The sequence below is a fragment of the Streptomyces carminius genome (assembly GCF_002794255.1).
Taxonomy (GTDB): Bacteria; Actinomycetota; Actinomycetes; order Streptomycetales; family Streptomycetaceae; genus Streptomyces; species Streptomyces carminius.
Genome location: NZ_PGGW01000069.1, coordinates 540481 through 595111 on the forward strand (window position 1 = coordinate 540481; position 54631 = coordinate 595111).

Below are 54631 nucleotides of genomic sequence, written 5' to 3' on the forward strand. Positions count from 1 at the left end.
ACGTTGTTTCACTGTCTGAAGCTTCTGGAGGTTCTCCCGTGACTCTGCCCGCGACCGGACGCGAGTGGCACCTGACCGCCCGTCCGAAGGGATGGCCCGCCCCGGAGGACTTCGCGCTGCGCGAGGCGCCCGTCCGGGCCCCCGGGCCCGGACGGATCCTGGTGCGCAACCTGTACCTCTCGGTCGATCCGTACATGAGGGGGCGGATGAACGATGTGAAGTCCTACGTCCCGCCGTACCGGCTCGACGAGCCGATGGAGGGCGGGGCGGTCGGAGTCGTCCTCGCCTCCGAGGCCGAGGGCTACGCCCCGGGCGACCACGTGCTGCACGGGCTCGGCTGGCGCGAGTACGCCACCCTGGACGCGCGGCACGCGGCGAAGGTCTCCGCCGAGGCGGCTCCGCCGACCACCTACCTCGGGGTGCTGGGCATGCCGGGGCTGACCGCCTACGCCGGCCTGCTGGAGGTCGCCTCCTTCAAGGAGGGGGACGCCGTCTTCGTCTCCGGCGCGGCGGGCGCGGTCGGCGGCCTGGTCGGCCAGATCGCCCGGCTCAAGGGCGCCTCGCGGGTCGTCGGCAGCGCCGGATCGGCGGAGAAGGTGCGGCTGCTGACCGGGGAGTACGGCTTCGACGCCGCCTTCGACTACCACGACGGCCCGGTGGCCCGGCAGTTGAAGGAGGCCGCGCCCGAGGGCATCGACGTCTACTTCGACAACGTCGGCGGGGAGCACCTGGAGGCCGCCATCGGCTCGCTGAAGGTGCACGGCCGCGTCGCCGTCTGCGGGATGATCTCCCAGTACAACGCCACCGAGCCGTCCGCCGCCCCGCGCAACCTGGCACTGGTGGTCGGCAAGCGGCTGCGGATCCAGGGCATGCTCGTGAAAGACCACTCCGACCTGCGTCCGCGGTTCACCGAGGAGGTCTCGGGCTGGCTCCGCTCCGGTGAGCTGAAGTACCACGAGACGGTGGTGGAGGGCATCGGGAACGCGGTGGACGCCTTCCTCGGCATGCTGCGCGGCCGGAACACCGGGAAGATGATCGTCAGCCTGGACGGCTGAGCCGGTCGGCCCGCGGAGGGGAACCGCGGGCGCCGGTACGCGGGTGCGCCCCGGTGCGGGCGGGACCCCGCCCCGGCGTCCGCGGTCGTTTCCGCGCGCGCCATTGACGCGGACGGTGTTTCACTCCTACTTTCCGTTCGGGGCTGCGAAAGGCATTCGGCATGCCGAACACCGGGCTGGACGGCGTACGCCGGCACTCCTCGCCCGACCGCGTCCCCGGCCGCCCCGCTGCCGGTGGTCCTCGTCCTGCTCGGGCGGCGGATCGTGCGCGGGGCCGCCCACCCGGGCCTGGCCGGGAAGCGGGCCCGGCGGCCCCTGCGGATTTCGGGCGCGCCCTACGGGGTCCGGGGCGCGGACGCCCGGAACGCACGCGGGGGCGATGCCGCAGGGCACCGCCCCCGTGCGCGGGCCCGGCGGCCCGGGGTCACCTCCTTCCCCCGGCCGCCGGCCACGGGGCACGGGCCACGGGATCTCACCCGCGGCCGGCGGATGTTCCCCGCCGGACGCGGGGGGTCCGGGCGCTACTCCGCGGCGAAGGAGTGCACGGTCGTGCTCCGGTACGTCTGCCCCGGCCGCAGCACGGTGGTGGGGAACGCCGGCTGGTTGGGGGAGTCCGGGAAGTGCTGGGTCTCCAGGCAGAACGCGTCGCTCTGCCGGTAGATCCGCCCCGAGGTGCCCGTCAGGGTGCCGTCGAGGAAGTTGCCGGTGTAGAGCTGCACCCCCGGCTCGGTGGTGGCGACCCGCATCACCCGCCCCGAGACGGGTTCGGTGACGGTGGCCACATGCTCGGGCTCCGCGGTGATCCCCTTGTCGAACACGAGGTTGTGGTCGTAGCCCCGGCCGTACCGGATCTGTTCGTGCGCCTCGCGGATGTCCAGTCCGAGCGGCTTGGGCCTGCGGAAGTCGAACGGTGTGCCCGCCACCTTCGCCATCTCGCCGGTCGGGATCAGGGTCTCGCCGACCGGGGTGAAGCGGGAGGCGGCCAGCTCCAGGGTGTGGTCCAGGACGCTGCCCGAGCCCTCTCCGGCGAGGTTGAAGTAGGTGTGGTTGGTGAGGTTGACGACGGTGGGCCGGTCGGTGGTGGCCTCGTAGTCGATCCGGAAGTCGCCGTCCGGGCCGAGCGTGTACTCCACCCGGACCTGGAGCGTGCCGGGGAAACCCATCTCGCCGTCGGGGCTGGTGCGGGAGAGCACCAGACCCGAGGCGCCGTCCCGGGTGAACGGTTCCACCCGCCACACCCTCTTGTCGAACCCCTGGTCACCGCCGTGCAGGGTGTGGCCGTTGTCGTTGCGCGGCAGTTCGTACGTCTGCCCGTCGAGGGTGAAGGCGCCGTCCGCGATGCGGTTGCCGAAGCGGCCGATGAGCGCCCCGAAGAACGGGGAGCCGGCCACGTACGAGGCCAGGTCGCCGAAGCCGAGCGAGACGTTGGCGTACCGGCCCTTGCGGTCGGGCACCTCCAGGGACTGCACGATGCCGCCGTAGGAGAGCACCCTCAGCCGGGTGCCGCCGGCCGACAGTGTCCAGATGTCCACCTCCGTGCCGTCGGCCAGCTCGCCGAAGCGCTTCCGCCGCGGTGGGGACGGATCACCCGGCCCCCCGCCGTCGGCGTGCGCCGCCCCGGCACCCGGCCCCACGGCCGCCGCCACCAGTCCCGCGGCCGCCGCGGCCGAGATCACAGTGCGTCTGCTGGTGCTCATAACCACCTCTCCGTTTGTTCCACATGCCGGATCCCACCGCTGCGGGCAGGACCAGGCCTTGGCCGACCACCGGCGGCCGGTGCCGCTGCCGGTGCCCGGCAGAGCGCGCCGCCGGGGACCACTCCGGGCGCCCCGGGCGCCGGCCCGCGACGACGGCGCCCGGCACGGTGCCCACTGCGCCGCTCGCCGAGGCACCGCCGGCGAACGCCGCGGCGATCACCTCCGGCCCGGCTGCCGCCCGGTTCACGCCGGGAGCGTGCGCCTGGCGATCGACGAGGGCGCCGCGCGCCGTGCAGCCCGGCCCGACCAGGATGCCGCACAAGATCAGCGCTACCACCGGGACACCCCGGCGGAAGGCCGAGGTGGGGGCGGCACCGGGACCGTCGCCGGGATCGCCGCGCGCTCGAAGGGCGGACGGGGCCGGTGGCGGCGCCTCGGGCCGGCCCGGCGTGCGCCCACCTGCCGGGCACGGCCCTCTGCCCCGGTGGCCGCGCTCCGGGGAGCGGTGGTCCGGGGTCCGGCCGCCGCGGCGCGGACGATCCGGTTCCCCTCGGCCGCCACCGGGGCCCCGGGACACTCCCGGGCGGCGTCCGGTCCGTGCGGGTACCGCCGGGCATGCGGTCAGCTCCCTTCCGGGGCGGGGGGCGGCTCGTCGGGGAAGCGGTTGAGAGGGCCGGGCAGCCGGGAGCCGGGCGGCGACATCCCGGCGTCGGCGCCGAGCCGGGCGAGCAGGTCCAGGACGAGCCGGCCGCGCCGGACCCGCTCGCGCGTGGTGTCCACGGCGGCGTCGCGCAGCTGTGCGCCGTAGGGGTAGAGGACCGGGGCCCTGCTGAGACCGAACTTGAGGTAGACCGGCGCGGCGCGCCGGACCAGCTCGGCCGCGTCGTACATCCGCACGTAGCCGCCGAGGTCGTCGGGCGCCTCCAGATAGAAGTCCAGCGGCGCCCGACTGGCCCGGCGGATCTCGGTCAGGTGCTCCAGGGACAGGTCGGAGGGCACGTTGATCGAGTCGGCACCCAGCCGCTCGAAGACGGCGTACGAGGCCGGGTTCACCGGGCCGATCAGGGCCGAGACCTTGAAGGTGGTGTCGGCGGGCAGCACACCGCGCGTCCGCAGCCGGTGCAGCGTCCACAGCACGCCCTCGTCGGCCACCAGCAGACAGCGGACCCCGAGTCCGGCGGCGCGTACGGCGTCCTCGACACATCCGGCGAGCGCGTCGTGGCCGCGGGCCCGCGGTCCCGCGCCGCCGGCGGGGGTACGGGTCCCGGCACCGGTGTCCCAGGTGCCGCGCGGCCCGGTGAACAGGCACAGCTCGACGTCGTGCGCGGCGCACATGTCGGCCATGCCGGCGATCTCGGCGTCGGTCAGCATCCACACGCCGCTGCCCTGGCTGACCCGGTGGACGGGGACGCCGAGGGCGGCGGCCTCCTTCAGCGCGGCGGCCAGCGACTCCGGTCCCTCGACGGAGGGGATCTCGGTGCGCCAGGTGCCTCCGTCGGGGAAGGCGTGCGGGGAGGCGTCGGCGGGGTCCCGGGCCGGTACGGGGTGGCCGAGGGCCGCGAGGGCGGCCGCACCGGGGCGGCGGAGACCGGCTGCCGGGCCGGGGGAGGGGATGGGCGCGTCGGTCACGGTACTCCCGGTTCGGTGTCTCGTTTCGGTGTCTCGTACGGATACGGCGTTCTTCGGGCGGGGGCGAGAGACGTGGCAGGAGGGTGGGAAGGGCCTCAGGGGCGCAGCAGGACCTTGCCGACCTCCGGGTCGCCGCCGCCGACCAGCGCGACGGCCTCGGCGAAGCCCTCCAGGGGAAGTTCGTGGGTGATCAGGGCGGCGGGTGCCAGCAGCCCCGCGGCGAAGGCCCGTACCGCCCGTGCCCAGGCGGCTGACGGGGCGCCGAAGACGGTCCGGACGGTGAGCTGCCCGCAGGTCAGCAGTACGGGGTCGAGCCCCCGGGCGCCCGGCCCGGGCAGCCCGGCCAGCACCACCCGGCCGCCGCGCCGGGCCAGCAGGCAGGAGTCGTGCGCGGTGGTGGGCGCGCCCGCGATCTCCACCACCAGGTCGTAGCGACCGTGCAGTCCACCGGTGTCCGCCGGGTCGCGCGCCTCGGTGGCGCCCATCGACAGCGCCCGCCCGGCCCGCTCGGCCCGGGGATCGACCACCAGCAGTTCGGCGGGGGAGGCCGCGGCCAGCAACTGGACGGCCAGCAGGCCCAGGGTGCCCGCGCCGACCACGGCGATCCGTTCCCCGGAGCGGGGCCCGCCCGCCGACACCGCCGCGGCGACCACGGCGGCGGGCTCCAGTAAGGCGGCCGAGCGCAGGTCGGCGCCGTCGGGCAGGAGGTGCAGCAGCCGGGCGGGGAGGAGCAGGGTGTCGGCGAAGGCGCCGGGCCGGGTGAAGCCGGTCTCGTCGTAGCCGCCGGCGCACAGGCTGGTGGCCCCCTCCCGGCACCGGTCGCAGACCAGGCAGGCGCGGAACCCCTCGCCCACCGCCTTCCGGCCCACCAACGCCGGGTCCACCCCGTCCCCGACCGCCTCCACCATGCCGGACCACTCGTGGCCGGGCACGACGGGGTAGCGGACGTAGCCGGTGGCCCGGGTCCCGGCGTACACCTCGTGGTCGCTGGCGCAGACCCCCGCCGCGTACACCGCCACCCGTGCCTCACCGGGACCGGGCTCCGGGCGTCCGGCCGGCACCAGCCGGTGGACACCGGGCCGTTCGACGAGGACGGCCCGGCCCCGCTCCCCGCCGCCCGTCATCTCCGTGCCCCGCGCGGGGTCCGCTTCTCCCGGCCCTCGGCCCACAGGCCGAACCGGGCCGGGCACGGCGGGAACCGCACCCGGACGTAGGCCGGGTCGCGCCAGGGGGTACCGACGACATGGGTGCTGATTCCGGTGATGCGCACAGCGGCCGCTCTCCCTGTGGTTCGGCATTTCGTCGCCCGTCCGAAATCCTGGCGCGAATGTAGTGACGCGGCCGGGGGGCGTCAATGGTGCCCCGGGTCGTTCAGGCCGGCGGGCGCCCGGCCGTGATGTGGCGGTGGGCGATTCCGGCGAGCACCCGCTGGCCCGCCGTGCCGGGGTGGAACCAGTCCCAGGTGCTCAGTTCGCGGGTGGTGAAGCGGTACTCGTGGACCGCTCCGCCGTCATGGCGGCAGCGCGGATCGCCGGCGCACACCTCCCGCAGCGCGGTGTTGTACGCCCGCACCCGCGCGGCCACCGCGGCTCGGCGCTCCACGGCGACGGGATCCTCGGCGGCGGGGTCGGCCAGCATCGACGGGCAGATGCCGAGCTGCCACACCTGCGGGGCCAGCGGGTGGTCCCGGCCCACGGACCACAGCCGTTCCAGGTCCGGGATGCCGGCCACGTACACCCGGGTGTCCGGCGAGTCCCGGCGCAGGGTGCGCAGCGCCTCGGCGAAGTCGGCACGGAACTCGTCCACCGGCGTCATCTCGCCCACGCTCGGCCGGCAGGCGTCGTTCGCGCCGATCAGTACCGTCACCAGCTCCGGCCGGTGCGCCGCGGCCCGCTCGGCCTGGGCCGGCAGGCCGGCCATCAGAGCACCGGAGCGGGCGAGGTTCCACCGGGCGGTGGCCGGGATGTCCAGCCGCGCCGCCAGGCTGTCCACCTCGGGCGAGGTGCCGGTCGCCCAGGACACCGCCGGGCAGTCGGCCAGCAGCGAGCAGGCGTCGTAGCCGCGGGTGATGGAGTCGCCCAGGGCGGCCAGCGAGCCGGGGGAGGTGTCCCACTCGGGCGTGGGTGTGGGTGTGGGCGCGGGTGTGGGTGAGCGGGCGGGACGGGGCTCGGACGCGGTGCCGCGGGCATCGCCGGACGCCCCGTCACCATCGCCGTCGCTCCCGCTGCCGCAGGACACGGCGAGCAGGACGGCCGCCACGACGGCGGCGACGACGGTACAGGCACCGGCCACGATCCCGCGGTGCCGGGTACGGACGGCCGGCGTGCCGTCGCGGCCGTCGCCGCCGTCGTCCCGGCCGTTTCCCTCGTCCCCCACGGTCCCCTCCTGTACGTGCTGGTGTACGCCCTGGTGCCCGCAGCGCCTTCGGCTGTCCCTCGGGTTGTCCCTTCGGCCGTCTCGCGGGAGTGTTCTCCGGCCGGCTCCCGGCCGTCGTCCCCGCGCCGCCGTCCCCCGTCTCCCGTCGGGGTGATGGTGCGGATGGGTGGGTTGACCGCTCCGATCGACGGTACGTCACCTTTTGCGTGGCACGGCGCGGTAGTTTTCTCCGCGGTGGTCCGAAAATGGTCGCCGGACACATCTGGCAGATTACATCGCGTCACTTGCTGTCTCTTTTAGGGAGAATCAGCTCGGACAGTGTTTACTGTTCGTGACATCGGGAGCTGGAGGACGTGTGACCGATGGGACAAGATGTCAAGTACTGACTCGGCGCATGACCAGGGATTCGAGGCCGCCGCAGAAGGTCGCACTCGAACCGCACAGGAGGTCCCGGTGACGACACGTGGAGTTCTGTACGTGCACTCCGCCCCCCGCGCACTGTGCCCGCACGTCGAATGGGCCGTCGCGGGAGTGCTCGGCACCCGCGTCAGCCTCGACTGGATCAAGCAGCCCGCCTCGCCGGGCACCTGGCGCGCGGAGCTGTCCTGGCAGGGTGAGCCCGGCACCGCCTCCAGAATCGCCTCCGCGCTGCGCGGCTGGCGGCTGCTGCGCTTCGAGGTGACCTCCGAGCCGTGCGCCGCGGCCGAGGGCGAGCGCTACAGCTCCACTCCCGAGCTGGGCATCTTCCACGCGGTGACCGGGCCGCACGGCGACATCCTCATCCCCGAGGACCGGCTGCGCGCCGCCCTGGAACGCGCCACACGCGGTGAGACCGAGCTGGAGGCCGAGATCGCCAGACTGCTCGGCAAGCCCTGGGACGACGAACTGGAGCCCTTCCGCTACGCGGGCGAGGGCGCCCCGGTGCGCTGGCTGCACCAGGTGGTCTGACGGCCCGGTCCCGGACGCGCCGGTCCCACGGGCGCGGTGGACTGCGGCGGCACCCGGCCGAGTGCCATGGCACCGGACCGGACGCGTCCGTGTCGCCGGCTGCCTCCGAGGCCGCTGACAACCCCGTCCCCGGCTGCCCGGGAACAGCCGGGGACGGGCGAGGGGCCGCCGGGAAACGCTGTCCGGCGGCCCCTCGTGGCAGGTGGTGCGTCAGACAGTGCGGAAGGCCAGGACGACGTTGTGACCGCCGAAGCCGAAGGAGTTGTTGAGCGCGGCGATCCGGCCCTCACCCAGCGGACGGCCCGCACCGCGCACGACGTCGGCGTCGACCTCCTCGTCGAGGTTCTCGAGGTTGGCGGTCGGCGGGGCCGTGCGGTGGTGCAGCGCCAGCACCGTCGCCACCGTCTCGACACCGCCCGCGCCGCCCAGCAGGTGGCCGGTCATGGACTTGGTGGCGGAGACGGCCACCCGGTCCAGGTCGGAACCCAGCACCTTGCGCAGCGCCTTGATCTCGGCGACGTCGCCCAGCGGGGTGGAGGTGGCGTGCGCGTTGAGGTGCACCACCTCCGACGGCTCCAGACCGGTGGCCTCCAGCAGGTTCTGCAGCGCGGTGGCGATGCCCCGGCCGGTCGGCTCGGGCTGCGCGATGTGGTGGCTGTCCGCCGACAGTCCCTGGCCCAGCGCCTCGCAGTAGACCCGCGCGCCGCGCCGGGCGGCGTGCTCGGCCGACTCCAGCACGATCACGCCCGAGCCCTCGCCGAGCACGAAGCCGTCCCGGGCCTTGTCGAAGGGGCGGGAGACCTTCTCGGGCGGACCGTCGTTCTTGGACAGCGCCATCATGTTGGCGAACGCCGCGACGGGCAGCGGGTGGATGGCCGCCTCGGTGCCGCCCGCGAGGACCACGTCGGCGCGGCCGGTGCGGATCATCTCCACGGCGTAGCCGATGGCCTCGGCCCCCGAGGCGCAGGCGCTGACCGGGGTGTGGACGCCCGCCTGGGCGCCCACCTCCAGACCGACGTTGGCCGCCGGGCTGTTGGGCATCAGCATCGGCACGGTGTGCGGGGAGACCCGGCGGGCGCCCTTCTCCCGCAGGATGTCGTACTGGTCGAGCAGTGTGGTGACACCGCCGATGCCGGAGGCGATGACGGAGCCGAGCCGGTCGGGGTCCACCAGGCCGTTCTCCCCGGCCTTGCCCTCGTAACCGGCGTCGGCCCAGGCCTCCCGGGCCGCGATCAGGGCGAACTGCGCCGAGCGGTCCAGCTTGCGGGCGAGAGGGCGGGGCAGCACGTCCAGGGGGTCGACCGCTGCCGGGGCGGCGATCCGAACGGGCAGCTCCGCCGCCCACTCGTGCTCCAGGGCCCGCACGCCGGACCGGCCGGCGAGCATGCCCTCCCACGTCGATGCGCTGTCGCCACCCAGCGGTGTGGTTGCGCCGATACCGGTGACGACCACGGTGCGGTTGGTCGCGTTCACAGGGATTCTGTCTCCACTGGTAGGGGATGTTCTGTCATCCGCCACCGCGAGCCGGGTGGCGACAAACGCCTCAACGAGTGCCCGCGGAACGGGCGGCGGGCAGGTCAGTCCTGGTGGGTGGTGATGTAGTCCACCGCGTCGCCGACGGTCTTGAGGTTCTTGACGTCGTCGTCCGGGATCTTCACTCCGAAGCGCTCCTCGGCGGCGACGACGACCTCGACCATGGACAGCGAGTCGACGTCCAGGTCGTCGGTGAAGGACTTCTCCGGCTGGACGTCCTCGGCCGGGATGCCGGCGATCTCGTTCACGATCTCGGCGAGACCGGTGACGATCTCTTCCTTGGTGGCGGCCATGAGTGGCGCTCCTTTGTGTTGTGTGGTGGTCCGGTGCGTTGCGGTGGAAATGACCGGTCCGGGGGACTAGGGAAGGGTAACGACCGTCGCGGCGTAGACGAGCCCCGCCCCGAAGCCGATGACGAGCGCGGTGTCGCCGCTCTTCGCCTGCCCGGTCGCCAGCAGCCGCTCCATCGCGAGCGGAATCGAGGCGGCCGAGGTGTTGCCGGTGGTCTCCACATCGCGGGCGACCGTGACGTGCTCCGGCAGCTTGAGGGTCTTCACCATCGAGTCGATGATCCGCATGTTGGCCTGGTGCGGGATGAAGACGTCCAGGTCTTCGGCGGTGATGCCGGCGGCCTCCAGCGCGCGCTGGGCCACCTTCGCCATCTCGAAGACGGCCCAGCGGAAGACCGTCTGGCCCTCCTGCCGGAGTGCCGGGAACTTCTCGACCTCGCCGTCGCGGTAGTGGTCCCAGGGCACGGTCTGCGAGATGACGTCCGCCTTGTCGCCCTCGGAACCCCACACCGAGGGACCGATGGCGGGCTCCTCGGACGGGCCCACGACCACCGCCCCGGCGCCGTCGGCGAACAGGAAGGCGGTCGTACGGTCCGTCAGATCGGTCAGATCCGACAGCCGTTCGACGCCGATCACCAGCACGTACTCCGCGCTGCCCTCCACGACCAGGCCCTTGGCGACGGTCAGGCCGTAGCCGAAGCCCGCGCAGGCCGCCGAGATGTCGAAGGCGGCGGCGTTGCCGGTGCCCAGCCGGTGGGCGATCTCGGTGGCGATCGAGGGCGTCTGCTTGAAGTGGGAGACGGTCGAGACGACGACCGCGCCGATCTGCTCGGGAGCGATCCCGGCGGCCGCGACGGCCTTGCCCGACGCGGCGAGCGACATCTCCGCGACGGTCTCCTCGGGGCCCGCCCAGTGCCGGGTGGCGATGCCGGAGCGGGAGCGGATCCACTCGTCGGACGAGTCGATGTGCTTGAGGATCTCCTCGTTCGGCACCACCCGGGTCGGACGGTAGCCGCCGACGCCGAGGACGCGCGCGTACGGGGCGCCCTTCGCGGGCCTGATCTTCGCGGTCATTCTCGAGCTCCTATCGGCTGCTGTCCGGCTGCCGGACCGTCGCGGTGGCCTGCTCGGCGAGCAGTTCACGTGCCGCGTCGAGCTGGTCGGGGGTCTTCAGGGCCAGTGTTCCGACCCCCGGCAGGGCACGCTTGGCCAGACCGGTGAGGGTGCCGCCGGGACAGAGCTCGACCAGGGCGGTGACGCCCAGTTCCCGGAAGGTCTCCATGCACAGGTCCCAGCGCACGGGGTTGGAGACCTGGTGGACCAGCCGCTGTACGACCTCGTGTCCGTCGGTGACCACCCGGCCGTCCCGGTTGGAGACGTAGCGGATCCGCGGGGCGTCCGCCCCGACACCCTTGACGGCCTCTTCCAGTACGGCGACGGCCGGGGCCATGTGGTGGGTGTGGAAGGCGCCGGCGACGGCCAGTGGACGTACCGCCCGGGCCCCCTCCGGCTTGTCCCCGGCCAGCGCGGCGAGCTGCTCGGCGGTGCCCGCGGCGACGATCTGGCCGGCGCCGTTGATGTTGGCGGCGGTCAGGCCCAGTTTCTCCAGATGCGCCGTCACCGTCTCCGGGTCCCCGCCCAGTACGGCGGTCATCCCGGTCTCGGTGACGGCGGCGGCCTCGGCCATCGCCAGGCCGCGGCGGCGGACGAGCGCCATCGCGTCCCCGGGAGTGAGGACTCCGCCGACCGCCGCGGCGGTCAGCTCGCCCACACTGTGGCCGGCGACCGCGCCGACGGCGCCCTCGGGGGCGTCCGCCAGCAGTGCCCGCGCACAGACCAGTCCCGCGGCCACCAGCAGCGGCTGGGCCACCGCCGTGTCGCGGATCTGCTCGGCGTCCGCCTCGGTGCCGTAGTGCACCAGGTCCAGGCCGATGGCGGCCGACCACTCCCCGAGCCGGTCGGCGACACCGGGGAGTTCGAGCCAGGGAGTCAGGAAGCCGGGTGTCTGGGCACCCTGGCCGGGAGCAACGAGTACGAGCACTCTCCCACTCTCTCTCGTCGGCAGGGGTCCCCGCCGGTGGGGACCGACACGAAGAACGGTCAAGGGAATTGTGGGAGGCCGACAAAACCGCTGGGCGTGACTATATCCGGTCGCCCCCGTCGGCCAGTCGGCCCAGGATCAGGGCGACGCGCAGGGTGAACGCCGAGCGGACATCGGACGGCGACCAGCCGGTGACATCCGTCACACGTCGCAGCCGGTAGCGAACGGTGTTGGGGTGCACGAACAGCATCCGCGCCGCACCCTCCAGGCTGCTTGCCTGTTCCAGATAAACGCTGAGCGTCTCCAGGAGCGCGGCGCCGGCCTCCTGGAGCGGTCTGTAGATCTCCTCCACCAACAGCGTTCGCGCGGTGGGGTCTCCGGCCATCGCGCGCTCGGGCAGCAGGTCGTCCGCGAGCACCGGGCGCGGTACGTCCGGCCAGGCGGCGCACGCCCGCAGCCCGGCGGCGGCGGCCCGCGCCGAACGCGTCGCCGACAGCAGGTCGCCCACCACGGGTCCGGCCACCACCGGGCCGGACGCGTACGGCCCGATCAAAGCCTTGGCGATGCCCAGCGGATCGTCCGAGCCGCCCGCGACCACCACCAGCCGACTGCCCAGCACCCCGGTGAGGACCTGGAGCCTGGCGTGCCGCGCGGCACGCCGTATCGCCTCCACCGTCAGTTCGCTGTCCCCGTCGGGGGCGGTGCCCAGCACGACGGAGACATGTTCGGGGGAGCTCCAGCCCAGCGCGGCGGCCCGGGAGACGGTCCCCTCGTCGACCTCGCCGGAGAGCACGGCGTTGACCACGAGCGACTCCAGCCGGGCGTCCCAGGCGCCGCGGGCCTCGGCGGCCTGCGCGTACACCTGGGCGGTGGCGAAGGCGATCTCGCGGGCGTAGACCAGCAGGGCCTCGCGCAGCACGCCCTCGTCGCCGGGGGCGGCCACCTCGTCGATGGCCGACTCCACGACCTCGATGGTGGTGCGGACCATCTCCACGGTCTGCCGCAGGGTGACGGCCCGGGTCAACTCCCGCGGCGCGGTGCCGAACACGTCCGTGCTGATCGCCTGCGGCGTCTCCGGATGCCGGAACCACTCGGTGAAGGCCGCGATGCCGGCCTGTGCCACCAGCCCGATCCACGACCGGTTCTCCGGAGGCATGGCGCGGTACCAGGGCAACTGCTCCCCCATCCGCGTGATGGCCGCGGCGGCCAGCTTGCCGGAGGACTGCTCCAGCCGCCGCAGCGTCTCGGGGTGCGGATGCGGGCGCTGCTTGTCGGATGCCGGGGTCCCGGTGGATTCGAGCACGGGACAAGACTGCCCTATTGGTACGGGCCCGCGGGGAGCGGGTGTCGGATTCGTACAATCCGGGGCCCGGGAAGCGGTGCGGTCCCGGGACCCGGCGTCACGGCTCCCGGAGTGTCCGCGCGGTGCGGGCCGGGTCAGCCCCGGGCGGCGCGGAGGAAGGCGGACCAGGCACGGGGGGTGAAGGCGAGGGAGGCGGGGCGGACGCACTTGGAGTCGCGTATGTGGACGGTGCGCGGACGGGCCGCCGCGCCGGCGAGCAGTCCGCCCGCGGGGCCGGGGCCACTCCGTTCGCCGGAGCCCGGCGCGCGCCACTCCACGGCCACTTCCACGCACTCGCCGCCCTGGCTGCCGCTGTAACTGGACTTGAACCACGCCAGGTGTGCGGTGCTCATGACGCGCGAATCAGCTCCTCGATCAGCCGTACGGAATCCTTGGGGGCCAGAGCCTGTGTCCGGATCATCCCATAACGTGTCTGAAACTCACTCACCTTCTTCTGGTCGTCGATGACGGAGCCCGTGGCCTGTCCCTCCACGTACGCCACCCACTGCCGCTCCGGGGTCTCCAGCAGCGTGAAGGGGCCGTCGAAGCCGGCGTGCGTCTCGTAGTGCGTGGGCATGAGCTGGATCGACACGTTGCGCATCCCGGCCAGCTCCAGCAGCCGTTCCAGCTGGGCCCGGCTGACGGCCTTCCCGCCGACGGGACGCCGGAGCACCCACTCCTCCACGACCAGCGACAGGGAGACCGCGGGCCGGCGCGTCAGCAGCACCTGACGGTCCAGCCGGGTCCGTACCTGACGCTCGAGCTCGTCCTCCTCCAGCACGGGGACGTACGCGCCCAGCACGGCACGGGCGTAGTCCTCGGTCTGCACCAGCCCGTGCACGACGTGGGTGTTGAACGTCCACAGGCTCACCGCCTCCTGCTCCAGCCGGGCGTACTCGCCGAACCAGGCGGGCAGCCGGGTCCACCGCAGATGCGGCGCGGCGGCCAGCAGCGCGCCCCGGGCCTCCAGCAGTTCCTCGGCCCGCGCGATGAAGTCCGGGCTCGCCAGCCGCTCCCCGTACTCGATCTTGGCGACCATCGACTTCGAGTAACCGGCGTACCTGCCCAGCTCCTCCTGGGTCGTGCCGTGCGCCTCGCGCAGCGCGCCCAGCACCGCGCCGAAGACCTTCATCCCGTCCGAGCCCGTGCTCGCGTTGCCGGTCGTGGGTGTCACAGTGATCACTTCTTCCCCGCCCCGCTGGCGACGCGGGGCTGCGCTTCCGTCACTGCCGGTCACGCTAGGGTGCGGCGGCGGGGGCCGGAGGGACGATCGGCCAAACAGCCACCGAAAGCGGCAAGGCCGTCCCGGGACGGGACCGGGAAGTGCGCGGAGAAGCACGCACGGAGGACGGGACCGGGGGCTTCGGCCGCCGTGTGACGGCACGCGGGCATCCGCGTACCGTGGAGGAATGCTGCGTGTATGGCGTGAGGTCGACCGCTACCGGGGCGGGGACGAGGCGGCCGGGATCGAGACGCGGCACGCCTTCTCCTTCTCGGGCTTCTACGACCCGGGCAACGTGCGCTTCGGACTGCTGGTCGCCTGCAACGAGGAACGGCTCGCGCCGGGCGCGGGCTTCGCCGAGCATCCGCACGCGGACGTGGAGCTCGTGACCTGGGTGGTCGAGGGGGAGCTGACGCACGAGGACTCGGCCGGGCGCCGGGTGGTGGTCCGCCCCGGCGACGTCCAGCGGCTGAGCGCCGGGCGGGGCATCCGGCACGTGGAGCGCAACGCCGGCGCCGAGCCGCTGCGGTTCGTGCAGATGTGGCTGGTACCGGGGGTGTTCGGCGGCGAGGCCGAGTACGAGGTGGTGCGCGGCATCGCCGACGGCACCCCGTACGCGCTGGCCCGCGCGGACGCGGTGCTGCACGTACGGCGGCTGGGCGCGGGGGAGCGCACGGCGGTCCCGGACGCGCCGTGGGTGTACGTCCACCTGGTGCGCGGCGGTCTGCGCCTGGGCGGGGAGCTGCTGGGGCCGGGCGACGCGGCGCGCGTCACCGACGCCGAGGGTCTGGAGGCCGCCGGGGAGGCGTCCGGCGCCGAGGCGCTGATCTGGGAGATGCACTCGGAGCCGTCCTACGGCTGAGAACGTGGGCGGCGGGACGGCCGCCCACGGGCACCCGCCGCCCCCTCTGCCCCCTCTGCCGTACCGTTCCGCCGCGAGGACGACCCCCGCCCCGCGGTCGCACACAGCGAATGCGCGGAGTTCGTGCCCGGGCGGGTGGTGTCATCCGCCGGACAGGGGTCGGGTTCCGGCGGGTCCCGGTACGGGCTTCGCTTCGTCCCGGGGCCGCTCCCAGTGATACCGGCCACCCCGGGCCAGGAACTTGGCGCGGTCCACCGTGACCTGTTCGAGCGCGGTACGGACTCCGCACTCGAGGACGGAACGGCTGTAGGAGTAGCTCCCGCGCATGTTGTCGAAGAACCGTCCGGCGGGGTCGAGCATGGCGTAGCTGCCGGTCATGGCGTCGTTGTCCTCCGGCACGACCTCCACGCCGTGTTGGGAGACCCAGCGGTGGCGAAGCACGAATCGTCCGAACTCCTCGCCGGTGACCGCGAGAGGGCCGCAGTCCCTGCTGTTCTGCCCGGTGACGGGCAGCATCTGGAGCACCTTCCAGCGCCGCGGGGCCGTGGTGAGGAGGAAGGGCCCGAGGTCCTCGTGCAGGTTCAGCCGGGTGACCACGGTGTTGATCTTCAGGCTGATCCCGGCGGCCCAGGTCCGTCGACAGAGGTCGAGGTACTCCTCCTCGGTCAGGGCGCGGCCCGCGGTGACTCTGCCAAGACCGGCGAGTACGGCGGGGGAGAGGCTGTCCACGCTGAGCACCAGCCAATCCAGCGCGTCGGCGAGGGCGGTAAGGCCGTCCGCCGTGACCAAAGAGCCGTTGGTCACCACGGAAGTGACCATTCCGTGCCGCCGTGCCGAGGTCAGCAGTTCGGGCAGCCAGGGACAGAGGAAGGGCTCACCGCCCGCGAAGTTGACCTTCCGGAAGCCGGCCTCCGCCAGCAGCTCGACCACGCGCAGGGCGTCGGCCGCCGGCAGGTGCCCCGCGGGCAGCACCTGCCGCCGTACGTCCTTGAACCGGGCGAAGCAGAAACGGCAGCGCATGTTGCACGGCTGCCAGACATGGAAGTTCACGGACTCGACAGGCAGTGCTCTGTCACTCGTGTCCATCGCGGCCTGCCTTCCCGGCGTGTGCCGGCGGGGCGATCCCCAGCAGTTCCCGGGCCAGCGGTTCGCTGCCCGCGGCCACGAACGAGACCGGTGCGCTGTGCAGGGACTTCCGCAGCCGCAGGGGCCGCCCCGACGGGTCCAGGACGCATCCACCCAGTCGCTGCACGAGGAAGATGCCGGCGCAGACGTCGAGCAGACTCGCGTTGCGGCAGACCATCCCGTCGAGCGCGCCCGAGGAGACCAGGGCGAGGTCCAGCGCGGGTGCCCACATCGTGGTGACCCGCTTGCAGTGTCTCCCGAGCGCGTCGGCGAGGCCGCGTCCGACCACCCGGCCTTCCTCGGAGTAGTCGGTCACCAGGGCGACCGTGGCATGGCGCAGCGGCACCGGGAACGGGTCGGGCGGGACCGCCGTCCTGATGGCCGGGGCCGTGAACTCACGTCCCAGGATCGGGTCGTGGACGAGCGCCATGACCGGGGCGTCGTTCTCGAAGAGGGTGATCGCCACGGCGCAGTGGGCGATTCCGAAGCCGAAGTTGTTGGTGCCGTCGAGGGGGTCGACGACCCAGGTGGTCAGCGAATGTTCCCAGGCGTCCTGCATCTCCTCCTCGGAGACGATCCCGTAGTCGGAGAATTCCTTCGTCAAGCGCTCGACGATAACGCGTTCAGCGACCACATCGGCTCGTAGTTGTACGTCATACTTCCCCTTCCGGCTGGTGATGTTGCGCTTTCCGAAGTCCGAGGCGATGGCCTCGCTCGCGGCGCGTGCGGCGCTCCGCGCCGCGGAGAGCTCCGCCATGCGGTCGGGGGCGGTGACGGTTTCCTTCGTCTTCATTTATTTTCCCTTCGGATGTGTTGTGTCCTACCTTCGGATCTGCCTCCGTATCTTGTATTCCTCCACGGCTATCAGCGGTCCCACCGCGCCGATGGCGGCCACCACCGCGGTCAGCGCCCAGGCCCCCACCCGCCGGAGACCCGAACTCTCGGAGAGGGCTTCCACGATTCCCAGCTGGAACAGTGCGAGCAGCGCGACGAACACCGTGAGCAGCGAGAGCCAGACGGTGGTGCCGTAGCTGCGGCGGTCGCGTGCCGCCGTGCCGACGCGGGCCGAAAGGGTGGCCAGTTTTGCCATCGCTTCCTCCAGAAGCCCCTTCTCGGCGTGCGTGTACGGCGCCAGGATGATCGGTTCCAGACGCTCGGCGCTCGCGGCCATGACGCTGCGCAGGGCGTACAGGGCGTCGTGGCAGGCCCAGACGGGGAACGCCTCGGGGTCGGTGAGCCCGCACCGCCAGGCGCCGGTGGCCTGCTGCAGCCGCAGCAGGCGCAGGGTGCCCAGCAGGACGGTGGCGTCACTCAGGTCCCGACCGGCCGAACTGAGCGCGGCGAGTGCCCACGGCGTCGCGAAGTGCCGGAAGTCCATGAGGGAGAAGGTGACCGGGTCGACCTGGATGGTGAACAGGGCCGAGGGCCATGGCTCCTCCAGCGCGGGGTCGAAGGAGGCCTCCAGGAAGCCGCGGGCCCGCTGCACGGTACGGTCCCCGGGGTCGACGCCGGCCTGCCGCAGCGCGAGAAGGGCGTGCGCGGTGTAGGCGGCGGAGGAACCGGGTCCGGCGTTCCGGGTGTTCGCCGTCGGTCCCCAGCCGCCGTCGGCGTTCTGCGCGCTGCGGAGCCAGCCGACGGCCCGGTCCACCTTCGACATGCGTTTGAATCCGGCCAGCGCCCGCATCGCCATGGCGGTGGCGACGACATGGGGTGTCTGCCCCGGCTGGGCGGGATGCCAGCCCCCGTCGGGGTTCTGCATGGCCTCCAGCCAGTCCAGCCCTCTGTGTACGGCCGGGCTGGTGGCGGAACGCCCCGCCTCGCACAGCGCCCACAGGCAGTAACTGGTGCTTTCGGTGATCGAGGCCTGGCTGGGCGCGCCCACCAGAGCCCGGCGGACCTGCCAGCCGCCGTCCGGGTTCTGGAGGCTCTCCAGGGTCCTGGAAGCCTCCTCCACGAGCTCCTCGCGGCGTCCCGCGTACACGTGGGACAGCAGCGCCTGGGCGGTGGAAATGATCCCCGGCGGACTGCCGTTCTGGTACTGGTTCCACCCCTTGTGCCCGTTCTCCGTGCAGACGTGGGCGTCCAGATAGGCGATGGAGGTGTCGAACGCCTTGCGTATGGAGGAGGCGAGGCTGTCGGCCGCCGCATCGGCCTCCCGCCACCTCAGGGCGGACTCGAGGTGCGCGCGCCCGGGATTCGTGCCGGTGGGGTCGAGGAGGTCGGGCAACGCTGTGAGGGCGAGATCACCCTGCTGGTGGGTGTTTCCGTTGGCGGACGCGGCGACGACGATTCCGCAGTGCTCCGCCGACGGGTCGAGGGCGACCGGCCCGAGGTAGGACAGTTCGATCCCCAGCTGGTTTCTCGCGGCTTCGGCGACCACGGCCGGCAGGCTGGCGTTGTGCAGTTTCTCGACGGGAATGACCAGGCGGGGAAACGTCCGGGAGGTTCCTCCGCCGTGGAGGAAGAACTTGTCGCCCGCGGGAGGCATGAGGAGTAGCGTGGCGGTCAGGCTGACCCGGCCGCTCTCCGCTGCGGTGATTGATCCCTGTAGCGCCAATTGAGCCCCTTGTGGAGTGGGATTGAAACAGGTGGCGGCGGAGAGACTCCCGCAGGATCAGAACAGCACAGACACCCCCCGGCGCAATGTTTCCCAACGTCTCGCAGGGTGAGTCCGCGAATCCCGGCCTTTGCGTAAACTTTGACTTCCGTGATGTCTTCCGTGTTGCGGATGAGGCGATCTCGTTCTGATGTCCGAAATTCGTGCTGAGATCACCGAAACGAGCGATGAACATGTCTTCCGGGTGGTGAATTCCGGCAGACGGGCGCAGAAAGAACCGCGGGATGGTACTGGGGTGCCCGGGAGGGTGGCCGCTGTCCGCCCCGCGCGAGGCCGGCGTCGACGGCACTTGTGGGCCGGGAGGGACGGCCCCGGGGCAGACCGGGGAGGGGGCACCCTCGGGACGGGAACAGGCGCCGCCCCGCGGACGCCGCAGAAGTGTGGCGGGCACAGGGAACGGAGGTGCCGCTCCGGCCGTCCGGCGTGTTCCGTAGGCTTCCGCCGTGGACCCCGACCTCCTCCTCGGCCGGCTGCGACGCGAACTCGGCGCCTTCCGGGCCTGTTTGGGCGGCGCTTCCGAATGCCTGTCCGTCCCGGTGGCGCACTGCGGGGACTGGACGCTGCACGATCTCGCCGCCCATCTGGGCCGGGGCAACCTGTGGGCGGCGGCCGCCGTGACCGAGGGCCACGGCGGGCTGCGGCCCCCGCCGGCGCCCGGGGAGCCGGCCGCCCTGGCGCGCTGGTTCGACGGGACGTGCGCGGTGCTGCTGGACGCCCTGGCGGCCGAACCGTCCGCCCCGGCCTGGACGTTCCACCCGCCGCACACGGTCGGCTTCTGGCGGCGGCGCCGCGCCCTGGAGACCCTGGTGCACCGCTGGGACGCCGAACACGCCCGGGGCGAGGCCCGCCCGCTGGACCCGGAGACGGCCGCCGAGGGCGTGGCCGAGGTGTTCGACACGATGGCCCCGCGCCAGATCGCACGCGGCCGGGCCCGGCCGCCGGACCGCGCCGTACGGCTGGCCGCCACGGACACCGGCGCGTCGTGGACGTACGGCCCGGGCGCCCCGGTAGCCGCCCTGTCCGCCCCCGCCGAGCGGCTGCTGCTGGTGCTGTGGGGACGACTGCCCGCCGACGGCGGTGCGGTGGCCTGGGAGGGCGACCGCACCGCCGGACTGGGGGTGCCGGCCGGTCCGCTGGTGCCCTGAGCGGAGGACCCGGGACGCTCGGGGCCCCGGAGAGGGCGCCGGAAAGGGCCCCGGAGAGTGCGCCGGAGAGGGCGCCGCCCCCGGCGCCGCGGGTGCGGCACCGGGGGCGGCGGCACGACCTGCCGGACGGCCTACCGGAACAGCCTGCCGGGGATGGCGGCGGCCAGCATCCCGTAGCCCTCGGGGTTCAGGTGCAGCCAGTCGCCGTCGTGGACGTCCGGGTGCAGCCGGTCCGGGTTCCGCGGGTCGCGCACCACCCGGTCGAAGTCGAGCACCGCGTCGAACTCCCCGCTGGTGCGGATCCACTCGTTGACCCGCTGCCGGGCCGCCTCGCGGTTGCCCGTGGGGTCGGCGTAGTAGTCGTTGCCGCCGAAGGGCAGCAGCGTCGCGCCGTACACCTTGATGCCCTGCGCGTGGGCACGGGTGACGATCTGCTCGTAGGCCGCGATCAGGTCCTCCGCCACCTGCTTCTGGGCGGCCTCGGTCGGCTCGGCGGTGCCGATGTCGTTGATGCCCTCGAAGAGGATCAGCCACTCGACGCCGCTCTGCGCCAGCACGTCGCGGTCCAGCCGGGCCAGGACGTTGGGGCCCAGGCCGTCGTTCAGTACCCGGTTGCCGCCGGCCGCCTGGTTCAGCACGGCGATGCCGGAGGTGCTCCGGCGGGACTGCAGCCGGTCGAACCACTGGTCGGGCCAGCGGTTGTTCGCGTTGGTGGTGGAGCCCCGGCCGTCGGTCAGTGAGTCGCCCACGACGGCGACCGCCCTGGTGGACGGCCTGGACCACGCCTCGATGCCGCTGAGGAAGTACCAGTGGTCGGTGGGCGTCGCCCCGGGCAGGTCGGCCTTGCCGAGGTGGTTGCCCCGCAGCAGGTACGAGGTGGTCCGGGAACCGGGGTGCGAGGTGATCTCGTTGGAGGCCTGCCCCTCGGCCAGATAGACCGTCACGGTGAGGTTGGTCCCGGGCGCCGCCTTGAGGTCCAGGGGATCGGAGACCATCTGCGCCCCGACCGGGATCACCGTGCCGGGCCGGCCGTTGAAGGTCAGCGGACGGGACGTGCCCGGCTCGATCGCGCTGACCCCGGCCTTCCCGTCGAGCGGCAGCGCCACGGAGGCCGCGGTGATGGGCAGCGCCGTGCCGCCGAAGGCGTTGGAGAAGCGCAGCCGCAGCTTGTTCCCGCCGGTCGAGACGCGGACGGTCTGCCGCAGTGTGGTGTCCTCCATGACCAGGCCGTCCTGGGTGAACGGCTCCGGCGGCATGTTGTGCGGCTCCGTCAGCTGCGGCATCGAGACCCAGGTGCCGACCCAGTGGCCGCTCTTCTTCGACGGCTGGTGGGCGGCGGGGCCGGCCTCGGCGCGGTTCTCCTGAGACCCCGGGGAGCCGGTCACGGCGGAGGCGGTGAAGACGGTGGCCGCGAGGGCCACCGCGGCCACCAGGCCGGTTAAGGGCGATCTCCTTCTCATGGGCTGCATGTCCTCCGATGGGATCGGTCGTCGCGTGCGCGTGCGACGTTAACCGGTCGCGTCGGAGGGACAAGGGCGCCTCCCGGGCGTGCGGTGTACGGCAGTGGTATGCGATGTACGGCGGTTCTGCGCGGTGTGCGGTGCCGGTGTGCTCCGTGCGGTCGGAGCGGCCGCCGGCGTCACCGTCCTCGTGCCGTCACCGCCACCACCACCGTCGGCGTCGGCGTCAGCCGTTCCGCCGCAGTTCCGCCAGCACCGCGTCGGTGAACGGCGGCCAGGCGTCGATCGCCCAGGGCCCGAAGTCACGGTCCGTCAGCACCACGCAGGCGGCGCCCGCGTCCGGGTCCACCCACAGGAACGTGCCCGACTGCCCGAAGTGGCCGAAGGCGCGCGGTGAGGAGGCGGAGCCCGTCCAGTGCGGGGACTTGCCGCCGCGGATCTCGAAGCCCAGGCCCCAGTCGTTGGGCTTCTGGTTGCCGTAACCGGGCAGGACACCGGGCAGGCCGGGGAAGGCCACCGAGGCGGCCTGGGCCACGGTCCGCGGGTCCAGCAGTCGCGGGGCCTGGAGTTCGGCGGCGAAACGGACCAGATCGGCCAGGGTGGAGACGGCGTCCTTGGCGGGGGAGCCGGGCAGTTCGGTGGAGGTCATGCCCAGCGGCGCCAGGACGGCCTGGCGCAGATACTCGGGGAAGGGGATGTCGGTGGCCTTCGCCAGATGGTCGCCGAGCACCTCGAAGCCGGTGTTGGAGTAGATCCGGCGGGTGCCGGGCCCGGCCATGGCGCGCTGTTCGTCGAAGGCGAGCCCGGAGGTGTGGGCGAGCAGGTGCCGCACCGTCGAGCCCTCCGGTCCGGCCGGCTCGTCCAGCTCGACCGCGCCCTCCTCGACGGCGACCAGCACGGCGTACGCCGCGAGCGGCTTGGTCACCGAGGCGAGGGGGAAGCGCCGGTCGGCGGGGCCGCGGGTGCCGGCCACCGTGCCGTCGGCGCGTACGACGGCGGCCGCCGCCGTGGTGACCGGCCAGTCATCGATCGTGCGCAGGCTCTCCATGTCCCGAGCCTAACGTGGGGCGGAACAGGGGGAGGGCGGGGGACCGGGGCGAGGAGCGCGGAAGGGTCGCGGGCTCCGCGCCGTTCCCCCTTGCCTGGAGTGCACTCCAACTCCGTAGCGTTGAGTCATGACCGTGACGCAGACGCAGCCCCAGCCCCAGCCCCGGCGGCCGGACGGCACCCTGGCCGGGATTCCGCCGGATTCCCGGTCGGCCCAGTGCGTGTCGGCTGAGGTGCGGCACCCGCGGCCGGACGGGCAGGACCGTTACATGATCAGTGAGGTCGCCGCGTTCACCGGGCTGAGCGCCCACACGCTGCGCTGGTACGAGCGGATCGGGCTGCTGCCGGACGTCGACCGCTCGCACACGGGTCAGCGCCGCTTCACCAATCAGGACCTGGACTGGCTGTCCTTCGTCGGGAAGCTCCGGCTGACCGGCATGCCGGTCGCGGACATGGTGCGTTACGCCGCGCTGGTGCGGGAGGGCGACCACACCTTCGCCGAACGGCAGGAGCTGCTGCGTGCCGCGCGCGAGGACGTGCGGCGCAGGATCGCCGAACTGCAGGAAGCCCTGACGGTCCTCGACTTCAAGATCGACCTCTACGCGGACGCCCGCCGGTCCTCGGAAAGGACCTGAGACCGGCCCTGCCCGTCCGCGCGCGCCGACCCCGGGGGACCGCCGTCCGGTGGGCGGCCGCCCACCGCGACGTCACAGCTCGGCCAGCAGCTCGGCCTTCTTCGCGCCGAACTCGTCGTCGGTGAGCAGCCCGGCCTCGTGGAGTTCGCCGAGCTGCCGGATGCGGTCGGCGATGTCGGCGGGAGTGGAGCGGGGCGGGCCGTCCGGAAACGCGGCCGGCCCGGCGGGGACGGCGGGCGGGGCCGGTTCCCGGGCGGCCGGGTCCGCTCCGGCCGCCCGTACCGCCGCCAGGACCGAGGCGGCCAGCGGCAGCGACTCGTGCACCAGCCCGTATCCCAGCCCGAAGACGACGGCCGCCGGATCCTGGTCCGGCTCCAGGGGCTCCCGGCCGGGGCGCGGGCCGTGCTCGTCACGGCGGATCAGCCGCAGATGGCCGCCCACGACCTCGGGCGAGCGCCATACGACACCCGCCAGCTCGCCGACGCCGAACCGCTGGTCGCCCACCTTCCACTTCGCCGAGGACGCCCCGGTCCAGAACCAGCGGAAGGCCACCGTCTCCCCGTCGAAGGAGACCTTGCCGTCGTACGCCTTGAAGTGCAGCGGCGGTGGGGGCGCTGCGACCAGATGGCGGTCGGCGGGCTCGGCGGCCACCGGACCGAGCGCGGCGCGCAGCTCCTCGGCCAGGGCACTCGCCTGTTTCTCCCGGGCGGCCGGCAGCACCAGGCGGTAGGGATCGCTGGTCTCCCTGAGCTGCCCGGCGGCCGCCTCCACGAGCGGATCGGCACCCGGCCGCGGTTCGGCGCGCAGCACCACCGTCCCCCGCCGGGGGCCGGGCGTCAGCCCGACCGAGCTCAGCGCCTCGTACGGAACGCGCCGTTCACCCAGGACGTGGAACAGCTTCGGTGTGCGGATCCCCCGTTCGAAGCGGATGAGCACGGAGTCGGTGTCGAACTCCCAGGAGGAGTTGGTTCCGGCCAGTACGTCACCCATGCGGGTTATCGTATGCGGCGGCCGTGCGGCCGTCCTCCCCGGCGCACTACGCGCGTCACACCGGCCGCGCCCGCCGGTGGGCCCTCACGAGGCCCCGTGCCCGCGGTCGCCGGGGTCACCGCTCCGTCACTCCGGGGGACGCGCGGAAGCGCTCATCGGCCACGTGGTCCGTCCCGCCTTCCGCCGGGGCGGACCCGTGCGGGCGGGCGGGGCGGTGCGGCGTGCCGTGTCCGCCCGGGTCACGGAGGCGGCGGGGCGCCGGGGGCCGGGCCCCAGCCCTCGGCCAGTGCCGGGCCGAGCATGCTCAGGTAGCCCTGGAAGAGCCTTCTGGCGCCGTCGACGGTCACATCGTCGCCGGCTGCCCAGCGGCGTCCCGCGAGCTGCATCACTCCCGCGAACGCGGCGACCAGCACATGCGGCCGCGGGTCGTCCTCCGGATCGACACCGGCCCGTCGGGCGAGCTCGGCGGCGAGCCGGTCGCCCTGCTCGGCGGAGTGACGCAGGTGAACGGCGACCAGGGCCGGGGTCGTCTCGATGAGCTGCCACATCCGCATGTACAGCTCGATCGGCACGACCTCCTGGATGGCCTCCCTGATGCCGTACCAGGCGTTGCCGAGCGCGTTGCCCAGCACCTGTATCGGCGTCTCGTGGAGGGGACGCTCCCCGACGGCGGCGAAGAAGCGCTCCTCGACCATCCGCTGGAGGGCGAAGGCCGCCTCCTCCTTGTTGGCGAAGTAGCGGAAGAAGGTCCGCTGGGAGACCTCCACGGCGTCGGCGATCTCGTCGACCGTGGTGCGTTCGTACCCCTGGGCGACGAACAACTCGTGGGCCGTGCGGATCAGCGCGTCCCGGGTGCGCCGCTTCTTGCGTTCACGCAGTCCGGTCACCCCACTCACCCCACTCACCCCGCTCACCTTCTGCCGACCGCGCCGGTGCAGGGCACCTTACCCGTCCGGGCAGGTCGTCCGGGGGGAAGCACGCAAGGTGTGGACGACAGAGCGGTTGTGGACAACTCCGTTACCCGTCCTGGTGAATCGGCCGGGCGGCCCTTGGCGCGTCGGCCGGTCCGCGCCGAAGCTGATCACACGACCGACACGGGGAGTGATCCGCATGCACCGCACACAGGACGACCGCAGCGCCCGGGCCCACGGAGCCGTCCGGGAAGGCCGGTACGCCCGGCCCACCCGGTACGCACGAGGCTTCCGGGGAGCCCGCACCGGAGCCCGCGCGGTGGCCCGCACCGCACCGCCGGTGCTCCCGGCGGCCGCCATCCTGCTCCTGGCCCTGCTGGCGGTACTGGCCCTGCTGGCGGCGTCGGCCCCGCGGACCGCCGCCGCGCCGCCCGGGGCGGTACGGCTGGGGCCGTGCGCGGCCGGGCAGCTGTGCCTGTGGGAGGGAGAGGACTTCCGCGGGCAGCGCCACGCCCGTGAGCTGGCGGACACCGACATCGAGAGCTGTGTGCCGCTGCCACGCGGCGAGTCCGTCGCCTCGCTCGCCAACCGCACCGGCAGGCCCGTGACGGCCTATCAGAGCGCGGAGTGCGCCGAGACGGGGGAGTTTGAGACCTACCCGTCCGGCTCCTGGTCCCCCCGGATGCCCTACCGGGCGCGGGCCGTCAAGATCTGGGAGAACTGAGGTGCCCGGCCGTGCCGGAGGCGGGGCCGGCACCGGGATCACCCGGGGCCGCCCGTCCCTCCCGCAACTCCGCGACCTCCGTCCGCAGCGCCCGCACCTCGGCCGTGAGCGCCTCGAGCGCCGCCGTCTGCCGTTGCTCGACAGCGTCCTCCTCGTCGAACCGCGCGATGAACCAGGCGGCGATGTTCGCGGTGACCACACCGAGCAGGGCGATCCCCGAGAGCATCAGCCCGACGGCCAGCAGCCGGCCCACACCGGTGGTCGGCGCCAGATCGCCGTAACCGACCGTGGTCATGGTGGTGAAGGACCACCACACCGCGTCACCGAGCGTCGCGATGTTCCCCTCCGGGGCGTCCCGCTCCACCTCCAGCACGGCCAGCGAACCGAACACCAGCAGTCCCGCGCAGGACCCGGCCACATAGGTGGTCACCCGTACCCGGGAGGCCAGCCGCGCCCGCTGTCCCACCAGCAGCAGGGCGGACACCAGCCGCAGCAGTCGCAGCGGCTGGAGCAGGGGGAGGAGCACGGCGAGCAGCGCGAGCGGTTGCCTGCGGACGAACCTCCACCGCCGGGGGCTCAGCCAGAGGCGTACCGCGTAGTCCACGGCGAAGACGGCCCAGACACCCCACTCCACGGCCCGGCACGCGTCCTTGATCCACGGGGCGACATCCGGGCGCACGATCGGCACGGCATAGGCGACGGCGAAGAGCACCGACAGCAGCAGCAGTGGTCCTTGTGTATGTCGCTCCCAGCGTTCCCGGGCCTGTATGTCCGCCATGCCCGGCATCGTACGGGGGACTCGGGGTATCCGGAGTCACAGCCCGACTCGACGAGCCCGGGAGGGAAGATGACGGGCACGCGGTACTTCGAAGGCAAGAAGCGCGGCGGTGCGGACCTCAGCGGTGACGAACGCTCGACGTTCGGGATCATCGGTCTGGTCTGCGCGGTCGCCGGATTCTTCGTGATGGGTTTCGTCCTCGGCCCCATCGCGATGATCTGCGGCTGGCTCGCCATGGGCCGCCGCTGGATCGGGGCCCGGTCCAAGCCGGCCATGGTGGCCATCGTCCTGGGTGCGATCGACACCGTGCTCGCCCTGGTGTGGCTGGCCACCGCACCCGCTTCGTGGGGGCTGTGGCCCTGACCGTGGGCCGGTCCGGACCGGCCCACGGGGCCGGCCGGTGCCGGCGGCGGCCGAGGACGGCCGGGGCGGGGCGGGCATCTCCCCGCCCCGCCCCGGCCCGTCGTCCCGGGGTCCGTCAGGCGTCGCCGCCCGCGGAACCCGGGTCGGCGGCGGACACGTCGAGCAGCCGGTAGCGGTCGATGGCCTGCTTCAGCGCGGAGCGGTCCACCTTCCCCTCCCCGGCCAGCTCGGTGAGCACGCCCAGGACGATCGACTCGGCGTCGATGTGGAAGTAGCGCCGGGCGGCGCCGCGGGTGTCGGCGAAGCCGAAGCCGTCCGTGCCCAGCGACTGGTACCGGTTCGGCACCCAGCGGGCGATCTGGTCCGGCACCGAGCGCATCCAGTCCGAGACGGCCAGCACCGGGCCCTCGGTGCCCTGGAGCTTGCGGGTCACATACGGCACGCGCTGCTCCTCCTCCGGGCGGAGCAGGTTGTGCTTCTCGGCCTCGACGGCCTCCCGGCGCAGCTCGTTCCAGGAGGTGGCCGACCAGACGTCCGCCCGGACGTCCCACTCCTCGGCGAGGATGCGCTGGGCGTCCAGGGCCCAGGGCAGCGCCACACCGGAGGCGAGGACCTGGGCCGGGATCGACCCCGCCTCACCCTCCCGGTAGCGGTACAGACCCTTGACGATGCCCTCGGCGTCCACGTTCTCGGGCTCGGCGGGCTGCCTGATCGGCTCGTTGTAGACGGTCAGGTAGTAGAAGACGTCCTCGGCGTTCTCGCCGTACATCCGGCGCAGGCCGTCCCGCACGATGTGGGCGATCTCGAAGCCGAAGGCCGGGTCGTAGGAGACGCAGGCCGGGTTGGTCGAGGCCAGCAGCTGGGAGTGACCGTCCGCGTGCTGCAGCCCCTCGCCCGTCAGCGTGGTGCGGCCGGCGGTGGCGCCGAGGACGAAGCCGCGCGCGAGCTGGTCGGCCATCTGCCAGAACTGGTCGCCGGTCCGCTGGAAGCCGAACATCGAGTAGAAGACGTAGACCGGGATCAGCGGCTCGCCGTGGGTGGCGTAGGCCGATCCCGCGGCGATCAGTGAGGCCGTGCAGCCGGCCTCGGAGATGCCGTCGTGCAGCATCTGGCCGTTCGGGGCCTCCTTGTACGCCAGCAGCAGCTCGCGGTCCACCGACTCGTAGGTCTGGCCCAGCGGGTTGTAGATCTTGGCCGAGGGAAAGAACGAGTCCATGCCGAAGGTGCGGTACTCGTCGGGCGCGATCAGCACGAACCGCCTGCCGATCTCCTTGTCCCGCATCAGGTCCTTCAGCAGCCGCACGAAGGCCATCGTCGTGGCCACCTGCTGCTGGCCGGAGCCCTTCTTCACCGTGGCGTAGGTCTTGTCGCCCGGCAGCACCAGCGGCTTGGCGCGGACCACGCGGGTGGGCACGTAGCCGTCCAGCTCCCGCCGCCGGTCGTGCATGTACTGGATCTCCTCGGAGTCCCGCCCCGGGTGGTAGTACGGGGGTACGCCGGACTCCAGGTCCTTGTCGGAGATCGGCAGGTGCAGCCGGTCGCGGAAGCGCTTGAGGTCCTCGACCGTCAGCTTCTTCATCTGGTGGGTGGCGTTGCGGCCCTCGAAGTTCGGCCCCAGCGTCCAGCCCTTGACCGTCTGGGCCAGGATCACCGTCGGCTGGCCCTTGTGTTCCCGGGCCGCCTTGTAGGCCGCGTACACCTTGCGGTGGTCGTGGCCGCCGCGGCCCAGGTGCAGGATCTGCTCGTCGGTCATGTCCTCGACCATCCGGCGCAGCCGGTGGTCGCCACCGAAGAAGTGCTCGCGGATGTACGCGCCGGTCTCGGTGGCGTACGTCTGGAACTGGCCGTCGGGGGTGGTGTTCAGCTTGTTGACCAGCACACCGTCGCGGTCCTGTGCCAGCAGCGGGTCCCAGGAGCGGTCCCAGACCAGCTTGATCACGTTCCAGCCGGCGCCGCGGAAGTACGACTCCAGCTCCTGGATGATCTTGCCGTTGCCGCGTACCGGGCCGTCGAGCCGCTGGAGGTTGCAGTTGACGACGAAGGTCAGGTTGTCCAGGCCCTCCCGGGCGGCGATGGAGAGCTGGCCGAGTGACTCCGGCTCGTCCATCTCGCCGTCGCCGAGGAACGCCCACACGTGGCTCCTGGAGGTGTCGGCGATGCCGCGCGCCTCCATGTAGCGGTTCATCCGGGCCTGGTAGATCGCGCTGATGGGGCCCAGGCCCATGGAGACCGTCGGGAACTCCCAGAAGTCCGGCATCGACCGCGGGTGCGGGTAGCTGGACAGCCCCTCGGGGTGCTTCGACTTCTCCTGGCGGAACCCGTCGAGCTGGGGCTCGGTGAGCCGGTCGAGCAGGAAGGCGCGGGCGTAGATGCCCGGGGAGGCGTGCCCCTGGAAGAAGACCTGGTCACCGCCGTCACCGGCGTCCTTGCCGCGGAAGAAGTGGTTGAAGCCCACGTCGTACAGCGAGGCGGAGGAGGCGAAGGTGGCGATGTGGCCGCCCACCCCGATGCCCGGCCGCTGCGCCCGGGACACCATCACGGCCGCGTTCCAGCGGGTCGCGTTGAGGATCCTGCGCTCGATCTCCTCGTTGCCGGGGAAGAACGGCTCGTCCTTGGTGGCGATGGTGTTGACGTAATCCGTGCTGCGCATCTCGGGCACGGCCACCCGCTTCTCGCGGGCGCGCTCGATGAGGCGGAGCATCAGGTAGCGGGCACGTTCCCGGCCCCGCTCGTCGACGGCCGCGTCGAGCGAGTCGAGCCACTCCCCGGTCTCTTCGGGATCGAAGTCCGGGACCTGGCTGGGAAGGCCACCAATGATGATCGGGTTGCGATCGGATCCGGAAGCCACGCTGTTCCTTCGCTGTTAGGTCTTGCTCTGTCGGGGTGTCGCGCCGTCTCCCATCGTGTACCGCAGGGGCGGATACGTCATCTCTACCGAGGGGTAACACCACTCCGTGAGATGTCCGGGTGCCCGGGCCGGCGCGGCCGGGGTGTTGGCCGGCCGAACGGCAACCCTACGCCTGTCGCGCCCGTGATCCGGGTACGGCCGTTCGACCCCGTCATACCCGGCATCCAATGGGGCAAAATAGGCATACAGTTGTGTCACGCGCCACGCCGGTTGAGGCGGTGTGCGGCGACAAGTCAACGTTTGGGCGGGATCAGCGGCGGGGTACTTGCGCGATCGGTCCCGCACGTGTGGACTACGCCCAATGCTTCGCGCGTATGCGCGGGCACCGGACTTTCTCGAAAGATGACAGGAGGCAATCCGTGAGCGCGACCGCGGACCACGCGGAGGAGCGGACCAACCCTGCCGCAAGGCTGGGTTTCCAGCCCGGGCAGGTGGTCCAGGAGCTCGGCTACGACGAGGACGCCGAGCAGGCACTCCGTGAGGGAATCGAGGCCATCACGGGCCAGGAGCTCGTCGGCGACGACTACGACGACATGGCCGACGCCGTGGTCCTGTGGTTCCGCGAGGAGGACGGGGACCTGACGGACGCGCTGGTGGACGCCATCACGTTGATCGAGGACGGTGCCCCGGTCTGGCTGATGACCCCCAAGACCGGACGGCCCGGGTACGTCGAGCCGAGTGACATCGGCGAGGCGGCCCAGACCGCGGGCCTGGCCCAGACCAGCACCGTCAACGCGGGCAAGGACTGGACCGGCAGCCGGCTGGTCACCCCCAAGGCCGCCCGCACCGGCAAACGCTGATCACCGCGGCCTCGTGAGCCGCCGGGCCCCCGTACGGCACCTGCCGTACGGGGGCCCGATGCGTGGGGGTGCGTAGGGTGGGGGACGGACTTCCAGTGAGGGGGCACATGTCCATGGCGATCGAGGCGGGCGTCCGGGCTCCGGGGTTCGAGCTGCGCAACCAGCACGGTGAGACCGTGCGGCTGGCGGACTTCGAGGGCCGGCGGAACGTCCTGCTGCTCTTCTACCCCTACGCCTTCACCGGGGTGTGCACCGGCGAGCTGCGGGCCCTGCGCGACGAGCTGCCCCGCTTCGTCAACGACGACGTCCAGCTGCTGGCCGTCTCGTGCGACTCCCTGTTCTCGCTGCGGGTCTTCGCCGAGCAGGAGGGGATCGGCTTCCCGCTGCTGTCGGACTTCTGGCCCCACGGCGAGACCGCGCGGGCGTACGGCGTCCTCGACGAGGAGAAGGGCTGCCCGCTGCGCGGCACCTTCCTCATCGACCGGGCGGGAGTGGTGCGCTGGACGGTGGTCAGCGCGATGTCCGACGCGCGGGACCCGGGCGAGTACGCGAAGGCACTGGAAAGCCTGTGAGAACCCTGCCGGGGCAGGGAACCGATCACTAGGATCGACTCGTTCTTTACCGACATCCGACGATACGGGGCACACGGTGCTCCTTACGAACAACCGGGAGGACTCGTGGGAGTCAGCCTCAGCAAGGGTGGCAACGTCTCGCTGACCAAGGAGGCCCCCAACCTGACCGCCGTGATGGTGGGTCTCGGCTGGGACGCCCGCACCACTACGGGTGCGGACTTCGACCTGGACGCCAGCGCCCTGCTGACGAATGCCGAGGGGAAGGTCTCCAGCGACCAGAACTTCGTCTTCTTCAACAACCTCAAGAGCCCCGACGGCTCCGTCGAGCACACCGGCGACAACCTCACCGGTGAGGGCGAGGGCGACGACGAGGCCATCAAGGTGAACCTGGCAGGGGTGCCGGCGGACGTCACGAAGATCGTCTTTCCGGTGTCGATCTACGAGGCCGAGGCACGCCAGCAGAGCTTCGGTCAGGTGCGCAACGCCTACATCCGGGTGGTCAACCAGGCCGACGGCAACGAGCTGGCCCGCTACGACCTGAGCGAGGACGCCTCCACCGAGACCGCGATGGTCTTCGGTGAGCTGTACCGCCACGGCGCGGAGTGGAAGTTCCGGGCCATCGGCCAGGGCTACGCCTCGGGCCTGCGCGGCATCGCCCAGGACTTCGGGGTCAACGTCTGACCGATCCTCGTCCGACGTCCTCCGAGGGCCCCGCGCCCCCGGGGACGCCGTTCGCCGGCGAGCGGTTCCACCCGGTCCCGGCAGCGTCCGGCGCCGCAGACTTCCACAACCGGGAGGTGTGCGGCGCCGGGCGGTTTGATCACACTGGGCGCACCACACCGGGGAGAGGAAGCAGGATCATGGGTGTCACGCTCGCCAAGGGGGGCAACGTCTCCCTCTCGAAGGCCGCACCGAACCTGACCCAGGTCCGGATCGGTCTGGGCTGGAAGGCCCGTTCCACCACGGGTGCCGCGTTCGACCTGGACGCCAGCGCCCTGCTGTGCGCGGGCGGGCGGGTGCTCGGCGACGAGTACTTCGTCTTCTACAACAACCTCACCAGCCCCGAGGGTGCCGTCGAGCACACCGGTGACGAACTGGTCGGCGGGACGGGGGGCGACGACGACGAGACGATCATGGTGGACCTCCCCCGGGTGCCCGAGCGGGTCGACAAGGTGGTCTTCGCGGTGTCGATCTACGACGCCGACGCCCGGCGCCAGGCCTTCGGCCAGGTCACCGACGCCTACATCCGGGTGGTGAACCAGGCGGACGGCAACGAGCTGGCCCGCTACGACCTGAGCGAGGACGCCTCCTCGGAGACGGCCATGATCTTCGGAGAGCTGTACCGGTACGGCGGCGAGTGGAAGTTCCGCGCGGTGGGGCAGGGGTACGCGTCGGGTCTGCGGGGCATCGCCCTAGACTTCGGAGTCAACGTTTCGTAAAGCGGGCCCGCGGAGTGTCTTCCGCCGCCCAGGACGCGGGGGGATTCCCACGCGAGAGAAGATTGGGTAACCAGTGGTTCTGAGGACATTCGGCTGGTCCTTCGGCGTTACCGCCGCCGGGCTCGTCACCGCCTTCTTGTTCGGGGGGTGGGAGGCGTTCGCCCTTGTGGCAATCCTCTCCATCCTGGAGATCTCGCTGTCGTTCGACAACGCGGTCGTGAACGCCGGTGTGCTGAAGAAGATGAACGCCTTCTGGCAGAAGATCTTCCTCACCATCGGCATCCTGATCGCCGTCTTCGGTATGCGGCTGGTCTTCCCCATCGTGATCGTGTCCGTCTCGGCCCAGCTCGGGCCGATCGAGGCGGTCGACCTGGCGCTGAACGACCAGGAGCGCTACGAGCAGCTGGTCACCGACGCCCACCCGTCGATCGCGGCCTTCGGCGGCATGTTCCTGCTGATGATCTTCCTCAACTTCATCTTCGACCAGGACCGCGACATCCACTGGCTCAAGCCGATCGAGCGTCCGCTGGCCCGCTTCGGGCAGGTCGAAGGTCTGGCCGTGGTCATCGCCCTGATCGTCCTGCTGGTCTCGGGCAGCGTGCTGGGCACCAACGCCGTGCTCTACGAGGGCCACGCGGACGAGTCCGCCGCGGTCTATCTCGCCGGCATCGCGGGACTGCTCACCTATCTGATCGTCAACGGGCTCTCCAGCCACTTCGAGAACAAGATCGAAGAGGAGGAGGAGCAGGAGCACGAGGCGGAGGAGGCCGCCAGGCGCGCCGGCCGGGAGCCCTCGCCGGTGCTGCTCGCGGGCAAGGCGGCGTTCTTCATGTTCCTCTACCTGGAGGTCCTGGACGCGTCCTTCTCCTTCGACGGCGTCATCGGCGCCTTCGCCATCACCAACGACCCGGTCATCATCGCGCTCGGTCTGGGCATCGGCGCGATGTACGTCCGGTCCATGACCGTCTACCTGGTCCGCCAGGGCACCCTGGACGAGTACCGCTACCTGGAGCACGGCGCCCACTACGCCATCGGCGCCCTGGGAGTCCTGCTGCTCATCACCATCAGGTGGCACGTCAACGAGGTCATCACCGGCCTCATCGGTGTCGCCCTGATCGGTGCGGCCTTCCTGACGTCGGTGCGCCACAACCGCGCCGACGCCGCCGGCAGCGGCGAGGGCGGCGAGGGCGGCACCCCGGCCCAGAAGCCGGAAGTGCCCTCCGGAGTGTGACGGCGGCCCGATTGCGGAACGCTCTGTGCGGGGCGGCCACGCGGTGGAACCGCGCGGCCGCCCCGCGGCGTTGGGAACGGGGGACGGGACAGGAACGGCACAGGACGATCCGGCCGGAGCTGGGGGTGGGAAGACATGGTCTCCCTGTGGGAGAACTGGCGCGGCGGCATGCGCAGAGGTCCGAGGTTCGACACCGTCGGCGGCTCGTCGACGTACGCGACGGAGCTGACCAGACGGCACTCGACGGTCTCGCTCACCCGGCACGGCGCCGACAGCGGCCACCTGCAGATCAACCTCTCCTGGCGGGCGAGGACCTCCGACCTCACCGGCCGGTCACGGCGCGGCCGGCTGCCGCGCAATCCGCTGGAGCTGTTCAAGCCCGTACCGGTGCAGGGCCACACCCAGGGCGTGGTGACGGTGGACCTGGACCTGGCCTGCCTGTACGAGCTGACGGACGGCAGCAAGGGCGTGGTCCAGCCGCTCGGCGGGCTGCTGGGGGAGATCAACGCGCCGCCGTACGTCAAGCTCAGCGGTGACGACCGGTTCGGCGGGACGTCGGGCGAGACCATCTACGTCAACCTCGACCACAAGGACAAGATCAAGCGGCTGCTCGTCTTCGTCTACATCTACGACGGCACTCCGGCGTTCGACCGTACCCAGGCCGTGGTCACGCTGATCCCCAGCAGCGGCCCCCGCATCGAGATCGGCCTGGACGAACGGGAGCCCGACGCGCGCTCGTGCGCGGTGGTGCTGATCGAGCAGGACGGCAAGGGGCAGCTGGTGGTGCGCCGGGAGGTCCGGTACGTCTACGGCTTCCAGTCCGAGCTCGACCGGCTCTACGGCTGGGGGCTGCAGTGGGGCCGCGGTTTCAAGAAGAGCGGCCGGTCGTGATGCCCGCCCGTCCGTGTCCCCGCCCGTACCTCCGCCCGTGCTTCGGCCCGTGCTTCGGCCCGGCCACGGCCTAGCGCCCCACGAACTGCGGCCCCTGCGGAGGGAGCGTGAAACCCGGGTCGGGCTGCGGGTAGCCGTACGCGGGCCGGGGCGGCGGGCCCGGCGGCTGCGCAGGCGGCTGTACGGGCGGGGGCGGCGGTATCTGCGGGTAGCCGTACGCGGGCGGGGCCGGCGGCGGTGGGTGGCCGTGGGCGGACCGGTCGGGTATCCGGGCGGTGGCCGCCGCGGCGGGTTCGGGCCGCGGCTCGGGATGCGGCCCGGGCTCGGGTTCGGGAAGGGGGCGCGGGCCGGGACCGGGCTCCGGCGGGGGCGCCGGTACCGGGTCCGGCTCGGGGAGGTCCGGCTCCGGAGGCGGCTGCGGAACCGTCCCCGCCGGCCCTCCGGAGACGGCCGGCGAGCCCTCCTCCACCGAGATCCCGAACTCCGTCGCCAGTCCGATCAGCCCGGTGTCGTAGCCCTGTCCCAGCGCGCGGAACTTCCAGCCGTCCCCGCGCCGGTACAGCTCGCCGCAGATCAGGGCCGTCTCCGAGCCCGTCTCGGGGCGGATCTCGAACCGCGCCACCGTCTCCCCGCCGATGGTGTCCAGCAACAGCAGCACCAGGTCGCGCACGTCCGCGAAGGTGCCGCCGTCCGCCGAGGCGGTCAGCAGCACCCGGTCCACGGACGGCTCCAGTCCGGCCAGCTCCACCTCGACGGAGTCGGTCAGTCCTTCGGGCTCGCGCCTCTTGGGCAGGTGCCGGACGAGTCCGGACGGGTGGCGGGGCTGGTTGTAGAAGACGAAGTCCTCGTCGGAGCGCACCCGGCCGTCCGTGCCCACCAGCAGCGCGGAGGCGTCGACATCATGCACCCCCGTGCCCGGTGTCCAGCGCAGGACGGCGCGCACCGCCGTCGTCTGGAGCTGGATGTTCGACCCCTTCAGCATCGCGTGCGTCATGACCGCCATCCTGCCTTCCCGGGCGCACCGGGACAACGCGAGTGCCCAGGAGCGTCCGGTTTGCTCGTGGGTAATGTTTTGTTCATGTGTTCGGGCAGCGATTGAGCCGCGTTCATGCTTATTGTGCATATGACAAATGGCCGGATCTAGTTCATGACAGGCATGAGACCGGCGAGGATCGGGGGCCTTGTGCGGCATTTCGGACACCTTCCGCCGGATGTCCGGCACGAGCTGTTCCACCGGGAGCCGGCGGAGTTCTTCCCGGACTCCCCGGCCTGCCTGCTGTCGGCCGCCCTCGGCGCGACCCTCTACAGCCCGGCCACCCGCCCCCGGCTCGCCGACGACGTCCGCAAGCAGACCCGGCGCGGGGTGGTCTCGATGGTCCTCTGCCTGGAGGACTCCATAGACGACGCGGAGGTGCCCGGCGCCGAGGAGAACCTGGTCGGGCAGCTCACCGAGCTGGCCGGCTCCGGTGCCGGGGAGCTGCCGCTGCTGTTCGTCCGGGTCCGCGAACCCGCCCAGATCACCGACCTGGTCCGGCGGCTGGGTCCCGCCGCCGGGCTGCTGTCCGGCTTCGTCCTGCCGAAGTTCACCGAGGAGCGCGGCATCCCCTTCCTGGAGGCGTTCGACGCCGCCGAGGCGGACTGTGGACGTCGGTTTTTCGCCATGCCCGTGCTGGAATCCCCCGAGCTGCTCCATCTGGAGACGCGCCTGGAGGCGCTCGCCGGGATCGCCCGGACCGTCGACAAGTACCGCGAGCGCGTCCTGGCGCTCCGGCTGGGCGTCACCGACTTCTGCGCCGCCTACGGGCTGCGCCGCAGTCCCGAGATGACCGCCTACGACGTGCAGATCGTGGCCTCGGTCATCGCCGACGTGGTCAACGTGCTCGGCCGGGCCGACGGCACGGGCTTCACGGTCACGGGGCCGGTGTGGGAGTACTTCCGCCTCCAGGAGCGGATGTTCAAACCGCAGCTGCGCCGCAGCCCCTTCACCGGCCGCGCCGAGGAACTGCGCACCGCCCTGATCGCGCACGACATGGACGGGCTGCTGCGCGAGATCGAACTGGACCGGGCCAACGGGCTGCTGGGCAAGACCTGCATCCACCCCTCGCACGTCGCCCCCGTGCACGCCCTGTCCGTGGTCAGCCACGAGGAGTTCAGCGACGCCACCGACATACTGCGCCCCGAACGCGGCGGTGGCGGTGTTCTCCGCTCGGCCTACACCAACAAGATGAACGAGGTGAAGCCGCACCGCGCCTGGGCCGAGCGCACCCTGCTGCGGGCCGAGGTCTTCGGCGTCGCGCGCGAGGGCGTGGGCTTCGTCGAGCTGCTTGCGGCGGCGACCGGATGAGCGGCGACGGCGGCAGCGGCAGCGGCTACCGTGACGGACACGGCGACAGCGCCGGCGACGGCAGCGGTGAGGAGCACGGCACGGTGACACGGCAGGCGGCCAGGGACACGGGCACGACCGCGGAGACGGGCACCGGAGGGCCGGACGAGCCCGGCCACGGGCGGCGCCCGGAGGACCGGCCGGGAAACCCGCCGGCCGGCCGGCCGGAGGAGGAGTGGTCCGGGGAGTGGGTCGCCCGCCGGCTCGGCGTCCGGCTGGAGTCCGCGCCGGGCGAGGCCGACGGGCGGCTGCGCGGCCTGCTGGGCCTGGCCCTGCGGCGCAACCCCCGCCGGGCCCATCTGCTGGTCTCCCGGGTGCTGGGCAAGCACGTCCCCCAACTGCCCCGGGTCGTCCACGGCACCGGCCTCGCCCTGGGCGAGCGGGTCCGCGAGCTCCTGGGGGACGACGCCGGCCGCGCGGTCGTGCTGGGCTACGCCGAGACCGCCACCGGGCTGGGCCACAGCGTCGCCGACGGCCTGCGCACCGCGCCCTACCTGCACTCCACCCGCCGCGCCGTCCCCGGCGCGGTGCCGGTGGGAGGCTTCGAGGAGGAGCACTCCCACGCCACCTCCCATCTGCTGCTGCCCGAGGACCCGGCGCTGCTGGCCGGAAACGGCCCGCTGGTGCTGGTGGACGACGAGTTCTCCACCGGCACCACCGTCCTCAACACGATCACCGTCCTGCACCGCGCCTTCCCGCGCGAGCGGTACGTCATCGTCGCCCTGACCGACCTGCGCGGTGCGGCCGACCGCGCCCGGCTGGAGAAGTTCGCCGCCGAACTCGGCGCCCGTATCGACGTGGTGGCGCTGGCCACCGGCACCGTCCGTCTTCCCGCGGACGTGCTGGAGCGCGGCGCCGCCCTGGTCGAGGCCCACGACGGCCCGCCGCCGGCGCCCGCCGGGGAGCCCGGCGAGGTGCGCCGGGTGGAGCTGGGCTGGCCGCTCGGTCTGCCCGACGGCGGCCGGCACGGCTTCACCCCCGCCCACCGCGCCCGGCTGGAGGCCGCGCTGCCCGCGATGGCCGGCCGGCTCGCCGCCGCGCTGCCGCCGGGAGCGCGGCGGGTGCTCGTACTGGGCTGCGAGGAGCTGATGTACGCGCCGCTGCGGCTGGCCGGCGCCCTGGCCGATCTCCTCGCCGACGGCTCTGCCGACGGCACGGGCGGGCCCGGCGCCGAGGTCCGCTTCTCCACCACCACCCGCTCGCCCGTCCTGGCGGTCGACGAACCCGGCTACGCGATACGCACCCGGCTGGTCTTCCCCGCCCACGACGACCCCGCCGGTGACCCCGCCGGCGGCACGAGCCCGCGCTACGCCTACAACGTCCACAGCACCACCGGCGCCGGCTTCGACGCGGTGGTGGCCGTGGTCGACTCCGCCGGCGACACCCCCGCCCTGCACGCCCCCGACGGCCTGCCGGCCCGACTGGCCGCGCACACCGGCCGGGTGCTGCTCGCCGTGATCCCCTCCCACCGGCCGCTGCCCGCACCGCTGCGCGGCCCCGCCTTCTCCTCCTACGCGCCCGGGGAGGTCGGCTGGCTGCTCCAGGACCTCTCCGAGGTCACCCTGGAGGCGCCGACGGAGGAGCGCGAGGAGGCCATCCAGTCCGGCGGCGCCCACTACGCCGAGTCGCTGCCGGTGGAGTACCAGCCGAGCGAGGCGTACCAGAAGCTGTTCCACCAGGCGCTGGAGGCCTCCGCGGCCCGGATCGCCCGCGCGGTCGGCACCGTCACCGACACCCTGCTCGCCGAGCGCGGACGGCACGGCGGCGGCGCTGGTGGCGGTGGCGGTGGCGGTGGCATCGTGCTGGCCTCCCTGGCGCGCGCCGGGACGCCGGTCGGGGTGCTGATGCGCCGCTGGGCGCGGCAGGTCCACGGCCTGGAACTGCCGCACTACGCGGTCTCCATCGTCCGCGGCCGCGGCATCGACACCACCGCCCTGCGCTGGCTGGCCGCCCACCACGACCCGGCCGACGTGGTCTTCGTCGACGGCTGGACCGGCAAGGGCGCCATCACCCGCGAGCTCGCCGACGCCCTGCGCCCCTTCCCCGGCTTCGACCCCGAGCTCGCGGTCCTGGCCGACCCCGGCGGCTGTGTGCGCACCTACGGCACCCGCGAGGACTTCCTCATCCCCTCGGCCTGTCTGAACTCCACCGTCTCCGGACTGGTCTCGCGCACCGTGCTCCGCGCCGACCTCGTCGGGCCGGACGACTTCCACGGCGCGAAGTTCTACCGCGAGCTGGCCGCCTCCGACGTCTCCGGGCTCTTCCTCGACACCGTCGCCGCCCGCTTCGACGAGGTGCGCGAGCCGGTCGCCGCCGACGTCCGCGCACTGCTCGCCGCCGACCGCGCCCCCACCTGGGCGGGCCGGCGGGCGGTGGAGCGCATCAGCGAGGAGTACGGCATCGGCGACGTCAACCTGGTCAAGCCCGGAGTCGGCGAGACCACCCGGGTGATGCTGCGCCGGGTGCCCTGGCGAGTGCTGGCCCGGCGCGGCGCGGGCGCCGACCTGGACCACATCCGGCTGCTCGCCGAACAGCGCGGCGTACCCGTCGAGGAGGTCGACGGCCTGCCGTACTCCTGTGTCGGCCTGATCCACCCCCGCTACACGCGCGGCGCGACCGGCGCCGACGGAAAGGCCGCGCGATGAACTCGCACGCACCCGCCCCCGCCGCACCGGTGCTGATGGCCAGCGACCTGGACCGCACCCTGATCTACTCCGCCGCCTCCCTCGGCCTGGCGATGCCGGACGCCGAGGCGCCGCGGCTGCTGTGCGTGGAGGTCTACCAGTCCGGACCGCTGTCCTACCTCACCGAGACCGCCGCCGCGCTGCTGGCCGAGCTGGCCGGGCGGTCCGTCCTCGTCCCCACCACCACCCGCACCCGCGAGCAGTACGGCCGCATCCGCCTGCCCGGCCCGCCCCCGCGGTACGCGATCTGCGCCAACGGCGGCCATCTGCTGGTGGACGGCGAGTCCGACCCCGGCTGGCACGCCCGGGTGCGCCGCGCCCTGGACGCCGACTGCGCCTCCCTGGCGGAGGTCCGCGCCCGGCTGACCGCCACCGCCGACCCGGCCTGGCTGCTGAAGGAGCGCGTCGCCGAGGACCTGTTCGCCTACCTCGTCGTCGACCGCGCCGAACTGCCCGAGGCCTGGGTCAAGGAACTGGCGGACTGGGCCGGGCCGCGCGGCTGGACGGTCTCCCTCCAGGGCCGCAAGATCTACGCCGTGCCCCGGCCGCTCACCAAGAGCGCCGCCGTCGCCGAGGTCGCCCGCCGCACCGGTGCCGGGCACGTACTGGCCGCCGGGGACTCCCTCCTGGACGCCGATCTGCTGCTCGCCGCCGACACCGGCTGGCGCCCCGGTCACGGGGAGCTGGCCGAACTGGGCTGGAGCGCCCCGCACATCACCGCCCTGCCCGAGCGCGGGGTGGCCGCCGGCGAGCGGATCCTGCGGGAGGCGCTGCTGCACACCGGCCGGGGCTGAGTGAGGATGCCGGTATGACGACACCGGCACCACGTGACAAGCGTCCGCCCCAGACTCCCGAGCTGTACCAGTACGTCCTGGACCACAACCCGCCGCTCCACCCCGTGCTGAGCGAACTGGTGGAGACCACCCACGCCCGCTTCCCCGAGCGGGCCGGCCTGCAGTCCGCCCGGGAGCAGGGGCCGCTGCTGGCCTTCCTGATACGGCTGACCGGCGCCCGCCGGGTGGTGGAGGTCGGCACCTTCACCGGCTTCTCGGCCCTGGCGATGGCCCTGGCGCTGCCGCCGGACGGGAAGCTGATCGCCTGCGACGTCTCCGAGGAGTGGACGGCCCTCGCCCGCGAGGCGTGGGAGAAGGCGGGGGTCGCCGACCGCGTCGACCTGCGTATCGCCCCCGCCGTCGAGACGCTGCGCGCCCTGCCCGCCGCACCGGAGCTCGACCTGGTCTACCTCGACGCGGACAAGGGCGGCTACGTCGACTACTGGGAGGAGGTCGTGCCGCGGCTGCGCCCCGGCGGGCTCGTCGTCGCGGACAACGTCCTCCTCCACGGCGAGGTCACCGACCCGGACGCCACCGGCGCCGCCGCCGCGATCCGCGCCTTCAACGAGCATGTCGCCGCCGACCGGCGGACCGAGGCGGTCATGCTGACGGTCGCCGACGGCCTGACGATCGCCCGCCGGCTCTGACGCGGCCGGACGTGCTTCCGCACCGTCGCCGGCGTCCGCCCCGGTGCCGGAGAGCGGTGTGAGGCAGGACACAGCACCCTGACTGTCCGATCGGTCAGGACTGACCGATCGGACAGTTAGGCTGGAGCGCATGGCACGCTCCGCTTCCGCGCTGCGCGGACAGATTCTGGAGGCAGCCCTCGACCTGTTCGCCGCCGGCGGCTACCGGGGCACCTCCCTGCACGACATCGCCGTCCGGGTGGGCTGCTCCAAGGCGTCCCTGCTCTACCACTTCACCAGCAAGGACGCGATCCTCACCGAGCTGCTGGCCCCGGCCGGCGAGGCGCTGGCCGCGCTGGACGCCGAACTGGACGGTCTGCCGGACGACCGGGCGGTGACGGCCGCCGTCACCGGATACGTCGACCTCGCCCTGCGCTTCCGGCGCGAGGTCAAGGTCCTCTTCCAGGACGTCAACGAGACGACCGCCCATCCGGCCCTGGCATGCGTCCCCGAGCTGGCCGACCGGCTGACGGCCACCCTGGCCGGCCGCTCGACGGAGCCGAAAAGGCTGGTCACCGCCTACATGGTCCTCGGTGCGGTCTTCGTGACCTGCGCCAGCGACGTGGACGTGCCGGCCGACACACTGCGCGAGGAACTGATCCGCGGCGCGCTGCGGACCCTCGGCGGCCCCTCCCGCTGACCCCTCCGCCGGCCCTTCTGCCGAGCCCCGCCCCGGCGGCCCGCCGCGGGCCCCGCCGGACTCCCGCCGGGCTCACCGCCAACCGCCCCGCACATCCGCCGAATCCGAGGAGAGACCCTTCCGTCATGGCGACCCTGCTCTACCGGCTCGGCCGGTTCTCCTTCCGACGGCGGCGGCACGTCGCCGCCGCCTGGCTGCTCCTGCTCGCCCTGCTGGGCGGTGCGGCCGCCGCCTTCATGGGCACCACCACCGACAAGTTCTCGATGCCCGGCACCGAGTCCCAGCAGGCGCTGGACTCGCTGAAGCGGGAGTTCCCGCAGGCCAGCGGCGTCACCGGCACCATCGTCATCGCCGCGCCGGAGGGGGAGGAGCTCACCCCGGCCAAGGTCGCGCCGGTGGTGGCCGAGGCCGCGGACATACCCGGGGTCGTCGCCGCCGTCGATCCCTTCCAGGCCCGTTCCGTCTCCCAGGACGGCCGCTACGCCCTCGTCCAGGTCCAGTTCGGCAGCCCCGCCGAGGACATCACCGACGCCCAGCGGGAGGCGTACGAGGAGGCCGGCGCGTCGGCCGACGGGCTGCGGGTCGAGCACGGCGGCGAGATCATGACCAGCAAGGTGGAGGTCGGCTCCACCGAGGCGCTCGGTGTGCTGGTCGCCGCGGTGGTCCTCGTCATCACCCTCGGCTCCCTGGTGGCCGCCGGCATGACCATGCTCAACGCGCTGATCGGCGTCGCGGCGGGCATGGCCGGGCTGTTCGCCCTCAGCGGCGTCATGGAACTGACCTCCACCGCCCCCATCCTGGCGCTGATGCTGGGCCTGGCCGTCGGCATCGACTACTCGCTGTTCATCACCTCCCGCTACCGCCAGTTCCTCGCCGGGGGCATGGCCGCCGACGAGGCGGTCGGCCGGGCGACCGGGACCGCCGGCTCGGCCGTCGTCTTCGCCGGCGCCACCGTCGTCATCGCCCTGGCCGGGCTGTCGGTGGTCGGCATCCCCTTCCTGGGCATCATGGGCCTGGCCGCGGCGGGTACCGTCGCCCTCGCCGTGCTGGTGGCCCTCACCCTGCTGCCCGCCTTCCTGGGCTTCATCGGCGAGAAGGTCCTGCACCGCAGGCACCGCACCGGGCACCAGGACGTGTACGAGGCGCCCGAGGGAAGCACCTTCGGCTTCCGCTGGGGCCGGCTCGTCACCCGGCTGCGCGTCCCCGTCCTGCTGCTCGGCATCGTGGGCCTGGGCGCCCTCACCCTGCCCGCCCAGGACATGCGCCTGGCGCTGCCCGACGCCGGCACCGCGGCCGCCGGCTCCCCGGAGCGCGAGGCCTACGACCTGACCACCGAGGGCTTCGGGCCGGGCTTCAACGGCCGGCTGCTGGCCGTGGTCTCCGGCGACGACGCCCGGGCCACCGGCGCGGCCGCCGAACAGGCCGCGAAGCTGATCCAGGGCACCGACGGCGTCCTCGCCGTGTCCCCGCCGCAGCTCAACGAGCAGGGCACCACCGCGCTGCTGACCGTCATCCCCGAGACCGGCCCCACGGACGTCGCCACCGAGAAGGCCGTCGAGGACATCCGCGACCGGGTGGCCGGCGTGAAGGGCGCGGAGGTCGCCCTGACCGGTGTCACGGCACTGGGCATCGACGTCTCCGAGAAGCTCGCCGACGCCATGCCGGTCTACCTGCTGCTGGTGGTCGGCCTGTCGATCCTGCTGCTGATGCTGGTCTTCCGCTCCGTCCTGGTGCCCCTCAAGGCCGCCCTGGGCTTCCTGCTCACCATCGGCGCCACCTTCGGCATCACCGTGCTCATCTTCCAGGAGGGCCACCTGGCCCATCTGGTGGGCGTGGACGTACCCGGACCGCTGGTGAGCTTCCTGCCGATCCTGCTGATCGGCATCCTGTTCGGCCTGGCCATGGACTACGAGGTGTTCCTCGTCTCCCGGATGCGGGAGGACTTCGTCCACGGCGACACCGCGCAGCAGGCCACGGTCAACGGGGTCGGGCACAACGCCCGGGTGGTCACCGCCGCCGCGCTGATCATGACGTCCGTGTTCGGCGGGTTCGTGCTGATGGACGACCCGATCATCAAGTCCATCGGGTTCGCCCTGGCCATCGGCGTGCTCATCGACGCCTTCGTCGTCCGCATGACCCTGGTGCCGGCCGTGATGTCCCTGCTCGGCCGCGCCGCCTGGAAGCTGCCCCGCCCCGTCGACCGGATCCTGCCCAACCTCGACATCGAGGGCGAGAGCCTGCGGGACCGGCCCGCCGAGGAGCAGCCGGAGAAGGCGTCCGCCGGGGTCTGACCCCTCCTGGGAACACACGGACGCCGCGGTGCCGGGCTCCTCACCCCGCACCGCGGCGTCCGTACGCGTACCGGTGGGCCGTGCCCCGGCGGGCGGTCAGCCGCAGCAGCCGCCCCCGCAGCAGCCCCCGCCGCCACCGGGCGCGGGAGCGGGCGTGGGAGCGGCCCCACGGGCCGCCGTACCGCCGACGGCCACCGTGGACAGCAGCTTCACCGTGTCGCCGTGGCCGTCGGGACAGCTCGCGGGCGCGCCGGACTCGGCCATCGGGCGGTTGACCTCGAACGTGGTGCCGCAGGAGCGGCAGCGGAACTCATAGCGGGGCATGGGAGCAGCATAACCACGGGCCGGAGCCGCCGGCCGGTGCTGTGCGGCGGCTACGGACCTCCGGCTCAGGCACCCGCGGCGCGCGCCTGCCGGATGTCGCGCACCACCTGCGCCACCGTCTCGCGGATCGCGTCCAGCTCCACCACGAAGTGCCACCAGTCCGGATGCCGGCCGGTCAGCCCCGCCACCGCCCGGTCCAGCCGCTCCACCGCGTTGTCCAGCGGACCCGCGTGCCGGGGATCGGGATGACTGCGCCCGGCCATCGCCAGCCGCTGGGCGTCGCGGATGGCGAAGCGCACCCTCTCCACCTCACCGCTGTGGTCGAAGGAGACCTCGTCCAGCCGCCGCAGCCGGTCACCGGCGGCCGCGACCGCCTCGTCGGCGTCGTTCAGCAGCGCCCGCACCGTCGACAGCAGCGCGGTGGCGTCCGCCCACCGCTGCTCCTGACGCGCCCCGCGCGCCTCGGCCAGCTTCTCCTCCGCCTGCCGCACCGCGCGCACCGCCTGCTCGGGAACGTGCTGCAGATCCTCCCAGCACGCCACCGTGAACCGCCGCCGCAGCTCGCTGAGCACCGGCTCCACCTGCCCCGCCCGGTTGTGCAGCGCCTCGGCACGGGTGCGCAGGGAGCTGAGCCGCCGGTCGATCTCCGCGGCCCGCTCCGGCAGCCGCTCGGCCTCCTCGCGCACCGTCTCCGCCTCGCGCAGCACCCGGTCGGCCCGCTGCACGGTCTCCCGCACCCCGTGGCGGCCGGCACCCTCGTTGAGCCTGGTCAGCTCGGGGGAGAGGGCCGCCAGCCGGGCCGCCAGGTCGTCCGCCCGCAGCCCGGTGGCCCGTACGGCGTCCAGCGCGTTCGCCGCGGCCAGCAACGCCTGCCGGGCCCGCTCCACGGCGGGCGCCAGCCGGGCCAGCTGGGTCTCGGCCTTCTCCAGCAGCGGCCCGAGCCCGCGTCCGAACCGCTCCAGGTCCTTCCGGGTGCGCTCCAGATCGTCCCGGGCCCTGGTCAGGAGCTGCCGGGCGCGGTCGGCGGTGCCGGCGTCCAGATCGTCCCGGTCCAGATCGTGGGTGTCCACGGCGGTGATGTACTCGTGGCTGGCCTGGTCGATGCGCCTGCCGAACTCGGTGAACTCCGTGACGGCCCGGCGGGCGGCGGGGGAGTCGTCGACGGCGGCCAGGGTCTCGATGGAGATGCGCAGATCGCGCTGCGCGGTGTCCAGCTCGTAGAACGCGGCGGCCGCCGCGTCCTTGGCGGCCTGGGCCTCCGCACGCAGGCTCTCGGCACGACCGCCGCCTCCCCAGCCCCAGCGGCGTGTGCCGCCGCCGCTCATCGCCGCCACGTGTGTCCTCTCCCGCGTACGTGCTCGCCGGCCCGGTTGTCATTCTCCCACCCGGCACCGGGGAACACACGGGGCGATCAGTTCACGTTCCGTACCGTGACGTCCCCGTTGTCACTGTGGGCGCTGACGGTACGCTTCCCGGCCCGCTCCCGGTCCACCGCCACTTCCGTGTCCCCGTCGCCGGACGTGGCGTCCACCCGGTACGCGGCCCGGGGCAGCTCGACGGTGACGTTCCCGTTGTCACTGCGTGCCTCCACCCGGTCCGGCACCCGGGCCAGGGCCAGCTCGATCCCGCCGTTGTCGGTCTTCGCGGACACCCGGCGGGAACCGACGCCGGTGGCCTTCACGGAGCCGTTGTCGCTGCGGAGCTCCAGCGGCCCGGAGGAGTCCCGGACCCGGACGTCACCGTTGTCGGAGACGACGCCCAGCGCCCCGCGGAACCCACGTGCGGTGACGTCCCCGTTGTCGTTCCCGATCTTCAGCGCCAGCCCTTCCGGCAGCTCGACCCGGTGCCGGATGTCGCAGTTCGCGGGCCCCTCGCAGTCCGTCCGCAGGGTGAGGGTGCCGTCCTTGAGCGACCACTTCGCGCCCGTGCTGCCGCCGTAGGCGTAGCCCGCGAACCAGCGGGTGACCTTCACGTCGGCGCGGTCGGCGGCGACCAGCTCCAGATCGCCGTCCGCGTCGATGACCAGCGGTTCGTCCGTACCCCCTTGCTTCTCCAGGGCGAAAGTCCGGTGCTCGGGCTCGGCGTCCCCGGCGTCCGCGCAGCCGGCCGCCGCGGCGGTGACGGCGGCCGCGAGGACGACGGCGACCAGGACGCGTACGGCGCTGCGGCGGGCTTCGGTGGTCATGGGGTTCTCCGTATCGGTTCGGAAGGGCGGCGGACACGGGCTCCGTGCACCCTTTGACCGTATGGACCACCGCCCCCTCCCCGGCATCCCGCCGACCACCGGATCCGGGGTGGGGCCAGCCCCCCTCCCGGGCCCCCACCCGCCCCACCGCCCCGCGCGGTTTGCGGCGGGGGGCGCGCGGCAGGGTACGCTGTGAGCCGTCCCCGGGCGCATAGCTCAGCGGTAGAGCGCTGCCCTTACAAGGCAGATGTCGGCGGTTCGAACCCGTCTGCGCCCACCAGGGAAAAGCCCCCCGGCCGAACGAGGCCGGGGGGCTTTGACATCACCATCTGACATCAACGGCGGCGGTCAGCCGTGGTCGGGCCGTCTCCGAAGCAGCCGGTCCATGTGGCTCACCGCCTCGCGTTGGGTGTCCTGGACGACGTGCGCGTACGTGTTCATGGTGATCGCTATTTGGCTGTGCCCCAGGATCTCCATGACGACGCGGGGAGCCACCCCGGCGGCGGTCAGCAGCGTCGCGCAGCCGTGCCGGGCATCGTGCAGCCGGATCACCCGGAGGTCGGCGTTCTTCGCGACGCGGGTGAAGGACCCACCCCGGCGAGGAGTCCACCCACGGCCGGTGACTGGCCATCGTCACCCACCTCGCGGCAGCACTGGAGATCCACCACGACACCGGCGGCCACACCGTGACCGCCACCCTCCCCGCACCACTCCCAGCCGCACGAGAAACCCAACCGTGCTGAGCACCCGCGCCTACTGGTGCGAGGTGATCGCCCGTACCCCCGACGACGGCCGAACCTTCTGGCTCGCCACCCACCACACCAGCTCACCCCGCCTCGCCCTGCGCTGGCCACCAGTGCGCTGCCGTCTTCGGTGAAAGCCGCGCAGGGCAACGTCATTGACCATGCGTCGCACGAACTGCCGGTTGAGCGCCTGTGCCCGTCTTATCCTGCCTAACAGACGCACCGCCAGCCTGCCCGAGGGCGCGGAGAACCCGGCCCATTTCAACGCCGAACTGACTTCATTACCGGAGACGACATGAGCAGCGCCCTTCTCGTGATGGACGTCCAACAGGCCATCGTGGACATCGCCGACGACGGTTCCGGGTACTTGCCACGCCTGCGCAGGGCGATCGACGGAGCCCGGGCGGCTGACCTCCCCGTGATCTACGTGGTCATCGCGTTACGTCCCGGCTTCCCGGAAGTCGGCACGCGCAACAGGGCTCTCACTGCCATCGCACGGGCCGGCCTCTGTGTCGAGGGCGCCCCCGGCACCGAGATCCGCCCCGAGGTGGCGCCCCGGCCGGGCGACGTGGTGGTCACCAAGAGACGAGCGAGCGCGTTCTCGGGCAGCGATCTCGACGTAGTGCTGAGGGCACGCGGTATCGAGAGCCTCGTGCTCACCGGCATCGCCACCAGCGCTGTGGTGCTGTCCACCCTATGCCACGCGAACGACCTGGACTTCGGTCTCACCGTCCTCTCCGACGCCTGTCTGGACACCGTCCCAGAGGTGCACCGGATCCTCATCGAGCGACTGTTCCCGCAGTGGGCGGATGTCTTCACCGTCGACGACTGGCTCAAGACGATCGCGTCTCAATAGCGGCACACCAGGTGGACGACAATATGGGCGGTTGGCTCCGGCGCCTGCCTTTCTTCGCGAGGCGGCAGCTGTCGTCGGCTGTAGGCCAGTTCCTCTCTTCCTCCAGGCAGGATCTGGACGCCCAGTCCGGTACTGGTGAACCTTCCCTCTGACATCAACAACACCGGACGGGGATGTACACCAGCGACTCTGTGGGACCGCCTTACCAGTCAGTCGATGGCAGCAGCCGCGGCGGACCCGGATCGAACTTACAAGGCAGATGTCGGCGGTTCGAACTCGTCTGCGCCCATCCCGGCACCAGTGTCGATGCGGTCAAAGCCCGAGGGGAGGATCCTCTCTCCTCGGGCTTTCGTGTTCGCGTGGCCACGAGAGCAATGGCGTGAGTTCGAGGTGGGTGCTCGTCTCCCACCCCGGGCCGACGGCGGCCCGCGGACAGCAGGGCACACCGGGACCACGCCACCTGGTCGTCCGGGCAGGAAGTTTCGAGGCGATCCTGGAGTGGTCGGAAACGCGGACATCACGCCACACAGCCTGTGCCCCGTCTGGTATGGGAATGTGCCTGGGGCGTGCGAGCTGGGTACCGGGCAAGCGCGGTTGCAGAGCTTCCGCTGCATGCCGGGAGCGGCCACTGTCAGTGTCTTCCGGCATGCTCTGCCCATGCTGACTGCGACTGACGGCCGGGGCCATGTGGTGAACCGCCCCTCCAAGCCGGCGATAGCCACGATGCTAGCCAGCCTGTGTCGAGGCAACGGCCACATGATCCTCGACTGGCAGGACGAAGACCGCGAAGGCGACTGGTACATCCAAGTGCTGCTCCGCGACAACAACACCTACCAACTGGAGTACCGGAACGGTGTCGCCGCGGAGCACTACCAGACGCTGACCGTCTCACAGGAGAAGGTTCTCCGGGCGCTCCTCGGCTGGGCGGCCGGAAATCCGGAGTGGCGGGACGGCTTCATATGGAACAACATCAGTGTCGTGTTCGAGCCATCCGTCACCGAAGCCGCGAGCCGGCCCGCTGTTTAGCGCTGCGCTCTTGCGGACCGTGCGCTTACCGGGCTTGGACTAAGGGCCGCGGGCAGGCCGGGAGCCGGGGTGAGTGGTGGGCTCAGGCCGGGCTCTTGTCGAGCACCAGCATGATGTGCTCGTGATCGCCGTACCGGACCGTCTCGGTACGCCGGAAGCCGTGTTTCTCCAGCAGCCGCACCGAGCCGGTGTTCCCGATGAAGGGATCGGCGTACAGGGGACGGGTCCCCTCCCGCTCCAGGAACAGCGCCAGCGCCCGCGTACCGACGCCCCGGCCCCAGTACCGCCTGCCGAGCCAGTACCCGATGAAGCGCCGCTCCTCGTCCCACCACGCCACCACGTTGCCCGCCAGTTCTCCGTCGACGGTGACGGCCTGCACGAGGACGGTGGGATCACCGAGCACCCTCGTCGTCCAGTGGGCCATGAAGGCTTCCCGTTCCCGGGGCGGGAACTTCGATCGCCGCACGGCCTCGGGATCGTGCTCCTGCGCGAAGAACTCCTCCAGATCGGCCGATCCGACGTCTCTCAAACACACCTCATCACTCATGCCGACGAGTCTGCCGCCAACCACTGACACTCCCGGGAGGCCAACGGCCCGGGTTGCCTGTGTCGGTCAGGGGCGCTGAGGTGTGGAGGCTGTGGAATCCGAACCACGGTGGTGTCGCCGCCACGGCGGTTTCCCGTTCGTCAACTGGGCCTGGGCGGATCCGAACGGCGCTCGTACCCGAGGATGTCGTGAAGCCAGCGGTCGAAGTAGTGTGCCTCAGCCTCTTGATCACCCTCAACGGCCAGCCATTCACGGGCCGCGGTGACCATATGCGCCTCGGCTTGATCCGTTTCCGCGGGACGCAGCTCGACCCGATCGGTCAGCTCCGCCCAGAGGAACGTGAGCCGGTGGCCTGCCTCGTCACCGTTGTCGGCCGGGAGCCCGCCGCCGGCAGGACCCAAGATCTCCAGCGCCGGGTCGTACGGCGAAGTGTCACCGCTCGGCATGGCCGCCGCACGTGCTCTCACCACCGCACGAAAGGCCTCTGAGTTCTTCATGGCCCGGCCCCGTCGGGGGTGGTCGGCACGCTGAGGCGAAGCCAGTCGGCGAGCGCGTCGAAATCGTCGTCGGTGAGCCCCACGCCCGGGTCGACACGGTGAAGCAGCGACGGTCCCGGGTGCTGGGCAGTGACCCAGAGCCGGTCCATGTCGCTGATCTCGTCGTCCACCCAGATGAAACGGCGGTGGCCGGCCCACTCGACAATGTGGCGGGTCTTCCAGTGCAAGCCGCGTGGTCCCTCGTCGGTGAACGTGTCCGGCCACCTGAGGACAGGCAGCTTGGGCAGCCCGAGCCGCGGGGCGACGGCGTCGTTCGCATCGTCCATCCACGTCGAGGCCCACACCACGTCGCACCCCAGGGCGGTCAGGCGCGGCCCGACGGCGGGGTCGAGGCGATCCAGCAGTGGATTTCCCCGGCGACGAGACCCCGCGGAGCCGGAGGAGTCGCCCTTCTGGGGACGATGGAACGACGGCCCGAACGGGATCAGCGGTCCGTCGACGTCGAGGAAGAGGACGGGGCGTTCCGCTGAGCTGGTCACAGCGGCACGATAGCCCCGTCGAAGCAGGGGAGGGCTCACCCCAGCTCTCGTCTCCGCAAAAGGCCCTGAAGGCTGAGGTCGCGGCGCGTGGTGGAATCAGTGCCGTCCACCAGGACGGCCGCCCCCGTCCAGGTGGCGCCCGAGTCCCCCACCAAGCGGCGCGCGGTCCGGGCTGTGGCGGAGGTGTCCGCCCAGTCGTCCACAAAGAGCACCCGGTCCCCGGAGCGCAGTCGGCGACGCCGTATTCCCCACTCGACGGTACGGCCCAAGTAGTCCGGCGGTGTGCTGCGCAGCAGGACCTGATCCCCCAGTCCCGCCTCGCTCAACCCCCTGCGCATCTCGACGAAGCCCGCCCCCCAGGGAGGTCGCCACCAGAGGGCCGAGGAGAAACCCGGTGGCTTCGGGCGCAAGCACGGTCGTGACGCGGTCTCGGGGGCACAGCCCGGCGAGTGCGGGTCCCAGTTCCACCAGGAGTGACGCGTCAGCCCACCACCGGGAGACATCTGCGCAGCCCCCGGTACCCCGCCAGGCGAATGCCTCCCGAAGGCGCTGCCGAAGTCCTGGGTGCTCCTGCCGCCTGTCCACGGACGGCATGGTCTCACCGCCTCGACAGCCGTGTGAGTGAAGCAGCGCGGCGGTGAACCGCTCCGGGGCCGGTGGGGAGGGCCGTGATTCCCCCGGTCCGGCTCGGGGACGGGAACTACTGTCGCGGGCATGGTCGAACACGATGCCCTCGGCGCCACCCGCGAGGCCTACGACGACGCCGCTCCCACCTATGCGCGGCTGTTCCGCGACGAGTTGCGCGACAGGCCCCTGGACCGCGCGATCCTGGGCGCCTTCGCCGAAGCCGTACGCGCGGGCGGGGGCGGGCGGGTGGCGGATCTGGGGTGCGGGCCCGGCCATGTCACCGCTCATCTGGCCGGGCTGGGACTGGCGGTGTTCGGCATCGACGCCTCTCCCGTGATGATCGAGCTGGCCCGGCAGGCCCATCCGGACCTGCGGTTCGACGTGGGCTCGATGGCCGCGCTGGACATCCCCGACGACGCGCTGGGCGGCGTACTGTCGCGGTGGTCCGTCATCCACCTCCCGCCGCGCGAACTCCCCGCCGTCCTGGCCGAGTTCCACCGCGTGCTGGCACCCGGCGGCCACCTGCTGATCGGTTTCTCGGCGACCGACGGCCCGTCCCGCCCGACGCAGGTCTTCGACCACGCGGTCGCACCGGCCCACCGGTGGTGGCCCGATCACCTCGCCGCGCTGCTGCGCGAGTCCGGGCTGGCCGAGGTGGGCCGGATGGTACGTGAGCCCCAGCCCGCCGACCGGCGGCAGTTCCGAGAGGTCCAGCTGCTCGCCCGCAAGGCCGGGGCAGCGGCAGGGGCCGTCTGACCGGACCCGTCCGCGTCCGGTCCGCCGGACGGGGAGCCGGCCGGCGGACGGGTCTACGGATTCCCGGCCCGCGCCCCGCGGCGGCTCCCGTCCGAAGCCACGCGCCGCCCCCTCGCCGGGCTCGCCGCCGGACGTCCGACGTCCGGAAGCCACGGGCGGTTTCTCATCCGTTCGGTTGTGTCCTCGAGCGCCCGAGCACCCAGAGGATCAGTGGCACTCCGGCGGCGAGTGCCATCTCGATCGCCGCCAGGACGACGAGATCCCGGCCGGTGCCCGCGGACAGGGTGATCCCCGAGGCGACCAGGGCGCCTGCGGAGATCCCCAGCGACGGACGCCAGTCGTCGGTACGGATCACCGTCCAGCCCAGCGGGGCCAGCGAGAAGAGCGCGACCATGCAGGCGGCGAGGTATCGGCCGTAGCCGTCCGGAACCCCGCACCCCTTGGGGTTCCAGTCGCATCCGCCCTCGACGAGCCCGGTCAGCCCCCAGCCGAGCGCGAGAGCGAGGCACAACCCGTAAAGGGCTCCCCAGCCTTTGCTGTCCACGGCCGGAGCCTACCGGAAGTACGCCGGTCACGGCTGTGCGACCGCGGCCCGCCAGAAGGGTTCGAAGATGCGGGGCAGGTCCTGCGGGGAGATGCCGGGTCCGTCGTCGGTGACGGTCAGCCCGCGGTCGGCGGGAGCCGTCCGGCGGCCCGGTCCGGTACGGGCAGCGTCGCCAGCGGGACGTGGTGCTGGCCGGAGTGGACGTCGCGGTCGCGCAGCGAGGCCTGGCTGACGGGGCGCGGGAAGGAGATCTTGACGACGTTCAGGGACGGGATGCGGAACATCTGGACGTCGCCCTCGTCGACGCCGTAGAGCTCGGCGACCCTGCGCTCGTCGAGGAACGACTCGTCGGCGGCGACGGCGTAGGAGTCCGCGTCGCGCATGAACAGTTCCATGGTGACCCAGAAGGGCCCGGCGTTCTTGGACCGGACTTCGTACGCCAGGTCCGCGAGGGTGGTGGGGGTGTCGTCAGCCACGGTGCGGGGCCTCCTCGATCTCGATGCGGAACATGTCGGTGGGGGTGATGCTGTCCACGGTGTGGTTGAGCACGAACTCGTAGGCGGGTCCGCGCTCGACCTCGGCCGGCGAGGTGGGGAACGCGAGGCTGGGCAGGTAGTTCATGTCCGGTGTCGGCAGGTGCAGCATCAACGGGTTGGCGATCTTCGCCACGGCGGTGGCGGTGCTCTGCTCCGGCGCGCTGACGAGAAGCATGACCCCCACCTCGCGCGGGGCGCCCCGGGCCGGGTCGAGGTCCCCCAGGACGGCGTTGTGGCCGTAGAGGCGTACGTCGAAGGCGTACTTGTCCTCGCCCAGGCCGAGTGTCTGCGCCACGCGCTGCCTGATCATCGTGCGCAGGAGGTCCGCCCAGTCGTCGATGTTCTCCAGGATGTGCGGATCGCGGATCGCGGAGAACGACATGGTCTCGTACCCGGTGACGCGGGCGCCTTCGAGTTTGACGGTGTGCTGGTCGGCGACGTGGAAGCGGGAGCCCTCGACGCGTACCCGGCGGTCGTCCAGGGCCGTGTAGTCGGCCTCCCGGACGTCCAGGGTGCCGTCGGGCTCACGCATCTGGAAGGGGTTCACCGTCTCGTAGAGCATGTGGGCGGCGACCAGGATCGGGGTGCAGGCGACCGCCGGGTCGAGCGGTTCGACGGTGAAGCCGTCGGCGTCGATCGTGGCCAGCACTCCGCCGGCCCGGGGGTCGGTGGTGCACTGCCCGCCGCACTCGATGATCTTGGAGGCGTGCCAGGTGGGTCCGGCCGGCATGCCTTTCATCAGGGGGTAGGCGGCCGCGACGGCCGTGTCGGTGGCCCGGCCGGCGAGTACCACCTGCGCGCCGGCCTCCAGGGCGGCGACGATCGGCTCGTGCCCCATCATGGCCACGATGTGCGTGCAGCTCTCCAGCGTCTCCGCCCGCAGCTCGCCCAGGGGCGGCAGGGCGCGGATCCGGCCCGCCTCCAGATGCTCGGTGAGCGTGCCGGTCTCCTGCTCGCTGTAGACGCGCGCGACCCTGAGGTCGAGCCCTTCGTCGGCCAGGATGTCGGCGGTGATTCCCGCGATCCAGTCGACGCCGGCGTCGGTGCCGCTGGTGCCGCACGATCCCACGATCAGCGGGATGCCGGCGTCCGCCGCGGCCCTGAGCAGGACACGCAGGTCGCGGGCGACCGCCGCGCGTGTGGTCTTGGGCTGTGAGGACCCGAGATAGTAGGGGCCCGAGTCGGTGCTGCCCGCGTCCACGGAGATCACGTCCGCGCCGAGCGCCAGACCGCGCTCGACGGTGGCTTCGGGGAAGCCGGCCCCGAGCATGCCGGTCGGCGCCAGCACCCTGACGCTGTCCAT

56 protein-coding genes, 1 tRNA gene and 1 pseudogene (1 of these 58 cut by a window edge) are annotated in these 54631 nt (G+C 72.4%); 24 read left to right on the plus strand and 34 right to left on the minus strand.

Annotated features, from left to right (window positions below; all coding sequences use genetic code 11):
- Positions 1-38 precede the first annotated feature (38 nt).
- Positions 39-1055: an NADP-dependent oxidoreductase gene (locus CUT44_RS29350; protein ID WP_100204965.1), complete on the plus strand. Its 1017-nt coding sequence runs from the start codon at positions 39-41 to the stop codon at positions 1053-1055.
- Between the two features lie 521 nt (positions 1056-1576).
- Here CUT44_RS29350 and CUT44_RS29355 read toward each other — a convergent pair.
- The 5 genes from CUT44_RS29355 to CUT44_RS29370 all read right to left on the minus strand — a co-directional run bounded on the left by CUT44_RS29355 (position 1577) and on the right by CUT44_RS29370 (position 6757).
- Entirely contained in the window at positions 1577-2752 is a 1176-nt protein-coding gene (locus CUT44_RS29355; RefSeq protein WP_100204966.1) for an aldose epimerase family protein, read from the minus strand.
- Positions 2753-3373: 621 nt separating this feature from the next.
- Entirely contained in the window at positions 3374-4381 is a 1008-nt protein-coding gene (locus CUT44_RS29360; protein WP_100204967.1) for a hypothetical protein, read from the minus strand.
- 95 nt (positions 4382-4476) lie between these two features.
- A complete protein-coding gene (locus CUT44_RS29365) occupies positions 4477-5505 on the minus strand; it encodes a zinc-dependent alcohol dehydrogenase (protein WP_100204968.1) in 1029 nt (342 codons plus the stop codon).
- Complete coding sequence (locus CUT44_RS33305; RefSeq protein ID WP_158239688.1) at positions 5502-5651, minus strand: hypothetical protein; 150 nt, start codon at positions 5649-5651, stop codon at positions 5502-5504. The genes CUT44_RS29365 and CUT44_RS33305 overlap by 4 nt, the downstream gene beginning before the upstream one ends.
- A gap of 101 nt (positions 5652-5752) precedes the next feature.
- Positions 5753-6757, minus strand: a complete 1005-nt coding sequence (locus tag CUT44_RS29370; RefSeq protein WP_233221748.1) for an SGNH/GDSL hydrolase family protein — start codon at positions 6755-6757, stop codon at positions 5753-5755.
- 453 nt (positions 6758-7210) lie between these two features.
- On the opposite strand from CUT44_RS29370, the gene CUT44_RS29375 reads away from it, so the two are divergent.
- Positions 7211-7705 carry a DUF3145 domain-containing protein gene (locus tag CUT44_RS29375; RefSeq protein ID WP_100204969.1) on the plus strand — a complete coding sequence of 165 codons (495 nt, stop codon included), beginning with the start codon at positions 7211-7213 and terminating at the stop codon, positions 7703-7705.
- A 210-nt stretch (positions 7706-7915) separates the two neighbouring features.
- On the opposite strand, the gene CUT44_RS29380 is transcribed toward CUT44_RS29375, so the two are convergent.
- From CUT44_RS29380 to CUT44_RS29410, 7 genes are all read right to left on the minus strand, one after another.
- Positions 7916-9178, minus strand: a complete 1263-nt coding sequence (locus CUT44_RS29380; protein ID WP_100204970.1) for a beta-ketoacyl-[acyl-carrier-protein] synthase family protein — start codon at positions 9176-9178, stop codon at positions 7916-7918.
- Between the two features lie 104 nt (positions 9179-9282).
- Complete coding sequence (locus CUT44_RS29385; RefSeq protein ID WP_100204971.1) at positions 9283-9531, minus strand: acyl carrier protein; 249 nt, start codon at positions 9529-9531, stop codon at positions 9283-9285.
- A gap of 66 nt (positions 9532-9597) precedes the next feature.
- On the minus strand, positions 9598-10602 hold the full coding sequence (locus tag CUT44_RS29390) for a ketoacyl-ACP synthase III (RefSeq protein WP_100204972.1): 1005 nt from the start codon (positions 10600-10602) through the stop codon (positions 9598-9600).
- 10 nt (positions 10603-10612) lie between these two features.
- On the minus strand, positions 10613-11569 hold the full coding sequence (locus tag CUT44_RS29395; protein ID WP_100204973.1) for an ACP S-malonyltransferase: 957 nt from the start codon (positions 11567-11569) through the stop codon (positions 10613-10615).
- 100 nt (positions 11570-11669) lie between these two features.
- Positions 11670-12872 carry a PucR family transcriptional regulator gene (locus tag CUT44_RS29400; RefSeq protein ID WP_100204974.1) on the minus strand — a complete coding sequence of 401 codons (1203 nt, stop codon included), beginning with the start codon at positions 12870-12872 and terminating at the stop codon, positions 11670-11672.
- A 134-nt stretch (positions 12873-13006) separates the two neighbouring features.
- The gene (locus CUT44_RS29405; RefSeq protein WP_100204975.1) at positions 13007-13264 is read right to left on the minus strand and encodes a DUF397 domain-containing protein; all 258 of its coding nucleotides are present in this window, start codon (positions 13262-13264) and stop codon (positions 13007-13009) included.
- A complete protein-coding gene (locus tag CUT44_RS29410) occupies positions 13261-14085 on the minus strand; it encodes a helix-turn-helix domain-containing protein (protein WP_233221749.1) in 825 nt (274 codons plus the stop codon). The genes CUT44_RS29405 and CUT44_RS29410 overlap by 4 nt, the downstream gene beginning before the upstream one ends.
- Before the next feature lie 235 nt (positions 14086-14320).
- Here CUT44_RS29410 and CUT44_RS29415 point away from each other — a divergent pair, with 235 nt between their 5' ends.
- Positions 14321-14995, plus strand: a complete 675-nt coding sequence (locus CUT44_RS29415) for a pirin family protein (protein ID WP_100204976.1) — start codon at positions 14321-14323, stop codon at positions 14993-14995.
- Between the two features lie 141 nt (positions 14996-15136).
- Here CUT44_RS29415 and CUT44_RS29420 read toward each other — a convergent pair whose 3' ends face one another.
- Genes CUT44_RS29420 through CUT44_RS29430 form a run of 3 tightly spaced genes read right to left on the minus strand, consistent with a single transcriptional unit; the run spans position 15137 to position 18608 of the window.
- Positions 15137-16081 (minus strand): viperin family antiviral radical SAM protein, encoded by a 945-nt coding sequence (locus CUT44_RS29420; RefSeq protein WP_100204977.1) that lies wholly within the window; start codon positions 16079-16081, stop codon positions 15137-15139.
- On the minus strand, positions 16068-16913 hold the full coding sequence (locus tag CUT44_RS29425) for an inositol monophosphatase family protein (protein WP_100204978.1): 846 nt from the start codon (positions 16911-16913) through the stop codon (positions 16068-16070). The genes CUT44_RS29420 and CUT44_RS29425 overlap by 14 nt, the downstream gene beginning before the upstream one ends.
- Positions 16914-16940: 27 nt before the next feature.
- A complete protein-coding gene (locus CUT44_RS29430) occupies positions 16941-18608 on the minus strand; it encodes a prenyltransferase/squalene oxidase repeat-containing protein (RefSeq protein ID WP_100204979.1) in 1668 nt (555 codons plus the stop codon).
- A gap of 572 nt (positions 18609-19180) precedes the next feature.
- Here CUT44_RS29430 and CUT44_RS29435 point away from each other — a divergent pair.
- Complete coding sequence (locus CUT44_RS29435) at positions 19181-19882, plus strand: maleylpyruvate isomerase family mycothiol-dependent enzyme (RefSeq protein ID WP_100204980.1); 702 nt, start codon at positions 19181-19183, stop codon at positions 19880-19882.
- A 131-nt stretch (positions 19883-20013) separates the two neighbouring features.
- On the opposite strand, the gene CUT44_RS29440 is transcribed toward CUT44_RS29435, so the two are convergent.
- Both CUT44_RS29440 and CUT44_RS29445 read right to left on the minus strand, forming a co-directional pair.
- Entirely contained in the window at positions 20014-21342 is a 1329-nt protein-coding gene (locus CUT44_RS29440) for an SGNH/GDSL hydrolase family protein (protein ID WP_100204981.1), read from the minus strand.
- A 226-nt stretch (positions 21343-21568) separates the two neighbouring features.
- Positions 21569-22390 (minus strand): serine hydrolase domain-containing protein, encoded by an 822-nt coding sequence (locus tag CUT44_RS29445; protein WP_100204982.1) that lies wholly within the window; start codon positions 22388-22390, stop codon positions 21569-21571.
- Between the two features lie 127 nt (positions 22391-22517).
- Here CUT44_RS29445 and CUT44_RS29450 point away from each other — a divergent pair, with 127 nt between their 5' ends.
- Positions 22518-23024 carry a MerR family transcriptional regulator gene (locus tag CUT44_RS29450; RefSeq protein WP_100204983.1) on the plus strand — a complete coding sequence of 169 codons (507 nt, stop codon included), beginning with the start codon at positions 22518-22520 and terminating at the stop codon, positions 23022-23024.
- A gap of 72 nt (positions 23025-23096) precedes the next feature.
- Here CUT44_RS29450 and CUT44_RS29455 read toward each other — a convergent pair whose 3' ends face one another.
- A complete protein-coding gene (locus CUT44_RS29455; protein WP_100204984.1) occupies positions 23097-24014 on the minus strand; it encodes a DUF4429 domain-containing protein in 918 nt (305 codons plus the stop codon).
- Positions 24015-24253: 239 nt separating this feature from the next.
- A complete protein-coding gene (locus CUT44_RS29460; RefSeq protein ID WP_233221750.1) occupies positions 24254-24919 on the minus strand; it encodes a TetR/AcrR family transcriptional regulator in 666 nt (221 codons plus the stop codon).
- Between the two features lie 205 nt (positions 24920-25124).
- Here CUT44_RS29460 and CUT44_RS29465 point away from each other — a divergent pair, with 205 nt between their 5' ends.
- Positions 25125-25649 carry a peptidase inhibitor family I36 protein gene (locus CUT44_RS29465; RefSeq protein WP_100204986.1) on the plus strand — a complete coding sequence of 175 codons (525 nt, stop codon included), beginning with the start codon at positions 25125-25127 and terminating at the stop codon, positions 25647-25649.
- Here the strand turns inward: CUT44_RS29465 and CUT44_RS29470 are convergent.
- Complete coding sequence (locus CUT44_RS29470) at positions 25630-26436, minus strand: potassium channel family protein (protein ID WP_100204987.1); 807 nt, start codon at positions 26434-26436, stop codon at positions 25630-25632. The two genes, CUT44_RS29465 and CUT44_RS29470, sit on opposite strands and share 20 nt — an antisense overlap.
- A gap of 60 nt (positions 26437-26496) precedes the next feature.
- Here CUT44_RS29470 and CUT44_RS29475 point away from each other — a divergent pair, with 60 nt between their 5' ends.
- The gene (locus CUT44_RS29475; RefSeq protein WP_100204988.1) at positions 26497-26790 is read left to right on the plus strand and encodes a small hydrophobic protein; all 294 of its coding nucleotides are present in this window, start codon (positions 26497-26499) and stop codon (positions 26788-26790) included.
- Positions 26791-26905: 115 nt separating this feature from the next.
- Here CUT44_RS29475 and aceE read toward each other — a convergent pair whose 3' ends face one another.
- Entirely contained in the window at positions 26906-29638 is a 2733-nt protein-coding gene (gene aceE, locus CUT44_RS29480) for a pyruvate dehydrogenase (acetyl-transferring), homodimeric type (protein WP_100204989.1), read from the minus strand.
- Positions 29639-30057: 419 nt separating this feature from the next.
- On the opposite strand from aceE, the gene CUT44_RS29485 reads away from it, so the two are divergent.
- From CUT44_RS29485 to CUT44_RS29510, 6 genes are all read left to right on the plus strand, one after another.
- Positions 30058-30498, plus strand: coding sequence for a DUF3052 domain-containing protein (locus CUT44_RS29485; protein ID WP_100204990.1), 441 nt, complete (start codon positions 30058-30060; stop codon positions 30496-30498).
- A gap of 113 nt (positions 30499-30611) precedes the next feature.
- Positions 30612-31070 carry a peroxiredoxin gene (locus CUT44_RS29490; RefSeq protein WP_100205282.1) on the plus strand — a complete coding sequence of 153 codons (459 nt, stop codon included), beginning with the start codon at positions 30612-30614 and terminating at the stop codon, positions 31068-31070.
- 105 nt (positions 31071-31175) lie between these two features.
- Entirely contained in the window at positions 31176-31751 is a 576-nt protein-coding gene (locus CUT44_RS29495; RefSeq protein WP_100204991.1) for a TerD family protein, read from the plus strand.
- A 179-nt stretch (positions 31752-31930) separates the two neighbouring features.
- Positions 31931-32509, plus strand: a complete 579-nt coding sequence (locus CUT44_RS29500) for a TerD family protein (protein ID WP_100204992.1) — start codon at positions 31931-31933, stop codon at positions 32507-32509.
- Between the two features lie 73 nt (positions 32510-32582).
- Positions 32583-33740 carry a DUF475 domain-containing protein gene (locus tag CUT44_RS29505; protein ID WP_100204993.1) on the plus strand — a complete coding sequence of 386 codons (1158 nt, stop codon included), beginning with the start codon at positions 32583-32585 and terminating at the stop codon, positions 33738-33740.
- A gap of 135 nt (positions 33741-33875) precedes the next feature.
- Positions 33876-34631 carry a Tellurium resistance gene (locus tag CUT44_RS29510; protein ID WP_100204994.1) on the plus strand — a complete coding sequence of 252 codons (756 nt, stop codon included), beginning with the start codon at positions 33876-33878 and terminating at the stop codon, positions 34629-34631.
- 70 nt (positions 34632-34701) lie between these two features.
- On the opposite strand, the gene CUT44_RS29515 is transcribed toward CUT44_RS29510, so the two are convergent.
- Positions 34702-35625, minus strand: a complete 924-nt coding sequence (locus tag CUT44_RS29515) for a TerD family protein (RefSeq protein WP_100205283.1) — start codon at positions 35623-35625, stop codon at positions 34702-34704.
- A 189-nt stretch (positions 35626-35814) separates the two neighbouring features.
- Here CUT44_RS29515 and CUT44_RS29520 point away from each other — a divergent pair, with 189 nt between their 5' ends.
- The 6 genes from CUT44_RS29520 (at position 35815) to CUT44_RS29545 (ending at position 44148) form a co-directional block, all read left to right on the plus strand.
- Positions 35815-36975, plus strand: a complete 1161-nt coding sequence (locus CUT44_RS29520) for an HpcH/HpaI aldolase/citrate lyase family protein (RefSeq protein WP_100204995.1) — start codon at positions 35815-35817, stop codon at positions 36973-36975.
- On the plus strand, positions 36972-39659 hold the full coding sequence (locus CUT44_RS29525) for a phosphoribosyltransferase (protein WP_233221751.1): 2688 nt from the start codon (positions 36972-36974) through the stop codon (positions 39657-39659). Before CUT44_RS29520 ends, CUT44_RS29525 begins: the two co-directional genes overlap by 4 nt.
- Positions 39656-40492, plus strand: a complete 837-nt coding sequence (locus tag CUT44_RS29530; RefSeq protein WP_100204996.1) for an HAD family hydrolase — start codon at positions 39656-39658, stop codon at positions 40490-40492. The genes CUT44_RS29525 and CUT44_RS29530 overlap by 4 nt, the downstream gene beginning before the upstream one ends.
- A gap of 14 nt (positions 40493-40506) precedes the next feature.
- Positions 40507-41178 carry an O-methyltransferase gene (locus tag CUT44_RS29535; RefSeq protein WP_100204997.1) on the plus strand — a complete coding sequence of 224 codons (672 nt, stop codon included), beginning with the start codon at positions 40507-40509 and terminating at the stop codon, positions 41176-41178.
- Positions 41179-41308: 130 nt separating this feature from the next.
- Complete coding sequence (locus CUT44_RS29540; protein ID WP_100204998.1) at positions 41309-41857, plus strand: TetR/AcrR family transcriptional regulator; 549 nt, start codon at positions 41309-41311, stop codon at positions 41855-41857.
- A 125-nt stretch (positions 41858-41982) separates the two neighbouring features.
- Entirely contained in the window at positions 41983-44148 is a 2166-nt protein-coding gene (locus CUT44_RS29545) for an MMPL family transporter (RefSeq protein WP_100204999.1), read from the plus strand.
- A gap of 96 nt (positions 44149-44244) precedes the next feature.
- Here CUT44_RS29545 and CUT44_RS29550 read toward each other — a convergent pair whose 3' ends face one another.
- The 3 genes from CUT44_RS29550 to CUT44_RS29560 all read right to left on the minus strand — a co-directional run bounded on the left by CUT44_RS29550 (position 44245) and on the right by CUT44_RS29560 (position 46657).
- Positions 44245-44472, minus strand: coding sequence for an FmdB family zinc ribbon protein (locus tag CUT44_RS29550; protein WP_100205000.1), 228 nt, complete (start codon positions 44470-44472; stop codon positions 44245-44247).
- A gap of 65 nt (positions 44473-44537) precedes the next feature.
- Positions 44538-45797: a hypothetical protein gene (locus CUT44_RS29555; protein WP_100205285.1), complete on the minus strand. Its 1260-nt coding sequence runs from the start codon at positions 45795-45797 to the stop codon at positions 44538-44540.
- A gap of 86 nt (positions 45798-45883) precedes the next feature.
- Positions 45884-46657 (minus strand): DUF4097 family beta strand repeat-containing protein, encoded by a 774-nt coding sequence (locus tag CUT44_RS29560; RefSeq protein WP_100205001.1) that lies wholly within the window; start codon positions 46655-46657, stop codon positions 45884-45886.
- Positions 46658-46862: 205 nt separating this feature from the next.
- Between CUT44_RS29560 and CUT44_RS29565 the strand changes: the two genes are divergently transcribed.
- Positions 46863-46937, plus strand: a tRNA-Val gene (locus CUT44_RS29565).
- 68 nt (positions 46938-47005) lie between these two features.
- On the opposite strand, the pseudogene CUT44_RS29570 reads toward CUT44_RS29565, so the two are convergent.
- Positions 47006-47278 (minus strand): annotated as a pseudogene (locus CUT44_RS29570) (tyrosine-type recombinase/integrase); the annotation flags it as partial.
- 115 nt (positions 47279-47393) lie between these two features.
- Between CUT44_RS29570 and CUT44_RS33310 the strand changes: the two are divergent.
- From CUT44_RS33310 to CUT44_RS29580, 3 genes are all read left to right on the plus strand, one after another.
- Positions 47394-47534: a hypothetical protein gene (locus tag CUT44_RS33310; RefSeq protein WP_158239689.1), complete on the plus strand. Its 141-nt coding sequence runs from the start codon at positions 47394-47396 to the stop codon at positions 47532-47534.
- A gap of 161 nt (positions 47535-47695) precedes the next feature.
- Positions 47696-48256, plus strand: coding sequence for a cysteine hydrolase family protein (locus CUT44_RS29575; RefSeq protein WP_100205002.1), 561 nt, complete (start codon positions 47696-47698; stop codon positions 48254-48256).
- A 657-nt stretch (positions 48257-48913) separates the two neighbouring features.
- A complete protein-coding gene (locus CUT44_RS29580) occupies positions 48914-49282 on the plus strand; it encodes a hypothetical protein (protein WP_233221752.1) in 369 nt (122 codons plus the stop codon).
- Positions 49283-49364: 82 nt separating this feature from the next.
- Here CUT44_RS29580 and CUT44_RS29585 read toward each other — a convergent pair whose 3' ends face one another.
- From CUT44_RS29585 to CUT44_RS29600, 4 genes are all read right to left on the minus strand, one after another.
- Entirely contained in the window at positions 49365-49829 is a 465-nt protein-coding gene (locus CUT44_RS29585) for a GNAT family N-acetyltransferase (RefSeq protein WP_100205003.1), read from the minus strand.
- A 140-nt stretch (positions 49830-49969) separates the two neighbouring features.
- On the minus strand, positions 49970-50326 hold the full coding sequence (locus CUT44_RS29590; RefSeq protein ID WP_146252321.1) for a hypothetical protein: 357 nt from the start codon (positions 50324-50326) through the stop codon (positions 49970-49972).
- Complete coding sequence (locus tag CUT44_RS29595; protein ID WP_100205005.1) at positions 50323-50865, minus strand: HAD domain-containing protein; 543 nt, start codon at positions 50863-50865, stop codon at positions 50323-50325. The genes CUT44_RS29590 and CUT44_RS29595 overlap by 4 nt, the downstream gene beginning before the upstream one ends.
- Before the next feature lie 35 nt (positions 50866-50900).
- Positions 50901-51191 carry a phosphoribosyltransferase gene (locus CUT44_RS29600; RefSeq protein WP_199185879.1) on the minus strand — a complete coding sequence of 97 codons (291 nt, stop codon included), beginning with the start codon at positions 51189-51191 and terminating at the stop codon, positions 50901-50903.
- 388 nt (positions 51192-51579) lie between these two features.
- On the opposite strand from CUT44_RS29600, the gene CUT44_RS29605 reads away from it, so the two are divergent.
- Positions 51580-52248 (plus strand): class I SAM-dependent DNA methyltransferase, encoded by a 669-nt coding sequence (locus tag CUT44_RS29605; protein WP_100205006.1) that lies wholly within the window; start codon positions 51580-51582, stop codon positions 52246-52248.
- Positions 52249-52411: 163 nt separating this feature from the next.
- Here the strand turns inward: CUT44_RS29605 and CUT44_RS32555 are convergent, their stop codons facing one another.
- The 4 genes in view from CUT44_RS32555 to CUT44_RS29620 are tightly spaced (at most 27 nt apart) and all read right to left on the minus strand, a layout consistent with a single transcriptional unit that may run on beyond the window.
- On the minus strand, positions 52412-52792 hold the full coding sequence (locus CUT44_RS32555; protein ID WP_102248714.1) for a hypothetical protein: 381 nt from the start codon (positions 52790-52792) through the stop codon (positions 52412-52414).
- A gap of 27 nt (positions 52793-52819) precedes the next feature.
- Positions 52820-52912 (minus strand): ATP-binding protein, encoded by a 93-nt coding sequence (locus CUT44_RS34970; protein WP_107488080.1) that lies wholly within the window; start codon positions 52910-52912, stop codon positions 52820-52822.
- A complete protein-coding gene (locus tag CUT44_RS29615; RefSeq protein ID WP_100205007.1) occupies positions 52909-53268 on the minus strand; it encodes a DUF4387 domain-containing protein in 360 nt (119 codons plus the stop codon). Before CUT44_RS29615 ends, CUT44_RS34970 begins: the two co-directional genes overlap by 4 nt.
- Positions 53261-54631 carry the 3' portion of an acyclic terpene utilization AtuA family protein gene (locus CUT44_RS29620; protein WP_199185880.1) on the minus strand. Its footprint extends 15 nt past the window's final position, so the window shows 1371 of its 1386 coding nt (coding positions 16-1386); the start codon falls outside the window, past its right edge; its stop codon occupies positions 53261-53263. The genes CUT44_RS29615 and CUT44_RS29620 overlap by 8 nt, the downstream gene beginning before the upstream one ends.

What these genes read in the sequence shown, in the direction of transcription:
- CUT44_RS29355 (WP_100204966.1), bottom strand. Translation starts at nt 2,752, where the DNA reads ATGAGCACCAGCAGACGCACTGTGATCTCGGCCGCGGCGGCCGCGGGA.
- CUT44_RS29365 (WP_100204968.1), bottom strand. Translation starts at nt 5,505, where the DNA reads ATGACGGGCGGCGGGGAGCGGGGCCGGGCCGTCCTCGTCGAACGGCCC.
- CUT44_RS29385 (WP_100204971.1), bottom strand. Translation starts at nt 9,531, where the DNA reads ATGGCCGCCACCAAGGAAGAGATCGTCACCGGTCTCGCCGAGATCGTG.
- CUT44_RS29390 (WP_100204972.1), bottom strand. Translation starts at nt 10,602, where the DNA reads ATGACCGCGAAGATCAGGCCCGCGAAGGGCGCCCCGTACGCGCGCGTC.
- CUT44_RS29405 (WP_100204975.1), bottom strand. Translation starts at nt 13,264, where the DNA reads ATGAGCACCGCACACCTGGCGTGGTTCAAGTCCAGTTACAGCGGCAGC.
- CUT44_RS29415 (WP_100204976.1), top strand. Translation starts at nt 14,321, where the DNA reads ATGCTGCGTGTATGGCGTGAGGTCGACCGCTACCGGGGCGGGGACGAG.
- CUT44_RS29420 (WP_100204977.1), bottom strand. Translation starts at nt 16,081, where the DNA reads ATGGACACGAGTGACAGAGCACTGCCTGTCGAGTCCGTGAACTTCCAT.
- CUT44_RS29425 (WP_100204978.1), bottom strand. Translation starts at nt 16,913, where the DNA reads ATGAAGACGAAGGAAACCGTCACCGCCCCCGACCGCATGGCGGAGCTC.
- CUT44_RS29430 (WP_100204979.1), bottom strand. Translation starts at nt 18,608, where the DNA reads ATGCCTCCCGCGGGCGACAAGTTCTTCCTCCACGGCGGAGGAACCTCC.
- CUT44_RS29440 (WP_100204981.1), bottom strand. Translation starts at nt 21,342, where the DNA reads ATGAGAAGGAGATCGCCCTTAACCGGCCTGGTGGCCGCGGTGGCCCTC.
- CUT44_RS29445 (WP_100204982.1), bottom strand. Translation starts at nt 22,390, where the DNA reads ATGGAGAGCCTGCGCACGATCGATGACTGGCCGGTCACCACGGCGGCG.
- CUT44_RS29450 (WP_100204983.1), top strand. Translation starts at nt 22,518, where the DNA reads ATGACCGTGACGCAGACGCAGCCCCAGCCCCAGCCCCGGCGGCCGGAC.
- CUT44_RS29455 (WP_100204984.1), bottom strand. Translation starts at nt 24,014, where the DNA reads ATGGGTGACGTACTGGCCGGAACCAACTCCTCCTGGGAGTTCGACACC.
- CUT44_RS29465 (WP_100204986.1), top strand. Translation starts at nt 25,125, where the DNA reads ATGCACCGCACACAGGACGACCGCAGCGCCCGGGCCCACGGAGCCGTC.
- CUT44_RS29470 (WP_100204987.1), bottom strand. Translation starts at nt 26,436, where the DNA reads ATGCCGGGCATGGCGGACATACAGGCCCGGGAACGCTGGGAGCGACAT.
- CUT44_RS29475 (WP_100204988.1), top strand. Translation starts at nt 26,497, where the DNA reads ATGACGGGCACGCGGTACTTCGAAGGCAAGAAGCGCGGCGGTGCGGAC.
- CUT44_RS29490 (WP_100205282.1), top strand. Translation starts at nt 30,612, where the DNA reads ATGGCGATCGAGGCGGGCGTCCGGGCTCCGGGGTTCGAGCTGCGCAAC.
- CUT44_RS29500 (WP_100204992.1), top strand. Translation starts at nt 31,931, where the DNA reads ATGGGTGTCACGCTCGCCAAGGGGGGCAACGTCTCCCTCTCGAAGGCC.
- CUT44_RS29510 (WP_100204994.1), top strand. Translation starts at nt 33,876, where the DNA reads ATGGTCTCCCTGTGGGAGAACTGGCGCGGCGGCATGCGCAGAGGTCCG.
- CUT44_RS29515 (WP_100205283.1), bottom strand. Translation starts at nt 35,625, where the DNA reads ATGACGCACGCGATGCTGAAGGGGTCGAACATCCAGCTCCAGACGACG.
- CUT44_RS29525 (WP_233221751.1), top strand. Translation starts at nt 36,972, where the DNA reads ATGAGCGGCGACGGCGGCAGCGGCAGCGGCTACCGTGACGGACACGGC.
- CUT44_RS29530 (WP_100204996.1), top strand. Translation starts at nt 39,656, where the DNA reads ATGAACTCGCACGCACCCGCCCCCGCCGCACCGGTGCTGATGGCCAGC.
- CUT44_RS29535 (WP_100204997.1), top strand. Translation starts at nt 40,507, where the DNA reads ATGACGACACCGGCACCACGTGACAAGCGTCCGCCCCAGACTCCCGAG.
- CUT44_RS29540 (WP_100204998.1), top strand. Translation starts at nt 41,309, where the DNA reads ATGGCACGCTCCGCTTCCGCGCTGCGCGGACAGATTCTGGAGGCAGCC.
- CUT44_RS29545 (WP_100204999.1), top strand. Translation starts at nt 41,983, where the DNA reads ATGGCGACCCTGCTCTACCGGCTCGGCCGGTTCTCCTTCCGACGGCGG.
- CUT44_RS29550 (WP_100205000.1), bottom strand. Translation starts at nt 44,472, where the DNA reads ATGCCCCGCTATGAGTTCCGCTGCCGCTCCTGCGGCACCACGTTCGAG.
- CUT44_RS29555 (WP_100205285.1), bottom strand. Translation starts at nt 45,797, where the DNA reads ATGAGCGGCGGCGGCACACGCCGCTGGGGCTGGGGAGGCGGCGGTCGT.
- CUT44_RS29560 (WP_100205001.1), bottom strand. Translation starts at nt 46,657, where the DNA reads ATGACCACCGAAGCCCGCCGCAGCGCCGTACGCGTCCTGGTCGCCGTC.
- CUT44_RS29575 (WP_100205002.1), top strand. Translation starts at nt 47,696, where the DNA reads ATGAGCAGCGCCCTTCTCGTGATGGACGTCCAACAGGCCATCGTGGAC.
- CUT44_RS29580 (WP_233221752.1), top strand. Translation starts at nt 48,914, where the DNA reads ATGCTGACTGCGACTGACGGCCGGGGCCATGTGGTGAACCGCCCCTCC.
- CUT44_RS29585 (WP_100205003.1), bottom strand. Translation starts at nt 49,829, where the DNA reads ATGAGTGATGAGGTGTGTTTGAGAGACGTCGGATCGGCCGATCTGGAG.
- CUT44_RS29590 (WP_146252321.1), bottom strand. Translation starts at nt 50,326, where the DNA reads ATGAAGAACTCAGAGGCCTTTCGTGCGGTGGTGAGAGCACGTGCGGCG.
- CUT44_RS29605 (WP_100205006.1), top strand. Translation starts at nt 51,580, where the DNA reads ATGGTCGAACACGATGCCCTCGGCGCCACCCGCGAGGCCTACGACGAC.